The 57,671-nt window shown below is 45.9% G+C and carries 46 protein-coding genes and 1 tRNA gene (2 of these 47 cut by a window edge); 19 read left to right on the plus strand and 28 right to left on the minus strand.

Annotation, left to right across the window (positions count from 1 at the left end; all coding sequences use genetic code 11):
* Positions 1–1,260, plus strand: partial view of an ATP-binding protein gene (locus tag RIC07_RS02625; RefSeq protein ID WP_446393155.1) — the final stretch only. It extends 2,121 nt beyond the left edge of the window; the window shows 1,260 of its 3,381 coding nt (coding positions 2,122–3,381); its start codon lies off the left edge, out of view; the stop codon is at positions 1,258–1,260.
* Between the two features lie 63 nt (positions 1,261–1,323).
* Here RIC07_RS02625 and RIC07_RS02630 read toward each other — a convergent pair whose 3' ends face one another.
* The 11 genes from RIC07_RS02630 to RIC07_RS02680 all read right to left on the minus strand — a co-directional run bounded on the left by RIC07_RS02630 (position 1,324) and on the right by RIC07_RS02680 (position 14,957).
* Positions 1,324–1,473, minus strand: coding sequence for a hypothetical protein (locus RIC07_RS02630; protein WP_446393156.1), 150 nt, complete (start codon positions 1,471–1,473; stop codon positions 1,324–1,326).
* 271 nt (positions 1,474–1,744) lie between these two features.
* Positions 1,745–2,356 (minus strand): hypothetical protein, encoded by a 612-nt coding sequence (locus RIC07_RS02635; RefSeq protein WP_446393157.1) that lies wholly within the window; start codon positions 2,354–2,356, stop codon positions 1,745–1,747.
* Between the two features lie 182 nt (positions 2,357–2,538).
* Positions 2,539–3,303, minus strand: a complete 765-nt coding sequence (locus tag RIC07_RS02640) for an SDR family oxidoreductase (RefSeq protein WP_446393158.1) — start codon at positions 3,301–3,303, stop codon at positions 2,539–2,541.
* Between the two features lie 20 nt (positions 3,304–3,323).
* Positions 3,324–3,983, minus strand: a complete 660-nt coding sequence (locus RIC07_RS02645) for a DUF2301 domain-containing membrane protein (RefSeq protein ID WP_446393211.1) — start codon at positions 3,981–3,983, stop codon at positions 3,324–3,326.
* A 127-nt stretch (positions 3,984–4,110) separates the two neighbouring features.
* Entirely contained in the window at positions 4,111–4,914 is an 804-nt protein-coding gene (locus RIC07_RS02650) for an SAM hydrolase/SAM-dependent halogenase family protein (protein WP_446393159.1), read from the minus strand.
* A 156-nt stretch (positions 4,915–5,070) separates the two neighbouring features.
* Positions 5,071–7,305 carry a hypothetical protein gene (locus RIC07_RS02655; protein ID WP_446393160.1) on the minus strand — a complete coding sequence of 745 codons (2,235 nt, stop codon included), beginning with the start codon at positions 7,303–7,305 and terminating at the stop codon, positions 5,071–5,073.
* Entirely contained in the window at positions 7,298–8,971 is a 1,674-nt protein-coding gene (locus tag RIC07_RS02660) for a Swt1 family HEPN domain-containing protein (protein ID WP_446393161.1), read from the minus strand. Before RIC07_RS02660 ends, RIC07_RS02655 begins: the two co-directional genes overlap by 8 nt.
* A gap of 288 nt (positions 8,972–9,259) precedes the next feature.
* Entirely contained in the window at positions 9,260–10,993 is a 1,734-nt protein-coding gene (locus RIC07_RS02665) for a glycoside hydrolase family 9 protein (protein ID WP_446393162.1), read from the minus strand.
* A gap of 220 nt (positions 10,994–11,213) precedes the next feature.
* Positions 11,214–13,190 (minus strand): glycoside hydrolase family 9 protein, encoded by a 1,977-nt coding sequence (locus tag RIC07_RS02670; RefSeq protein ID WP_446393163.1) that lies wholly within the window; start codon positions 13,188–13,190, stop codon positions 11,214–11,216.
* 223 nt (positions 13,191–13,413) lie between these two features.
* Positions 13,414–14,421: an Acg family FMN-binding oxidoreductase gene (locus tag RIC07_RS02675; protein WP_446393164.1), complete on the minus strand. Its 1,008-nt coding sequence runs from the start codon at positions 14,419–14,421 to the stop codon at positions 13,414–13,416.
* Positions 14,422–14,690: 269 nt separating this feature from the next.
* The gene (locus tag RIC07_RS02680; protein WP_446393165.1) at positions 14,691–14,957 is read right to left on the minus strand and encodes a hypothetical protein; all 267 of its coding nucleotides are present in this window, start codon (positions 14,955–14,957) and stop codon (positions 14,691–14,693) included.
* A gap of 156 nt (positions 14,958–15,113) precedes the next feature.
* On the opposite strand from RIC07_RS02680, the gene RIC07_RS02685 reads away from it, so the two are divergent.
* Positions 15,114–17,237 (plus strand): NAD(P)/FAD-dependent oxidoreductase, encoded by a 2,124-nt coding sequence (locus tag RIC07_RS02685; RefSeq protein WP_446393166.1) that lies wholly within the window; start codon positions 15,114–15,116, stop codon positions 17,235–17,237.
* Between the two features lie 11 nt (positions 17,238–17,248).
* The gene (locus RIC07_RS02690) at positions 17,249–18,256 is read left to right on the plus strand and encodes a WD40 repeat domain-containing protein (RefSeq protein WP_446393167.1); all 1,008 of its coding nucleotides are present in this window, start codon (positions 17,249–17,251) and stop codon (positions 18,254–18,256) included.
* A 154-nt stretch (positions 18,257–18,410) separates the two neighbouring features.
* Here RIC07_RS02690 and ntcA read toward each other — a convergent pair whose 3' ends face one another.
* Entirely contained in the window at positions 18,411–19,082 is a 672-nt protein-coding gene (gene ntcA / locus RIC07_RS02695) for a global nitrogen regulator NtcA (RefSeq protein WP_044210879.1), read from the minus strand.
* Positions 19,083–19,370: 288 nt separating this feature from the next.
* On the opposite strand from ntcA, the gene fabI reads away from it, so the two are divergent.
* From fabI to RIC07_RS02710, 3 genes are all read left to right on the plus strand, one after another.
* Positions 19,371–20,147, plus strand: a complete 777-nt coding sequence (gene fabI, locus RIC07_RS02700; protein WP_446351965.1) for an enoyl-ACP reductase FabI — start codon at positions 19,371–19,373, stop codon at positions 20,145–20,147.
* A 126-nt stretch (positions 20,148–20,273) separates the two neighbouring features.
* Positions 20,274–20,753 (plus strand): type II toxin-antitoxin system antitoxin SocA domain-containing protein, encoded by a 480-nt coding sequence (locus RIC07_RS02705; RefSeq protein ID WP_446393212.1) that lies wholly within the window; start codon positions 20,274–20,276, stop codon positions 20,751–20,753.
* A gap of 1 nt (position 20,754) precedes the next feature.
* On the plus strand, positions 20,755–21,354 hold the full coding sequence (locus RIC07_RS02710; RefSeq protein WP_446393168.1) for a type II toxin-antitoxin system PemK/MazF family toxin: 600 nt from the start codon (positions 20,755–20,757) through the stop codon (positions 21,352–21,354).
* Between the two features lie 185 nt (positions 21,355–21,539).
* On the opposite strand, the gene RIC07_RS02715 is transcribed toward RIC07_RS02710, so the two are convergent.
* The 7 genes from RIC07_RS02715 to RIC07_RS02745 form a co-directional block, all read right to left on the minus strand.
* Positions 21,540–22,247: a M48 family metallopeptidase gene (locus RIC07_RS02715; protein ID WP_446393169.1), complete on the minus strand. Its 708-nt coding sequence runs from the start codon at positions 22,245–22,247 to the stop codon at positions 21,540–21,542.
* Positions 22,244–25,504: a type I restriction endonuclease subunit R gene (locus RIC07_RS02720; RefSeq protein WP_446393170.1), complete on the minus strand. Its 3,261-nt coding sequence runs from the start codon at positions 25,502–25,504 to the stop codon at positions 22,244–22,246. The genes RIC07_RS02715 and RIC07_RS02720 overlap by 4 nt, the downstream gene beginning before the upstream one ends.
* Positions 25,497–25,943: a PIN domain-containing protein gene (locus RIC07_RS02725; RefSeq protein WP_446393171.1), complete on the minus strand. Its 447-nt coding sequence runs from the start codon at positions 25,941–25,943 to the stop codon at positions 25,497–25,499. The genes RIC07_RS02720 and RIC07_RS02725 overlap by 8 nt, the downstream gene beginning before the upstream one ends.
* Complete coding sequence (locus RIC07_RS02730) at positions 25,930–26,163, minus strand: FitA-like ribbon-helix-helix domain-containing protein (protein ID WP_446393172.1); 234 nt, start codon at positions 26,161–26,163, stop codon at positions 25,930–25,932. The genes RIC07_RS02725 and RIC07_RS02730 overlap by 14 nt, the downstream gene beginning before the upstream one ends.
* Positions 26,164–26,235: 72 nt before the next feature.
* Positions 26,236–27,531, minus strand: a complete 1,296-nt coding sequence (locus RIC07_RS02735; protein ID WP_446393173.1) for a restriction endonuclease subunit S — start codon at positions 27,529–27,531, stop codon at positions 26,236–26,238.
* Positions 27,524–30,253, minus strand: a complete 2,730-nt coding sequence (locus RIC07_RS02740; protein WP_446393174.1) for an N-6 DNA methylase — start codon at positions 30,251–30,253, stop codon at positions 27,524–27,526. Before RIC07_RS02740 ends, RIC07_RS02735 begins: the two co-directional genes overlap by 8 nt.
* Before the next feature lie 447 nt (positions 30,254–30,700).
* A tRNA-Arg gene (locus tag RIC07_RS02745) sits at positions 30,701–30,773 on the minus strand.
* Between the two features lie 1,021 nt (positions 30,774–31,794).
* On the opposite strand from RIC07_RS02745, the gene RIC07_RS02750 reads away from it, so the two are divergent.
* Positions 31,795–33,306 (plus strand): hydroxysqualene dehydroxylase, encoded by a 1,512-nt coding sequence (locus RIC07_RS02750; protein WP_446393175.1) that lies wholly within the window; start codon positions 31,795–31,797, stop codon positions 33,304–33,306.
* 95 nt (positions 33,307–33,401) lie between these two features.
* Here the strand turns inward: RIC07_RS02750 and RIC07_RS02755 are convergent, their stop codons facing one another.
* Positions 33,402–34,439: an N-acetylmuramoyl-L-alanine amidase gene (locus RIC07_RS02755; RefSeq protein WP_446393176.1), complete on the minus strand. Its 1,038-nt coding sequence runs from the start codon at positions 34,437–34,439 to the stop codon at positions 33,402–33,404.
* 230 nt (positions 34,440–34,669) lie between these two features.
* Positions 34,670–34,813, minus strand: a complete 144-nt coding sequence (locus tag RIC07_RS02760; RefSeq protein WP_446347227.1) for a hypothetical protein — start codon at positions 34,811–34,813, stop codon at positions 34,670–34,672.
* A gap of 133 nt (positions 34,814–34,946) precedes the next feature.
* Here RIC07_RS02760 and RIC07_RS02765 point away from each other — a divergent pair, with 133 nt between their 5' ends.
* The 10 genes from RIC07_RS02765 (at position 34,947) to RIC07_RS02810 (ending at position 47,137) form a co-directional block, all read left to right on the plus strand.
* Entirely contained in the window at positions 34,947–36,038 is a 1,092-nt protein-coding gene (locus tag RIC07_RS02765) for an ATP-binding protein (protein ID WP_446393177.1), read from the plus strand.
* Positions 36,039–36,456: 418 nt separating this feature from the next.
* Complete coding sequence (locus RIC07_RS02770) at positions 36,457–36,675, plus strand: hypothetical protein (RefSeq protein WP_446374569.1); 219 nt, start codon at positions 36,457–36,459, stop codon at positions 36,673–36,675.
* Positions 36,672–37,061: a type II toxin-antitoxin system VapC family toxin gene (locus RIC07_RS02775; RefSeq protein ID WP_446374568.1), complete on the plus strand. Its 390-nt coding sequence runs from the start codon at positions 36,672–36,674 to the stop codon at positions 37,059–37,061. The genes RIC07_RS02770 and RIC07_RS02775 overlap by 4 nt, the downstream gene beginning before the upstream one ends.
* 156 nt (positions 37,062–37,217) lie before the next feature.
* Positions 37,218–37,835: a hypothetical protein gene (locus RIC07_RS02780; protein ID WP_446393178.1), complete on the plus strand. Its 618-nt coding sequence runs from the start codon at positions 37,218–37,220 to the stop codon at positions 37,833–37,835.
* Positions 37,836–38,075: 240 nt separating this feature from the next.
* Positions 38,076–40,427, plus strand: a complete 2,352-nt coding sequence (locus RIC07_RS02785) for an AAA family ATPase (RefSeq protein ID WP_446393179.1) — start codon at positions 38,076–38,078, stop codon at positions 40,425–40,427.
* Positions 40,428–40,980: 553 nt separating this feature from the next.
* Complete coding sequence (gene dxr, locus RIC07_RS02790) at positions 40,981–42,177, plus strand: 1-deoxy-D-xylulose-5-phosphate reductoisomerase (protein ID WP_446393180.1); 1,197 nt, start codon at positions 40,981–40,983, stop codon at positions 42,175–42,177.
* A 165-nt stretch (positions 42,178–42,342) separates the two neighbouring features.
* Positions 42,343–43,026, plus strand: coding sequence for a Crp/Fnr family transcriptional regulator (locus RIC07_RS02795; RefSeq protein WP_044210874.1), 684 nt, complete (start codon positions 42,343–42,345; stop codon positions 43,024–43,026).
* Between the two features lie 154 nt (positions 43,027–43,180).
* Positions 43,181–44,920 (plus strand): M61 family metallopeptidase, encoded by a 1,740-nt coding sequence (locus RIC07_RS02800; protein WP_446393181.1) that lies wholly within the window; start codon positions 43,181–43,183, stop codon positions 44,918–44,920.
* 263 nt (positions 44,921–45,183) lie between these two features.
* Positions 45,184–46,098, plus strand: a complete 915-nt coding sequence (locus RIC07_RS02805; protein ID WP_446393182.1) for a branched-chain amino acid transaminase — start codon at positions 45,184–45,186, stop codon at positions 46,096–46,098.
* Between the two features lie 454 nt (positions 46,099–46,552).
* A complete protein-coding gene (locus RIC07_RS02810) occupies positions 46,553–47,137 on the plus strand; it encodes a hypothetical protein (protein WP_446393183.1) in 585 nt (194 codons plus the stop codon).
* A gap of 84 nt (positions 47,138–47,221) precedes the next feature.
* On the opposite strand, the gene RIC07_RS02815 is transcribed toward RIC07_RS02810, so the two are convergent.
* The 7 genes from RIC07_RS02815 to RIC07_RS02845 all read right to left on the minus strand — a co-directional run bounded on the left by RIC07_RS02815 (position 47,222) and on the right by RIC07_RS02845 (position 55,177).
* Complete coding sequence (locus tag RIC07_RS02815; protein ID WP_446393184.1) at positions 47,222–47,908, minus strand: TIGR04283 family arsenosugar biosynthesis glycosyltransferase; 687 nt, start codon at positions 47,906–47,908, stop codon at positions 47,222–47,224.
* Between the two features lie 28 nt (positions 47,909–47,936).
* The gene (locus RIC07_RS02820; RefSeq protein WP_446393185.1) at positions 47,937–51,140 is read right to left on the minus strand and encodes a hypothetical protein; all 3,204 of its coding nucleotides are present in this window, start codon (positions 51,138–51,140) and stop codon (positions 47,937–47,939) included.
* Between the two features lie 295 nt (positions 51,141–51,435).
* Entirely contained in the window at positions 51,436–52,044 is a 609-nt protein-coding gene (locus tag RIC07_RS02825) for a TIGR04282 family arsenosugar biosynthesis glycosyltransferase (protein WP_446393186.1), read from the minus strand.
* A 9-nt stretch (positions 52,045–52,053) separates the two neighbouring features.
* Positions 52,054–52,239 carry a hypothetical protein gene (locus RIC07_RS02830; RefSeq protein ID WP_446393187.1) on the minus strand — a complete coding sequence of 62 codons (186 nt, stop codon included), beginning with the start codon at positions 52,237–52,239 and terminating at the stop codon, positions 52,054–52,056.
* Positions 52,229–52,840, minus strand: a complete 612-nt coding sequence (locus RIC07_RS02835; RefSeq protein WP_446393188.1) for a cation diffusion facilitator family transporter — start codon at positions 52,838–52,840, stop codon at positions 52,229–52,231. Before RIC07_RS02835 ends, RIC07_RS02830 begins: the two co-directional genes overlap by 11 nt.
* A gap of 399 nt (positions 52,841–53,239) precedes the next feature.
* Positions 53,240–54,223, minus strand: coding sequence for a quinolinate synthase NadA (gene nadA / locus RIC07_RS02840; protein ID WP_446387756.1), 984 nt, complete (start codon positions 54,221–54,223; stop codon positions 53,240–53,242).
* Positions 54,224–54,340: 117 nt separating this feature from the next.
* Entirely contained in the window at positions 54,341–55,177 is an 837-nt protein-coding gene (locus RIC07_RS02845; RefSeq protein WP_446393213.1) for an alpha/beta hydrolase, read from the minus strand.
* A gap of 64 nt (positions 55,178–55,241) precedes the next feature.
* On the opposite strand from RIC07_RS02845, the gene gcvH reads away from it, so the two are divergent.
* Positions 55,242–55,634 (plus strand): glycine cleavage system protein GcvH, encoded by a 393-nt coding sequence (gcvH, locus tag RIC07_RS02850; protein ID WP_446393189.1) that lies wholly within the window; start codon positions 55,242–55,244, stop codon positions 55,632–55,634.
* 284 nt (positions 55,635–55,918) lie between these two features.
* Positions 55,919–57,671, plus strand: partial view of an aminomethyl-transferring glycine dehydrogenase gene (gcvP, locus tag RIC07_RS02855; RefSeq protein ID WP_446393190.1) — the 5' portion only. It continues 1,250 nt past the right edge of the window; only the first 1,753 of its 3,003 coding nucleotides appear in the window; the start codon lies at positions 55,919–55,921; its stop codon lies off the right edge, out of view.

Raw genomic sequence — 57,671 nt, forward strand, 5'->3', positions numbered from 1 at the left:
TCATCCCCCAATCGTAACCGCTTGGTGTTAATTGTCGAAACTGTACCCCGGTATCTAGAAAGCCTGACAGTGCAGCTAAAACATTTAGGCTACTGGGTGATCAATGCTCGTTCTGGTCCAGAAGCACTCTCCAAAGCTCGTAGCTTACAACCGAGCATCATTTTACTCAATCCTCTTCTCCCACAAGTTTCGGGTTGGGATGTACTGACATTACTTAAGTCTGATCTGCAAACCCGTCACATTCCCATCTTAGTTACAGCGACTCAAGCTGAAAAAGAACAGGCTGATCAAAATAACGCCGATGGCTTCTTAAGTTTACCGGTTCAAGCGGAAGCATTAGCCAAAAGCCTGACTCGCTTGGGTAAACATCAGCCTCCCGCCAATCAGGTTCTAACGCTGCTTTATGTCAGTGCGGGGTTGGTGGAGGTTCCCCCAGAATCGTCAAGACTAATTTCTCAGTTAACTGATATACTCAGTTGCCAACATTCCGATCTAAAATACCGGGTACTGGAAGCCGATGATTTAGAACAAGCAGAATTATTGGCACGGGTTTGGAATCCAGATATTGTTTTGCTTGACGGGGCTGGGATCAACGATTCCCCAAGTTACTTTAAAACCTATTCGTTATATCCCGCATTAGCAGAGCTACCCCTAATTACCCTGGATCATCAAACCACACAAGCCGCCAATCAAGCGATCGGTCTTTCTGTCTATCCCTGTTTAGCCCCAGATAACCCCCAGAAAATTACCACACTGCTGCAAGTAATTCAAATTGCGGCTGGCGTGAGTCGCAAGTCAAGTATTCTGATCTTTGATCTGGGCGACACTCAAGGAGTTAGTCCAAAAGATCACACTTTCAATCCTAATTCCGTTACACCTTACACCCCTTGGTTACGGGCATTAATTCAATATCTACAAGCGGCTGGATTTAGAAGTCTATTCTCCCAGTGTTGGTCAGATGTCTACCATCAACTTCAAGCACAAATGGTTGATGTACTGCTGATTCGGATCAAGGATATTGAAAATAATTTGGGCGTGGTTCAAGGCTTAAAAGAGTTGAATCAGCTCCCGAATCGACCCCCGATTCTTTTGCTGGATCATCGATTGCCTGATTCCTCCCTCAATGTTGGAATCTCTGAGTCTGATAAAAGAACGACGGAATTAGAGTCGCAATTGCAAAGCGTGGCTACTAAAGTTTTGCCCGGTCGTTCCTATTCCATGAGTCAATTGTTAGAACAAATTCATCAGGTTCTCGACTAAGGTATATCTAAGCCAGATCCCCGACTTCTTGGAGAAGTCGGGGATCTCTGTTCTTACCAGTGATTAATGATCAACAATTAATTTGGTATGAATCCCTAGATGAGAGTGGCTGCCAATTCTCACCTCTAAATTTGAGGCTTTGTCGAAATAGACGATAGTCGCGGTAATCATCGCGAGTCCGAGGAGGATGACGCCAATATCATTTTTTTCCATGGTAGTATGCCCTTATTGCTGATACCTTCAACAATAGACGGTTGACTCCATGCAAAGAAAATACACAGGACAAGTTGCTGAATTGACTATGACATAGGGGTTTAACTTAACCAAGATTGGGGAACGGTTAGCTTTGGGGAGTGGACAATTTCTCAGCTAGCACGGTTAAGGGATATAGGAGATGGGGAAGATGAGGGCGGGTTTAGTTAAGTTATTGATTTATGGCAAAATGTTATCTGTGAAACCCGCCCCTACACGCCTATTCCTGGTTTCAATGTAAATCCTCCTCCCAAATCCCGATATAGATTCGTCCCTCTTGTTGGCGTTCAATCACGCCTTCGAGATAGTCTAGCTGAAAGGAAAACTGCCGAGATTGACGTTGCCACACTTGTTCTAATCCCTGTTGGATTTGCTGATTCAGCTTGCACCCTAACATTCCATTCAATGTCAACAATACTGTCTGGGAATCAACTTCAGCCGTAAAGGAGGCTTCGGTTTGTCGAATTCGTAGAGAATTTCGGTCAAACAGGAAACCTAAGCTAATCTGATCCGGTATTAATTCATAGAATACAGCACGAGTATTGGGCCAATAACCGCGTGCGGTTCCGGTGGGAGCGCCTAATAAACGCATCACATCTTCTTTGGTAATTCCTGGCTGAAAGGCGGGAATACCAACGCCTGTCGGGACTTCTCGACATCGCTTTTCAATCATGTCCCCTAGAGGAGGTGGAAAGACGTTAATGGATTCTAAGGGGAATGTAGAGGGCTTTGAGGCAAGTAGGGAACTCAGTTGTAACCGCGTCAGTGGTGAGAAAAATTGAGCGGATAGCACAACAGGGAAAACCTCGGCTATCAGGCAATTTATAATGATGACTATTACCATGATAATTTTCTTAAGATTTAGAGTGGTAAAGCACCGCCGATAATCGGGTTAACTTACCTAATAATTGGCAATTACAAACGTTATAAATAGGATTAGATTTATACTCAAATGATGGCGCATTTTTTAGGACTATCAAAACATTACGCCTTAAATAATTCGGTTAGAAAACTGTCGCTCGTTTTTTACGAGTACATCATTTTTCTGGTCATTCCGCCATCAATGACAAAATTCGCACCCGTGATAAATGTAGCTGGGGAAGAGGCTAAATAAACAGCAAAAGCAGCAATGTCTTCGGGTTTGCCCACTCTACCCGCCGGATGTTGTTGATGATCCTGGGGGGTTAATTGGAGTTGATGTCTAGTTGAGGGCTTTTGCCATTCACTAACATCTATCCATCCTGGACTAATACAATTGACTCGAATATCTGGACCGAGGCTAATGGCAAGGGCATGAGTTAAGGCGACAATTCCGCCTTTAGCCGCCGCATACGCTTCTGTATTCGGTTCAGACATAAACGCTCTAGTCGAAGCAATATTAATAATTATGCCTTGGTTTTGCCGGAGATAGGGAACAGTATATTTGGTACAAAGAAATGCCCCAGTTAGATTAGTCGTTAGCTTGTGATTCCAATCGTCTAAACTGAGTTCGGTAATTGGCGGATTTTCGGGATTGGCAATCGCCGCATTATTGACTAAAACATCGATTCTCCCCCATTGATTTTGGATGGCTTGAATCGCCTGTTTCACGGAATCTTCCTGGGAAATATCCGTTTGAATAAATTGAATGGCACCAAGGGGTTGAAACTCGGCGGCTGTAGCTGTTCCGGCTTCTGGATCAAGTTCTGCGATCGCGACATTCATTCCCTGTTCTAAGAAGGCTTTCGCGATCGCCTTACCAATCCCTTGTCCGCCTCCGGTAACAATGGCAACTTTTCCTGGCAAGCTCATCGGTTATTATACCCTAATCCTTAGGATTGAGCCGCACGTTGTTGTTTCAGATAGGCAAACACTGACTTATCGCCAATGTCAGGGGGAATCGGCTGGATTGCCTTACGCACCGCAAAGACTAAAAATAGAACTGTCCAAAGTCCTAAAAGCACCTGTTCCGCCGTGGCGGGTAACATATTAACTAAATGTCCCAGTAACAAGACGGGTACTAAGGGAGTCAGCAGTTTAGTTTCAAAGCGGTTAAAACAAAAGGCTTCTTTAAAGTAAATCCCGGTTAACGCCACAAATACAAAGCCAATCCCGAACAGGGTAACGGGTTGGTTATACACGAAAAGGGCGAGGGGTTCGCTAGTCTGGATGGCAAACCAGCCAGCCGCAATCGCGCCAATTCCCCAAAACAGTTGTAGGAGGCGGTGTAGGGGGGCTAAATAGATATGAATCGTTGCCAAACTTACGCCTAACGCTACACAGAACAAGGCATATAGGGGCGTGAGGGCGGTTAAAATAGTCGGATTATCCGGTTGCCACAAGACCAACCCACTAGCGATCGCAAAACTCAATGCCGCGATCATCAGGCTAGTTCGGTATACAATAACGCCGACGCGATCGTTGTCGGTAATCGTAAATTCGCCAAATTGACCCTGGTAAACCTCAGAGTCCCATTGTTGCTGTAGTACCATGTTTATCTCATCTTCTTTCAATATCACGAGGGGGCTGGGAAAGCGCTGACTGTAGAGACGTTGCATGCAACGTCTCTACACCACACCTCCCTTATCTCCAAGCCTGTACCCTCTGCCTCTATATAATTTAACCTTCATTTTCAGTGGTGACAGCCACGTCTACCCTATTTCCTAACTCTAACTGCAACTCAGATTGAGCGCTACCGCCATTCACAGCAATTTCGACCCAACCGTGACTCCCAATTAGGGCGATGAGTTCTCCTAAAGGGCGATCGCTATAAGTTTGACCCGTGGGGATCTGGCGCTGGTTGACGGTAACTGTCCTCATTTTTCCCCTCACGTCAGCGGCGGGAATATTGGTGATTAGGTTGCCGAAATGGTCAATATATTGGATAGAACCCGTGATCCCCGTCGCGGTTTTGGTCAGTTCCGGGATTGGCAATTGTACCAGAGTGCTAGGTTCGATCACTGATCCCAACTCGTCTAAGGGAACACCACTGGCAAGATGTGCGCCGACGGGGGCAAATATATCTCGACCATGGAATGTTTGACTAGGGGTGGGGGTGCGCCAAAATTCTGGGTTAGTGAGTTCAACAGCAAAAACAATCGTACTTTGGGTTAAAATACCGCTAAACAATCCATTATCGGGTCCGACTAGGAAACCGTCATCCGCTTGTAGCGCGATCGCACGGCGCTGACTACCTACACCGGGATCAACCACAGCGATATGGATTGTGCGATCGGGAAAATAGGGATAGGCGTTCATCAGGTTAAATCGGGCGGCGGCGATGTTTTGCCTAGGAATCTCGTGGGTGAGATCGATGATCGTCAGGGCTGGGTTAATTTGGGCGATGACGCCTTTCATAACTCCCACGTAGACATCGTTGATGCCAAAGTCGCTTAATAGGGTGATGATTGGGGTTTGGGACATAATGAATCTAAATGAATTAAGTTAACTGGGCGGTTGAAACCACAGCTACACAAACCAAACCCGCCTGCGCGGGTTTACGCACCCTAGTTTTTCTCTCTTTCCTTGTCAAGGGGACGAAAGTTTCGTTTGGTTCCGCGATTTCCTTTTCAACAGGGCTTAAGTTGACACAGATGAAGGCTTGCGCCCGCACATAAGTACCTCATCTATTATTCCTTCCAAGCGCAGGAAATGCATTCGTCCCGATGCTTCACCTGCAACAATTGTTATTCCATCGGGCGCAATAGCACAGCAGGTTAACTCACTCTCCCCAATGAAATTAGCAATTATCTCTCGACTTTCCAAATCCCAGATAGTGAGAATATGGTCAGATGAACTAGATATCACCCAGTTACCATTTTGTGCTACTGCCACAACATTGATATGATTGGTGTGAGTTATGGAAAAAAGTTCCTTTTTGGTATCCAGATCCCAGACTTTGAGAGTGTTATTATCAGATGAACTAGAAATCACCCTCTGACCATCAGGTGTAACGACCAAAGCTTTTACCACGCCGAAACGACGGTTTATTGTCTCTATTTTGTCTGTTTCAAATTCCCATAACTTGATAGTTTTACGGAAGCCGAAAATTATCTGTTTACCATCAGAATTTAAAGCTAAATTTTTGATTGCTCTGGTCTCACCTCTTTTAAAAATCTCTTTTCCTGTTTTTATATCCCAAACTCTAATAGTTTTATCTTCTGAACCGGAAATTACCTGCTTACTATCTGGTGTTACTGCCACAGATTGCACCCAATTAGTATGACCTTGTAGAGTTACAATTAGCTTTTTGGTTTCCCTATTCCATACCTTCACCATTTTATCGTTAGAACCAGAAATAATCCATTTTTCTCTAGCAGCCACAGTATTTACAGGTTCATCATGACCTGTAAGTGTGAAAAGGTGCTTTCCATTTTTCCAATTCCATATCTGGAGAGTCTTATCAACCGAAGCGGAAATGACTTGATTTTCTATCAATGCCAGAGAGGTGACCGATCTTTTATGCCCTCTAATATCTAAAATATCCTTTCCGTAGTTTATATTCCAAATCTTTATCGTATTATCTTTAGAACCGGAAATTATTTGTTCTCCATCCGGTGTAATGACTACAGATTTTACATGATTAGCATGACCTGCAAATGTTAAAAATTCTTCTCCAGATTCCAAATCCCATATCTTAATAGTCTGGTCTCTACAACCTGAAATTAGCCATTGACCATTGGCTGTCACTGCCATAGATAGTGTTACGGCTTTTGTTTCATTTGTAATCGTTTTTAGTTGTTCTCCTGTTTCTATATTCCAGACCCTGATAGTGTAGTCAGCCGAACCAGAAATAATCTGCTTACCATTTGGTGTCACAGCCAAAGCGTTTACCGAATCGGTATGTCCTTTGAGGGTGAAAAGTTCTTTTTTTGTTTCCAAACTCCAGACTTTGAGAGTTTTGTCATCACCACCAGAACCAGAAATAATCCACTTTCCATCTGGTGTTACTGCCAAAGCGTTTACCGAATCAGTATGACCTTTAAGGGTGAAAAGTTCTTTTCCTGTTTCCAGACTCCAGACTTTGAGAGTTGTGTCTTTTGAGCCAGAAATTACCAGTCTGCAATCTAATGTGGTTGTCACAGCTCTTATTTTGTCACTATGACCTTCGAGGGTAAAAACTTCTTCTCCTGTTTTCAGATTCCAGACTTTGAGAGTTTTGTCTTTTGAACCAGAAATTATTAATCTACCATCTGATGTAGCTGCTACAGATCGTATGGCAGCAGTATGACCGGTGAAACTTTTCAGCTCTTTTCCGGTTTTGAAATCCCAAATCTTTAGCGTTCTATCATCTGAACCAGAAATGAGCCAGTTAGTATCTGGTACTATCTCTAAAGCCATTACTGAGTCAGTATGACCTGTAAGAGTACGTAACAATGGTTCACCTGGCTGGGTCAAGCTAGGAGTCAATGGACGTAGCCAGGGAGAAACTTTTCTTTGCTTTGCCTGTTCTAGCAATGCCTGAATATCTGGTATGTCAAAAGACATCAAACGCCCCCATAGTTGCCCGACAAGTTGCGTTTTATCTCTATCTAAAATATGTGCCGATAATCGAAGCGCACCTTGAATTAACCTGAATACCTTGCCTTTTTCGTCAGAAATTATTATATCAGAATTGAAACATAAATCATAATCTTTAACAAGTGATTGTGTTCCAAAACCAGAAATCTTAGCCTCAATGAAATCAAAATTCGTCAAGCAGCGATACAATTCCCCTGCCTTTCCAGCTTTTGCCAGATGACGTGGCGCATGCTTCAAAGTATAGTCTCTCTTTTCAGGCGACAGACTAGCTAACCGATCACGAATATCACTCATCCCCAAACATCCCTTGCATCAAGTTATCTGCAATCTGTGCATTAATATCTTGAAGTGTCACCCCAGCCGCTTGAACAATATCTTTGCGAGATAAAAAATCACAGAAACTTGCATGATAAATGCTGTAGCGAGTTTCGCCATTAAATTTATCCCGGTGTAAAAATTGCTGCCACTCGTCAAGTACCTCCTGCACCGTGAAAGCATCTTCACCAGCAAACTCAGCAATTAATTCACGAGATACGGGTTCCCGAAGTTCCGCTAACACGTACACAATCTTAATTTTGGTACGTTTACTTTCCTTGTCAAACATCCCCATTCGCCGCCAGTGGTCTTCGTAGTAATCCTGCAAACCTTGGGGCAGACTCTCGATACTCAAATCTCTGTACTTACCATCGGCTATATCTGGCAAAACATAGCGCAGATACATGAAGTTACTCTCGCTTTTATTCGCTAACTGAGTAACAAATTCCTCAACCGTCAATCCCCTTTCATCAATCCACGCCTGTAGCGGCGATGATTTATTTATTTCACTCCGAATATATTTGTGAATATCGTCTAAACTTTGCGCTTGGTACTGCATCAAATTGAAGCGATGCGGCGGCGTATTAACGGTTAAGGGTAGCGTGACGGGTCGCTGCGTCATTACAAAGTAGACACCCTTGTCCAGTGATATGGGTAAATAGAGAAGATTCGCGCCACTGTGATCAGTTTTATCCACCTCATCCAGTGCATCAACAGCGATAACCAGCCGTTTCCCTTTTTTGGGCGCAACGCCTTGCGCCTTGACAATTCCTGCTAATAACTGGCTGAAAAATTTGCCGTCTCGCTTGGCGTCGGGTGGTAAGGAAGAATAAGCCAAATTATAACGGGCAATCAGTTGGGTACAGACATTCTCCAGAAATTGGTCAGCCCGGTTGATACCTTGAGAACGTATATTAAAATGAGCCACACATCCCGTTTGCTGCACGTATTTAGCCAGAATCGCACTTTTACCGATACCGGGTTCGCCTTCAATAATAAAATAACCGTTAGGCTGACTTGTCAGAAATTCCTCTATCGCTTGAAACACAAATTCACGCCCGATAAACCCGGCTGTCTTCTCCTCAATTAGTGATTGAAAGGAGTGACGCACTTCTGGTTTCTGGGTGACAGGTGTAGATTGATTCGTGACTCCTGATTCTGGCTTATCTTCAACCTCAACAGTCACTTCTCCTTGCCGCACTTTTGCCTTCTGCTGTTCGATTGTCTGTGCTGCTTTCTTGGCGCTTTTATCATCAGTAGCAACCAGTAGCCGCGCCATACTGTCTAAGGCGCGAAATGCATAGTCATCATCAAACTTTTCTATCTGGTTATGCTTGACTTCATTGCGGACTTGTAGTAATTCACTAACTAAGCTGCGCTCAAAATGACCGAATTTTGCCGCATCGCGGAATGCATTATTCCAATGATCAATAATAAGTTTCAATACAACTTGAGGATCTCTCCATTTGAGATCATCGCCCTCAAGATGATAATCCTGTAAACCAAGACGCGCATCCTGCAACCAGTTTTTGCCATAAGCCTGCTTCATCTGGCGTTGGATGAAAAACTTGAGTCCCGGCACTAAATCCTCTTCCAGTGCCTGATCCACCCATTCCTTATTGCGCTTGCGATCGCCTTGAGTCATGATATTTCTATTTGCTGCTTGGGAAGAGGGTGTTGGGTTTCGCTTTCACTCAACCCCACCTATCAATCTTTCTGATTCAATGATAGGGATAAAACTCCTATCTTGCAGCACTGGTAATAAATCCTCACTTACCTTGAGGTGGGCAAGAGCAACAAAGGATAATATTAGGGTATCAAGGTTTATAACTCTTGCCCACCCTACATAAAATCAACTGAATCGAAGAACCCGCGCAGGCGGGTTTTGTTTGTGTAGCTGCGGTTTCTAACCGCCAAGCTTTTCTCGTACAAGTTAACCTTCCGCCATCACCATCCCTATCAGTGCGATCGCAGGGGCATTATAATCAATAGCATATTCGTTCGTGGCATAAGATTGCTCATCATCCACATAACTTAGCGGACCCAATCCTTTCGGGGCAATTCCATCCTGGGCTTCTGTATTCGCCCCCCCTACCATTAATCCGGGAATTACCGTTTTTTTCGCGACAGCAACTCGGTGATGCACATTGCGGACTGAATTTGATCCCACAGCCGTAACAAAGGATAGATTAAAATGATTGCGTCCTAACAAATAATCTAACTGATCCACCGCCGCCTGAAAATAGGCTTGATTTCCGGTTAGTTTATAGGCATAAAATAGGGTAATTCCTTCCTCCGCTACCATCTTATTCGACGCCCAAATAAACTTATCAATTGCCAAGCGATAGCCACTGCGATTCACCGTATCCAGTAAACGATCTGCCCGTTCTAATAACTTCTGCTTCATTTGCGCCTTCAGATTTTCTGAACCTTGCTGACGCGGTTGCAACAGATAATCTGCCATTCCTAATGCTGAGGGATCTTTCCATTCAAATAGAGTATAAGACAAATCAGGAAGCTCTTGGTCTAAATACTCCGCAAAACTTGTCTCCCCTGTCGTAATCAACAACTCCGCCGCCGCCCAAAAACGGTCATCCTTATCTGTCTTTAACGACGCTTCCGTATCCCACTCCCCAGCTAGATATTTCCCCGAACCACTATCGTCCCCCTCAACCCAATCCACACGCATTGAGGGTTCATTTTGCAAGAATTCCCAAGCTTTTTGCGCCGCTTTTAAATAATTCTTCGCCAATAATACATCATAGGCTGAATACACTCGCGCTGCCATTGCCAATGCTGCGGCAAATTTCGCTGTTTCTGGTGTGGAAATTCCATAAATATAACGAGGTTGGATATCCTCATTTGGTAGAATCATGGGGGGCCATTCTTTCCCGGAAAGCTTGCGATAAACGGCACCATCGCGCCGTTGCATGGTCAGCATCCAATCCAATCCTACTTTCATTTCATCCAGCAAATCGGGTCTGCCATTACCACTTTCAGGAATCATTAATTGGCGGTCAGAAAATAATGATGGATATTGCTCATATAAACTTAATAAACGACCCACAGTTACCGCCGTTGGTCCCACATATTTACCAAAATCGCCCGCATCATGCCAACCCCCTTGGGCGCGTTTCATTTCACCCGCCCGATGCATGTCATCGGTATGGGCAAAGGTACCATCATTTAAATGGCAAGGAGAATGACCAATTCCATTAATAGAATCTCGTATGGCTACCCCGCAGCGTTGTAAATAGTAGGAACGCAGCATTTTGTTGAAAGCATCTTGATAAATAGCTTGACCAATCTCAAAGGGATAAGACTGAATCTCTCCAATTTTAAGATAATAGCGCCCGGGGCGGTTAAATGGGGTAAAATCAATCCGTTGGATACTATCTTTACTGGCTGCATCTTGCATCGGTGCTGACAACTCAGTCTCGAATACGGGGCGGTTATTTCGGACGTTAATTAATTGGACGGGATTGGTGGTAGAAGAATTGTAATTGAGTAAAAAGGCTAACTTAGGATGGGTTGGTGAATATCCGACTTGATTAATCAAAACTTTACTTGGGTTATCTGGGTTTATTGTTTGCGCTTGTCCTTTAGCCCAGAATCCATACACCATCGATATTGCCCAACCGAGGAAGAAACGTCTATCGATTTTCATGAGATTATTCCATCCTATTCATTTACAGATTTTAATCTGTAGACGCACCTTTAATTCCTGAAAAATTAATCACCTAAAGGTTTGAGGAGAGGGCGAACCAAGTCAAGTCAGGGCGGATTTTGTACAAATATTATTATCAATAGCTGCACGAAAGTCCCTAAACCCGTCCCTACATACTCACGCACTATATCCTCGAAAGTCGTGAAGCATCAAAACTATTTCACCCCTCTTGTGGCGGTTCAACTCCCCAAATTAATTGTCCACTATTATAAACCGGAATATGAGTGCGCTTACCCTTCCCGGCTTGTTCTAGCATCTCTTGGTACGACCAATCATTATTCATAGTCCAGATACCTGTCGGCGTATTCACCTGAAATTGGACATCTTTTTTATAATAAGCTTCTCCTCCAGGATAGAGTTGTGTTCCATCTACATCCACCTGAATATAATAAATCGTTGGCGAATTTTGCCAAGGATTGAGTCCAGATACCGTTATTCCTGATTCAGGACTGGCATTGACTGTAATATCACTTGGGTTTCCTCCAGCTTCAATCACCTCACTACTATCAATAAAATAACGAAAGGATAAATTCGGAATAATTCGAGCGGGCCACGCGGATTGGTTATAAATGGTGGCTTGAACCTCGATCAAATTATCACTCAGTTGAGTCCCTTGCGCCTCGACAAAAAATTCATCACTTCGTTGTTCTGGTTCCGGAAAATTGGCTAAGGAATTACCCCCATATTTCTGATATAGTTTCGCCACAGCACCCGTAAATCCGGCATTATAATCAGTAGCCACTTCAGTCATTTGAAAATTAGACCGTTCATCGATATAATTATCCTGCTGATCCGGTCCCCCCACTAAAGCGCCATACAAAATATGTCGCGTTTCTGCCGGAATTTCTTTACTATTTGCCCAAGAACCATGGGCTGTTCGATGATGGGGTTGTCTGGGTGGGTTCTTGCCAAATCCGACCACATAACTCCGCTGATCTGGATTCGATCCTAACATATAATTAATCTGCCGTTCGGCAAAGGCATGATATTTTCGCCGTTTCCAAATCGAGTCTACGGAGTCCCCATAAATAAAGGCTAAAAATGCCGTTTTTGCCGCATATCTTAACGAACCCCATTCATCCAGCCAAGCCAGTCCACCTGGGGTATAGGAGACATGTTGCCACTGACAGCGATCGCACCAATAGTCTAACCAGCGTTCGGCGTCTTCTTGATACTTATTTTTCCCGGTTAATTCGGCTAATAAGACATAACTGCCATAAGATTTATCATCCCAGGTATGCGTCCAATTATAAGCGAGAGTCGCATTCGGTTGATCCCTTAACTGCTCATAATAGGCTTCAGCTTTTTGTAAATACTCTGGTGCTTGGGTTGCTCGATAAAGCCATGCTGCACTCCAAACCAATTCATCAGTATAACCACTGGATTTATAATACTCTGCCGCCTCAGTAATACAATCCGAATAGTTGCCCGGATAGTCCTCAGCAAAGTCATAGAGTTCTTGGGCATGTTTGAGCAAAGTTTGGGCATAATTCACATCGGTTTCTTGAAAAACCATAGCTGAAGCTGCCATTGCCGCAGCCGTTTCTCCAGCTAAATCTGAACCCGGACAAGTGGCATCAATTTTATAGGAAGGACGCTCCATGGGCATCACCTCCGCCGCCCCCCACCACCCATGATCTAAACTTCCTTTACCCACCTGACCCCACAACACTGTTGGCGCAGGATGGGCTTTAATAAAATAGTCATTAACCCAGCGCAAATTATCCAGCATGGCGTTATATTGACCACTTTGTTTGTAAGCGTCTTCGTATTCAATGACACCCCAAGCCAAAAGCGTAGTTGAAGCTGCCATGGGAAAGCCAAATTTTAGATGATCCCCGGCATCATACCAGCCTCCGGTTAAGTCAATCCCATTATCTGCACCATCAGTTAATGCGGAATCCCCCCGCCATTCCACCCGATTATTGGCAGGCAGTTTTCCAGATCGCTGCACATCATAAAAATAGACCGCTTTTTGTAAGACTTCTCCGTAATTGTACTGATTTCCTGCTAGAGAGTCTCGACCAAAAATATTGAAGACACCGAACATCCAATAGTGAAGGCAGTTAAAGGTTAAAATAAAGACCGTCAGTAAAAAAATGATCAGGAATTTAATCAGAGTACGGGCTTTAAACATAACGTTGGGGTTATCCAGATTAATCTCATCCTAGCTTACTCAGTTCCTGAAGCCATCCGAGAATTCACTCAATTGCTAATTTTTTATGAAATCTTTAATTAAGATATATTTTATTTGACAAAGAAAAATCTCTTTAGGCAATGGGCAATAGGCAATGGGCAATAGTGAAGAAAAACACTGACTAATCAAGGGATTGAGCGATTTAAATTTTTCTTCTTTTATCCTAACGTGTGTGCGTAGTGCTATAACTCTCATCTATCAGCACCTCCTCCAGGGGGCGGCGCGGTGAAGTGGGCATGGCTTGAGCATAACCAATCCGTAGCAGTAACAGGGGTTGTGCTGCCTCTAATCCCAGATAGTTCTGGAATTGCCGTCGCACCTCTAACACTTCGCAGGGCATATTAATATGCGCGTGTTTAATAGTTAACGAACTTGCGGTGAGAGCCACTCGTTGAAAACTGCGTCCCAGGTTAACCCAATGCTTTTTATCATGCTTCTGGGCAATAAATAACATCAGTGCTGAGGAACTCTGAATCAATTTCTCGCACCGCTTCGCTTCACCTTCTGGAGTGGCTAATACTTTCATCAAGGTTTGACCCAACCAGCGAGGTATCGATACAGACGGAAAACCTAAAGCCGCTGCGATTAAGCCATCCTGATGTGAGGTTATTTCACGCTGATTGAAGCGAATCCAGGAAAGGAGTTCATTAACAAACGCCGGATTATTAAACTGGTGGCGATTCCCTTGTTTAACAAAGTCAGTAATCTGTTCAATATCGTCAGCTTCCGTAAATAGCCTCAACTGAATCCCGTCTTGAGTATTTGCCTTTTCCAATTCTTGTAAATCTGTCACTGGGATTGCTCGACTATCATAAGCGCAACGAGTGGATTGACGTTTAGGAATAGCGTGGAACAGGGCTGTATCCGCCGGATGGGAATTCGGGTGTAAATGAACCAGCAAACAATCTTGGGCTTCTCCATCAGGAAAGTACTCAACCTCGCCGTTGAAACCGCTATGCTGTGCTGCAATTAACAGATTTTCTAAGGCACAACCTAGACTGATAAACAGTGCATGGTTATCGGGATCTACTATGGGTAAACGACGAGAATAGTCCGGGTAGATACGGATAATAGTGGCATCAAGAGAAAATTTCCAGGGTTGAGTATTATGTCCCGATGGTGCTAAGGTGGCGAGGCGAATCAGTTCTCTGGCTTGTGGCTGAGAAATCATGGTCAAAGTAGTCGGTACAATGAACGTAAAGTGGTGAGTGTCGTTATTGTAGTATTGTCATGTTGTCGGTTGGGTTGACGTAGGAAACCCAACAAACTCTAGGCTCGCATCCCTGACTACGAACCTTGACAAAATTGGTGGCAAATACCCACTAACCAACTGTCAACAGCCACCAGTCATCAGCCACCAGCCAGCCGTCAACACTAGAATTACAATAATGACGCGATCGCAACCTGGGGTCAAGCGATGATTAACACCGCTTGATATCCTCAAGAAACCGGGATACTCCCCACCGCCTCTATGGATGGCAGAATGTTCCAGGCTTGGGCGACAATATCACTAAGCCAGCGTCGTTGTGCCTGATCTAAGACACTATCTTCCGCTAGCACTTCGGCGGTAAGCTCGTCTAAGGACTGTCCTTGAGAACGGGCAATCTGAATGACACCGGCAATTGCCGCAGCCACTAATTCTTCGTTCACTGGTTTTTGACGGAGAGCCGCCATTTCTTGGGGACTAACTGGGATGGGATAATTCATGGCGAGTTAACAAAAGCACCCTAATTTACCGAAAATGAGAAGAGTGTAAACTTTTTTTACTAATATTAAACCAATCAGTATCCGGAAGTGTAGCGTATTTTGCTTCAACTCACCTCCGTTATCTTGCCTAATTCCTCAGCGAATCAGATCACTCCAATGAAAGAACTTCTCTACGTAGAAATACCGAACCCCGATACCGACGCTGTTCGCACCTGGTTGCAGCAGGACTGGCACTTTGAGCTGGGGAAGAAAACTCTAACCCTGGATGGTATCCTAGTACAAATTGAACATGCGCCTTCAGCCAATTCATCTACACCGATTTGCGTCCCGATTCCGGAAATCTCCATTTTTGTTTGGTCGGTGCAGCGAACCACCTACTTGAAAGCCTTTCGCTGGTGCGATCGCGCGATCGCGGGAGAACGGCAATTACTCCAGAAGCTGACAGGGGACTTACGCCGTCAGTTTCCCTATCGCTATCCTGAACCCCCAGAGGTCGATTTATCGCAACAGTCGATCTTTGAGGCGCTAGCGCCCTATTATCCCCAAACGGTTCATTTCTTCCAAAAAATGCCCAAAGGGGAATATGATCTCAACCGCGTCTATTGGTGGGAAAAACGATGGCGCGAAGGGGTGCGGAATCCACAGCAGCCTAAACAGGTTGTATTTAAGACAACTGAGGAACCAACACAGCTTCGAGGACACAGCTACTCCAATTCCACCTATGACCTGATTTACATCGGTGGTGCCCTAGGAGTCATTCATGCCGCTGTGATGGCACAACGGGGGTATCGAGTTCTACTGGTAGAACGATTACCCTTTGGGCGCATGAACCGAGAATGGAATATTTCCCGGGCTGAGTTTCAGAGTCTCATCGATTTGGGGTTATTTACGCCCGATGAGTTTGAAGCCATGATCGCCAGAGAGTATATTGATGGCTTCAACAAATTCTTTGATGGCAACAATCCTCCTCATCTAAAAGCACCTGTATTACATACACCAACTGTACTGAATGTGGCAATTGATTCAGAGAAATTGTTACATTTATGTGGAGAAAAGTTACAAAAAGCCGGCGGCGACATCTGGGATGAGACGGAGTTTATCCGGGCAGAGATCACGCCAGAGGAAGTTGTCGTCAGTCTACAGCATTTGCCCAGCCAAACCCCCCGACAAACCAGAGGACGACTTTTAGTCGATGCCATGGGCACCGCTTCCCCCATCGCTTGGCAACTGAATGGGGGCAGGGCGTTTGATAGCGTTTGCCCCACCGTCGGTGCGGTGATTGCCAGTGGGTTTGAGGCAGGGGTGTGGGATTCTAACTATGGAGACGTTCTCAATAGCCACGGCGACATTTCCCGGGGACGGCAGTTGATTTGGGAACTGTTTCCGGGGGCGGGGGAGGAACTGACGATCTATCTGTTCCATTACCATCAGGTGCATCCTGAGAACCCTGGCTCTTTATTAGAAATGTATGAAGACTTTTTTACAATTCTGCCGGAGTACCGCCGCTGCGACGTGGAAAAATTGGTGTGGAAGAAACCCACATTTGGCTATATTCCTGGACACTTTAGCATAAGCAGTCGCGATCGCACGGTGGCGTTTGATCGGCTGGTTGCCATTGGGGATGCAGCTTCCCTACAATCGCCTCTGGTGTTTACGGGATTTGGTTCCCTTGTGCGTAACCTGTATCGGTTAACCGACTTACTCGATACCGCCCTACGCCATAATCTCCTAACTGCCAAAGATTTAAACCAAATTCGCGCTCACCAAAGCAATATTTCTGTCACCTGGCTCTTTTCCAAAGGCATGATGGTACCCACCGGGCGTCATTTGCCTCCCCAACGAGTGAATGCCATGCTCAATACCTTCTTTGGGCTTTTAGCTGATGAACCGCCAGAGGTTGCTGATACCTTTATTAAAGACCGTTTTGATTGGTTAACCTTCAACCGACTGGCATTAAAAGCAGCTAGACGTAATCCTGCCCTGATTTTTTGGATTTGGGACATGGCAGGGACAAAGGATTTCTTGCGTTGGCTGGGGAGCTACTTCACGTTTACTGGAAATGCTATAGTGAGTGGATTCCTTAAAGGGTGGTTCCCGAATCTGATTCGCCGCTTACAACCCTGGATTGAAAAGCATTATCCCGCCCTATGGTTGCGACTGCTAGCCCAACGTTATGCCATGACAACGGGTATGGGATGTCCGGAGCGGGTACAGCGTGAAGCATCAAATCAGGATGAATTAGTGACCCATGGGGGTCAAAATAAAGCCTTTGATTCTTGAGGGTTTAACCCATGCAACTCTTGCCCTACAGTAGCTTGACCCTAAAAAGCAACGAGCCATTGCCGGATGTTATTAATAAGCTCAATGCTCACATTGAAGCGCCCAAAACATTTCGCTGGACTTTTTCTCGTAACCATGCACCTTATGCCGGAAGAATTTCCAGTGATGGGTTTGAGGTGCGGCGAATTATTCATCACCGCAACTCGTTTTTACCCACAATCCGAGGGCGATTTGAATCGGGATCTCAGGGAACGGTGATTCGCATCACGATGAGGTTACATCCCTTGGTCATTGGGTTCTTAGTGTTTTGGTACTTAACCTGGTACAGCGCCACTATCCCACTATTTCTGTGGAGCATTTTTTCGGGAGATGTGGTTATAGTGCAAGGCTTGCTGTTTTTAGGACTACCAATTGTTGTATTATTTACCTTCTGGTGCTCGTTTTGGTATGAGGCAAATCGCAGTCACCGCGAGTTAACCCAGATCATTCAGGGAGAACCCCTTGAGCCGCCAAACTCTAGTCGTAAAATCCGTCGCTCTTTGTTATTGAGAGGCGTCTTGTTTGTGGTAGTTATTGGCAATATTATCTGGCATCTGGATGAGTTTTTTCCATACCTGAAACGTGACACACAACCTGTAGTGCTAAAGTCTTGTTCTGACAATTCAACGGAGTCTTCCTACTGCAATTTCTCTGTCTTTCGTACCTTTACGGGACATCCAACTGCTTTGGCTATTGTCATCAGTGCTGACGGTAAAACCTTAATCAGTGGTGGGAAGGATAAGGCGATTAAAGTGTGGGACTTGCAAACTGAAACGTTTGTTCTCAGTCGCGATCGCATTATTGGCAGTACCGATGAAGGGATTAAGGTGTGGAATCTAGAAACAGCAGAGCGAGAAGCTACATTAGAGCATGAAAAAATGAGTGATTTGGTGGTTAGTTCAGATGGCAAACTCTTAGCTGGAATAACCGAGAGTTCAGAGAATCAAGAGTCCAAAATTAAAGTCTGGCGGCGTCCCTAAACCGGACATTTCCATCTAAGAATAAGCGAAGAGAACATGGAATCCTCCTCTATTATCAACGCAATGCAGCTTAAAGTTCATCAAATGAATCAAGGTGAAGCCTCTCGCATTCAAAATTGATGAACCTGAACAATACGTAAATTGTCTACAACGCCTACGTGAACTGCTGACTCAGCACTACAGGGTTGTGAACCGTGATTTTTTTCTTTTGAATAGAAATCATTTGATCGGTTCGCAGATCCCCCAGTAGACGAGTGACGGTTACTCGTGTGGAGCCAATCGCTTCCGCGATCGCTTGATGGGACAGCTTCAAGTCAATGGTAATCCCATCCTTGCCAGGGACACCGAAGTCACGGCAGAGAATCAATAAAAAACTGACCAAGCGAGATCCCATATCCCGGTGAGCTAATGTCTCGATCATCATTTCCGTCTGTAAAATCCGCGAGGACAGTCCCTGGAGCATCAACATGGATAGCTCTGGGTTGTCCTTGAGCGCTTGCTCTACCTGGTCAATCGGAGCTGAAAGCAGTTCAACCGGGGTAAATGCTACCGCATGGTAAAACCGATCAGAGCGGTGACCGGTAATCAATGACAATACCCCAAAGACACTATTTTCCCGCAACAAAGCAACTGTAATTTCTTCCCCCGCCTCATATACCCGGGAAAGCTTCACAGCGCCTTTCATTAGAAAGTAGACCCGTTCGGCGGGATCTCCTGGGAAAAAAATAGTTTTGCCCCGCTCAAATGTTTCAACAACGGGAGGAAATGAGCTTCCGCCGATTTGACGGAACACAGCTGCTAACGGTCTATCTTGCATTACGACCATACCTATTACCCTTGCGCCAAAGCCTTACTGACTTCTAAGTGATCGCCGATGAAGCTTGAGACTCCAAAATCGGCTCAATGAACGATCTCTATATTGTATTCAAGAATACTTAATCTGAGTCCCAATAGGTTTTTTGTACCAATTGTTACATAATGAGGTGAGATGTCAACGGACACCTGACGAATTGAGTTGACAGCTAACGGTTTGGCGTTATCATACAACGAACATCGCCCAAACACGGTTATTCTTTAACGAATTGTTTTATTGTCTTGAAGAATTAAGATACCTATGCTGAATTTGACTGGAAAGAATGCCCTAGTGACTGGGATTGCCAACAATCGATCAATCGCCTGGGGCATTGCCCAACAGTTGCACCAAGCGGGTGCTGAGTTGGGAGTCACCTATTTGCCCGATGAGAAGGGACGCTTCGAGAAGAAAGTCAGAGACTTGGTAGAACCCCTACAACCCAGTGTCTTCTTACCCTGTAACGTCCAGGATGATGCTCAAATCGACGCCACCTTTGAGGCGATTGAGAAGCAGTGGGGCAAACTGGACATCCTCATCCATTGCCTTGCCTTTGCCAACAAAGAGGACTTATCGGGAGAATTTAGCCAAACCTCGCGACAAGGGTTTACCACAGCCTTAGAAATTAGTACCTATTCTCTCACGCGATTAGCCGCCGCTGCTAAACCCTTAATGAAGGAGGGAGGAAGTATTGTCACCATGACCTATCTTGGCGGCGTGAAGGTGATCCCCAATTATAATGTCATGGGGATTGCCAAGTCAGGATTGGAGATGAGCGTCCGTTACCTCGCCGCCGAATTGGGACCGAGTAATATTCGGGTCAATGCGATTTCCGCAGGTCCAATCCGCACCCTAGCGTCTTCAGCGGTGGGCGGCATCTTGGATATGATTCATCATGTGGAACAGGTAGCACCCCTACGGCGAACCGTTACCCAGCTAGAAGTTGGCAATACCGCCACCTTCTTATCGAGTGATCTCGCCAGTGGGATCACGGGTCAGGTTTTATATGTCGATGCTGGATATGAAATCATGGGGATGTAATTGGATGCCTCGGTCAAGAAACTGGGTTTCTTTGGGTGAAAGCTTGATATTTCTGTCATCTTCACGAGAAACCCGGTTTCTCATAATACTTGACCGACGATCTAGCCATCAGCATTAAAAGGAATGATGTTGGAGCAACTCATTAAATATTTTGTCTATAAGACAAAAGGGCATATCACGAAAACACAGCTTATTAATTTTTTATATTTGGCTGATCTTTATACGGTTAAATGGACAGGAAAGCAGCTTACTGAATTAAACTGGTGTTACTACCACCATAGTCCCTGGCATGAAGATATAGACGCCGCTCTCAGTCAAATGGACGGCAAAGAGATTGCCCAGGAAGCTGAAGGCAGGATCACTTTTATTAGACCAGGTATAGAAGCAGATATCATAACTGATATGAATTTACCTTTGGGTCTAAAACTAATGCTTGATAACATTAGAAGAGAGTGGGCTGATGCCGCAAAATTTGAACAGTTATTAGATTATGTACAGAATACGGCTCCAATGCTGGAAATGAGGCAAATTCATCAAGCGGAAGAAACAGTTAAGCTCAATTTAAACGCCGAACGAGAAAAATTGGTGAGTGAGTTAGGTTTGTAAAATGGCTGGACAAAAACCTCGGCAAGGATGGATCTATCTGATTAATCCTTCTCGTGTTTCTTTGCGCTGTAAGCAGGGTCATGTTCATATTTATGATTTAAAAGAACCCAGTCAGATCGAGTGTAATCATGAATATTGTACAGAAAAGCTTAATGCTAGTCGAATTTTGAGAGGCAGTCATCCTCACCTTGTTTGGACAAGTGAGCAATTTAGAAATAACTCGGATGACATGCAGACATTTGCAATTATCCCATTGAGTTCACGAGAGATATACAAGGGTTTACCAACGGTTTACCCGATTAATCCAACTCAAAGGAATGAGCTTGATACTGAATATTATGCTTTAATACATCAAATATACACTGTTGATGGTAACTGTTTTAAAGATTCTAACCATCATTGGTTGAAGCGCATAGGACAGTTAGATAAATCAGACAAAGAGGCGATAGAGAAACGATTACAATATTTTTTGGTAATACAAGATAATCCTGATGGGGACTGGTTTTCCAAAAATGCCTCTCCAGAGTTGACTAAAAAGGTATTTTATCAGTTATCTGAAGATGAGCGAAACAATCTCATCGATGAATTTCTAGGTTTTTGATAAAACAACAGTATTCTTAAATTGTCGATTGACACATTCTATGACATCTTGACAAATTAAATGGCATCGCCAAATAGAAGCCTGTAATCACCACTATACATTGGATTGCAGGCTTTTTGCATTAGAAATTTACTCAAAAGCAAGAAACCGCTCTAACGACTAGGGTTAGCGATGGTCTAAGTTGCCTATACGGTCAAACTGGCACCATTTTTTCTAAGCCACTCTTTTCTCTCCCGGTAGTCGGGCATGACCTTATCTACTTCGTTCCAGAAGAGATCGCTATGATTACGGTGGTGGAAATGGCATAGCTCATGAACCACAATGTAATCAATAATTCTGGGTGATGCCATCATACATTTCCAATGAAAATTAAGCCAGCCACTTGTGCCACAACTAGCCCAGCGGTAGCCCATGTCTTTGACTTTGACTCCCCCAGGCTGAACGCCGACTTTAGGAGCAAAATATTTGACCCGATCGCGAAAACGTTGCTGACCCTTCTCGATGAAATACGATATAAATGCTTGTTTTGCTGCTGCATTACCGCCTTGCTCAACGACTCGACGATCTAAGCGAAAGTAGCCTTCTTTGAGCTTGAGGGCACGGTCTTGATTTGATACGAGTGCCAAACGATAGGTACGACCCAGGTACAGAAAGGTTTCACCGTTGACCCACTCGCGCACTACGGCACTGGCATTGAGGTCTTTCCATTCAGCCAAGTTGCGGTAGATCCATAGACGCTTGCTTTCTACTACTGCATCGGCTTGTTCTGGGGTGTAATCAATCGGTGGGCGCAAGGTTACTCTGCCATCACGCTCAATCACAATATCGGTGGTTTTACGCGGGCTACCAGGTAGTAACTGGTATTCTATATCTCTGACACAGCGGATATTCATGGGTTGTCAGTTGTACCTTTCAATAGTTCGTTGTGTCGGTTTTTGGCGAGTTTCATGATTTCAACGGCGATCCGTTCGCGATTTACTTTCAACTCGACAATGCCAGTAAGGGTAAGTGCAGTCTTGATTTCACTGCGGGTTCGCTTTTGCTTATCGCTATTATTCCAGAAATCGATGCTGCCAATACTATCTTGTAAGGTTTCGACAACTGCTTCCATCAGCACCTTGATCTTGGGTTTGGCATCTGGGGGTATCTCTCCATTTTCAAAGACCTGGTTGGCGATGTGTTCGTAGAAGGTCGTCGCTTCTTTGCTCATGCCCTCTTCACCCTGCTGACGACCCGCGATCGCCTCTTCGCGGATTTTCTCTAACTCTTTGGCGAGCTTGTCCCAGCGGTCGTGATATTCTTCGATCAGGTACTCGACTTTCTCCGATAGGCTTTGATAAAAGGCTGGGTCTTCATCGTGGTGGACAGTGCAATGCTTGCGGATGGCATGCTCCATTTCACTAGCCTTGGCTTCGTCGTTGTTGCCTGCGTGCTGGTTAAGTTGCGCCATAAAGTCTGGCGATAGCAGCTCTACGGGAGGCACTTTGGGGTTGATACCTAGACTAATCAAATGCTCGTTGATTAGATCCCGGACTTTTTTGCCAGCGTCGCCCAGGTTGAGGCTAGTGTCCTTGTAACGCTCTTTGGTGACCTGGAGGATATAGCCCAACCGTTTGGCAGGCACTCGGTATTTTTGAGCAATGGGGTTGGGCAGGATAATATCCAGACTCGCCAGGAATTTTTTTAGATAGACCTCAAAGTCAGCCCGGATTTTCTCGTTTTTGAGTAGCTTAACCGCCTCATGAACCACAGCAGCATCTGCTTCGATGGTCTCTAGGTTCCCTTCGGCATATTCCCGTACTTTGGCGACCTTATGCTCTGCAAATAGCTGTAGCAGGCGTTGATATCGCTCCTCTAACACGGGCATCTCAGAGGCAATGCTTTTTAAGCCCTGAGCCAATTCCTGTTGTTCATTAGTGGCTGCATACAGAGTCAGAGCCTCCGTCAGATTTTCGGTGAGACCGATGTAATCGACGATGTAGCCCCGCTGTTTGCCTTTCTTGACTCGGTTGGTGCGGGCGATCGCTTGTAGCAATGTGTGCTCTTTCATTTTTTTATCGAGATACATCACCTGCTCAATGGGGGCATCAAAGCCCGTGAGTAGCATGTCACACACAACCAAAAAGGCAATGCCAGTATGAGGCTTATCGGGATCGTCAAAGTCGAAGGGACGGCAAAAGTTATCGACGGCATTCCAAGCTCGGACTTGCTGGCGGGCTTCGGTGACGTAGGTAGGCTCATTAGTGCCACTGCCGGAGATTACCACTGCTGCCTTGAGGAAGCGTACTTTGCGGATCAGTTCGAGGTCGGGGTTCGGTTGCGCCTTTAAGCGGGCTACGGTGTCGTCTAAGGCTTGATGGATTGCTTTTTGATAACGCACAGCAGCGAGTTTAGAATGGCACACCACTTGGGCTTTAAAGCCGTTAGGGAAAATATTTTCTAGGTAGTGTTTCACCAGGTCTTGGGCGATCGCGCCAATCCGTTGCTTGGCTTCTAACAAGTCGCCAGTCGCCCCGTATTTCTTCTTGATTGTTAGTAACTCTTCGTCACTGCGATCGCGAAAGAGATTTTCAAAGCGGGTTTCAAAGCCTTGTTTATCATTGAGGGCATCGTCGGAGGTACGACCTTCGTACAAAATTTGTAGCGTGGTGCCGTCGGGTACGGCATCCATGAGCCGATAGGTGTCGATGTAGCTGCCAAAGCGTTTATGGGTTTTCTTTTCACCGTGTCGCTCTGTAATCAGTGGGGTGCCAGTGAAGGCAAGACGGGCAGCGTTGGGAAAGGCTTCAAAGACGTTATCGCCCAGGTCGGAGCTTTGGGTGCGGTGAGCCTCGTCAATCATCAGCACGATGCGGGAGGAGTGATTGACTACGCCAAAGGTCTGGTTGCTAGGAATAGGGCGATAAGTCCCCAGGGCTTCGGCAACTTTCAGGGGCATGACCCGATCGCGCTGCTGAAACTTATGCACCATCACCATATTGATATCGGAGGCATCCGTTGATAGGTGGTCTCGGAGGGCTTGGGTGCTTTCAATCGGATAAACTCGCCCGCCAATCAGGGTGGCGGTTTTAGACAACTGCTTTTCGAGATCGACGCGATCGTTAATCAGCACAATTTTGTAGTCGCTCAGGTCTGACGATGCCCGCAGCATCCGCGCCACAAATACCATAGTTAGGCTTTTGCCCGATCCTTGGGTGTGCCAAACAACACCACTTTTTTCGGCTGCGGTTTGACCTTGGCGTAAACGCTCAATAATTTTGTTGGCTGCTCGAAACTGTTGGTAACGGCACACCACTTTAATGCGGGGACCGCTATCGCTGTCCATAAAGACGCTAGAAGTCCGCAAGATGCTCAGTAGGTTGGTCTTATTGAGCATACCGTTGATGAGTTGCTGTTGTTGGTTCAGCCCTGCGGCGGTACTCTCCGGTTGAGGATACTGGGTTTTCCAGGGATAGAAATGCTCTGCTTCGGAGGTGATCGTACCATAGTCAGCTTCAACGCCTGTGCTGCGAACAATGAACAGATTGGGATGAAACAGGCGCGGTTCTCCTTCCCGTAAACCATGCCGGGTGGTCTCTTCTCGCTGGTTCATGTAACGCTGGAGCTGCTCAAAGGCTGCGGACATGGGATTGGCGCAGGTAGCACTGCCTTTTTTACACTCGACCACCACCAAGGGGATGCCGTTCACAAATAATACAATGTCGGGAATGATGTATTGCTTAACGCAGCCCGGTGTATCGATGCGGAACTGGTTGATGGCGTGAAACTGGTTGTTTTGGGGATTTGCAAAGTCGATCAGTTTTACTACAGGGTCTTCTTCCCCGGTTTGCTCGTTGACATCGACTTGGGCTTTAAACAGCAGTTTTTGAATGGCTTCGTTGGCTTCGAGGAGGGTGCGGTTGGGCTGACGCAGGATCTCGTCTTGCAGGTCTTGGAGTTGTTTGGGAGTGAGCCAGGAAGTGCCGTCGGCGTTAGTGTTGAGGGCTGCGACGGCTTGGTTAAAGACCTGGGGCAGTAGCCACTGGCGAAAGTTAGCCCGTAGGCTTTTGGTGGGGTCACTGGGGATTTGTGCGCCCTGGTCGATAATTTGCCAACTGAGGGTTTGTAACTGCTGTAGAAATGGCTGTTCAACTTCGGTATATTCAGACATTGGTGGAAATCTCAGCGTCAGGGTTCTGAAATGGATTAAGAAGATCTACGCCCGTACCGATAAAATCCTGAACGTTGCGGGTAACTAAGGTTAAATTGTGGGTGAGGGCAGTGGCAGCAATTTGTTTATCAATAGCGTTTTGCGGATGGGGGACTCGTAGATATCCCCAAACTTGGGCATCGGTAATGGTAAAGTCAAGAATGCAGTCGGCATAGTCTGTCAGGATGCGCTGTAACCATGCCTCTAACAAGTCTGCCTGGGGATGGTCACGCCGATGGCGGATTAGTTCAACCCCGCGTCGGAGTTCACCAATGGTAATGACGCTGAGGAAAAGTTTAGCCTCTTGTGCAATGGCATCATCGAAAAACTGCTGCACGCCGGGGTTGGCTTTGTCTTGTTTCCGCAGTTCGCTGATGATGTTGGTGTCAAGTAAATACATCGGGGGCGGTGTCATCTTGGCTGCGTTCAAAGTCGGTATCTTTGCCAACATTGGGAATGAGGCGAAGCACTTCAGCAAAGGATTTTTGGGGCGGATGCAATAGGACTTGCTCTAGGATTTTGCGATGCTCGGCTTCGGCACTGATGCCGTGGCGACTAGCCCGTTGTTTCAGTGCTTTGACAATGGCATCGTCGATGTTACGAACAATTAGATTAGCCATAGCGATGGGGTTTTGAAGGGATTGCTTATGCTGATGATAGCATTGCTATCAGGACAGGCGATAGGGCTAGTTTTAGATATGATCCACCTTATCAGAATGGACTTTGACGGGGACTTTGCCAGTGAGGAGATCATGCATCAGACCGTTTTTCTTCTGCTGTAGCTTCGCTCTGAATTTTTTTTCTCGGTTTAAAACACCTTGAACTGCGTTTATTTTCTCTCCAATGAGAACCTGCTCTCTATATGTTGGCACTGATATTGGTATTGCTTTAATGTCTCCAACATTCACATGAGGTGAAGTCGTTGCACCTAAACCTCTAACGACTCTTCTGTAAAAATCAATATGATTCATACTCCAAAGTAAAAAGCTTGGATCTGTATTTGAATCTGGGCGTAATAACATAACCCTTTGTCCAAGGCAGACCTTTTTAATGCCTACAGGTGATGCAATGCCAAGTCGTTCACCTTCTCGGGAGTATATAATATCTCCTTCTTTTGGAACTAGCCTTTGAGTTCGGATCTTATAGTCCTTTTCATCCACGCAATATGCTTGCTCTAGAATCAATTCTCCCGGTTCCATGTCAGCAGTTCTAATGCATGGAATCCCTGAGTCACGATATATAGGTGTTGAGTGAGGACAGTCAACTACTTGGGAACATAAATCAGCAACGATTTCCCAATTCCAATCCTTAGGAATCCAACCGATCGCACTCTCTTGATATAGCTCAGGAGCCTCGTCACGGGGAGGGCGCAGCTTGCCATCCGCACCAATGCCACGGGTAAACAAGTCGTGCATCAGCCCTGCCTTAATCTGCTGGTATTTCTCGATCAGGGCTTCTGTATGTGCGATCGCGCGATCAACAGTCTGAAGTATTTTCGCAATCTTGTCTTGCTTCACTAAAGGCGGAAGCGAAACCTTTGTCCTTGCTATAGCTCCATTAGATAAACCATAACGAGTTGAACCAGCAGCCACTCTCGAAAAATACGATGCAACACTACTAGCTGATAACTGCTTGGATAGAAAAACAGAATTCACTATCTTCGGGTTGGGCTTTATTAAAGCCAAATGATAGCCACAGACTAAATTCTCTATTTCGTCAACTACAACCGACGGAATCCCAATGTCGTATGGTGTTTCTGAATCTTTGGTGATTACAACATCACCCTTATCAACTTTGAATCTTTCATATTCTGGAGGGCTGGCAGTTGACTCCATAAAATCTAAGTCAGCCGTAATGTAATCGTTGACATAGACATCCATGTAGTTGCACAGCCGGATTTGCTCCTCGTTGGGCTTAGTCTTTTTATCGACATTACTAACTCGAATATCAGTAAACTCAGCCAGTGAATAGTCTTGCCAATCACTCATATCCCAACTCCACCAAAAACCCCTGCAACTCCTGCGCTGCTGCATCCCTTGCTGCTTCAATCTCCTTCGCCGTCACCGCATACTTCTCCCACAAATTCTCAATCGCCCGCACACAAGCCCGCTGATCCGCCCGTAAATAAGTTTCATAAATCTCCATCAGCGTCTTCCGCAGACGCTCAATAATCACCGTGCGAGCTTCATCCGTAGAAATCTTTTCACGGGCACTTTGCACCAGTTCATCGCGATTATTCTCGATACTCCTGATATTAGCCCTGAGTATTTTCACTTCATCTTCTAGAGCCTTATGACGCTCCAAGCTGGCGATAATCCTCGCTGCCTGATTATAGGCGTGTTGTCCCCGTTCCATTGCTTCTTTTAAAGGAATAGCATACTCACTGATATGACCCACATCAGCAGCAAGCTCCAGAATACGATTACCGTTAGTAAACAGCACCTCTTTTTGGGTAAATCCTTCAGTGCAATAAAAGCCTTTCTTAGCACCTGGGGGTAACAAATTCGCCCCCTTAATTTCAGTGAAGATATTGCCAGCCAAAGCTTTAACCTGTTTGATCTGCGCCTTCCACTCCGTCGTCCAAGTCTTCAACTCCTCTTTTTGACTTTTCACCTCCTCACTAGGCAATACCCCCGTGTCGTCGGTATCCTCAAAATCTTCCGCATCGGCAGCAGCAAATAGTGCCTGTAACTCCGCCAGACGAGTCTGCGCTTGCTCCAATTCCTCCAAAACTTCCGGGAACTGGCTCTGCAAAATATCCTCATCGGGAATCAGTTCTGCCCCCCAACCACTGGCTGCAATGGACTTAAAATCTGCCTTCAATGTATCCACATAGTTGGCAAATGCCCCCCGCACCTGAAAAGAGGTGAGTAACTGCTGGTTGGCTAATTTCTCTTCAATGCTCCTGAGCAAACGACTCCGCATAATATAGACATTCCGGGGGCGAGCTTCCTGATTCGCTGCATCGGGGGCTAGAGCCTCCACAACGGGTAGATTTTCCTCCCACCACTCCTCTAGCGTTCCCATAAACTGTTCATGCCGCGTCGTCACGCTCTGGTGAGTCGCCACAAAGTCGGCAATATCGCGCTTACTCGTCAGCACCGGAGCAAAGTCAAGATAAGTCTGATCACGGGGTACAAAAGCATCCTCTCGCAACTGCCCATAGTTCTGCCAAAAGTGCTTGAGGCTATCGACTTCCACCTTGGGCACACCCCCATGCAGATGGGCACGCACATCATGGGGTTCGGGCGGTGGGGCATTGTCCACATAACGCCGGATATTGCAGTTGTAGTCCTCCTCGGCAATCTCCGCCCTGGGTACTAACCGCGCATAGGCGGGAATGTTTTCCTTAGTGCGATAGGCATAGACAATTTTATCAACATCTTCGGGGCGCAGGAAGTTCTGCGCTTTGCCCTCACGGTATTCGCGATCGGCATTGATAAACAGGACGCGATCGCGAGTCGTCGCCCCCATCTTATTCAGCACGAGAATGCACGCCGGAATCCCAGTGCCATAAAACAGGTTACTAGGTAGACCGATAATCGCCTCTAGATAACCGTGATTGATAAAGTATTTGCGGGCTTCATGCTCCTCTCCCCCTCGAAATAGCACACCATGGGGCATTACTGTTGCCGAGCGACCATCGTGCTTCAACACCGCCAGCATGTGCTGCACAAACATCAGGTCAGCCTTTTTGCCCTTTTCCGGCATCATCACCGGAAACCGTCCGGTGAATACCAGATCTTTTTTAATATAGTTCTGGCTAAAGGGGGGATTGGCTAAAACGCGATCAAAGCGTTTGAGTTCGTTATTTTCGTCTAAGTGCTGGGGTTCGCGGATGGTATCCGCTTGACGAATATCCGCATGGGAGATGCCATGCAGCAGCATATTCATCTTGCAGATAGACCAGGTTGTCCCCATTTTCTCCTGTCCAAACAGAGCCAGTTCCTCAGCATTTCTCCCCTTTTCCCGCAGATAGTCCCGCATTTGAATCAGCATCCCGCCTGAGCCGACAGTAGGGTCATATACCCGCATCCCCTCCTCTGGGTCACAAATTTCGACGCAAACCCGCACCACCTCCGCCGGGGTATAAAATTCTCCCGCCTTTTTCCCCGCCGAGTCAGCAAAATATTTGATTAGCCACTCGTAAGCTGCCCCTAACAGATCGGGAAACTCAAAATCGCTGTCTCTTAGAGGAATCTTCTCGAAGTTCTGCAAAAAATCAGACAATGTATCGTCGTCCAGCGTTCGCTGCCCGATTTTGCGGTTGAAGTTAATGCCCTTGAGTACATCTTCTAGTACATCCGGGTTAGCATCTTCAATTGCCTCTAGAGCTTTATTAAGAGTCGTACCGACATTATTTTTAACATGCTTGAGAGCCGAATGCTTGACGATTTGACGCTGACCATTATCATCAATCACTTCTTCTTGCCAGCCCTCATTCCAGCGGGCGCGAGGTGGCACATAGAAGTATTTGCTAGAGTAATTATCGGGGTCTTCTAACTCTACCTCGATGTCTTCTTCAGCCATGCCTCTAGCTGCTAACTCTGCTTGTAACTCAGCACGGCGTTGGTCAAAGAGATCGCTTGCCCGCTTCAAGAACAACATGCCAAAGACATACTCTTTGTACTCACTAGCATCCATACTACCGCGCAGATCATCGCAAGCAGTAAGCAACAGATTGTACAAGCGAGAAAGCGTTAGTTTCATCGATAACCTGAGCAAAATCTATTGGATTCTAAGGCAAGAGTTCTTACAATCTGCCTCCGAAACTATACATTATAGAAGATTACCAGATTGACCTGAATCGAGAGACGCGATGCCTACGGCGGGCTGTGCCTACACGAAACTCAACATCGCCTTATTATCGGATGGGATGCCAAAAGTCAGCACCAGGATTGTGACATGACTTATTCGGGATCAAGGAAACTGAATAATATCGCAGCATGAGGAAGTTCGTGCCGAAAAAGCAGCAGACATCGCCAAAACTTTAACTAAGATGAACGAAAAAGGCGACCTCAATAACCAACAACAAGCCTTCATCAAACGGAAAACTACTACCCTCGACCGTATCAATAACCCCTACCCTCGTCCTACTGGAGAGCCGATGACACTAATCTGACAACGATGACAAATGATGTATCAATCAACAACAAACGAGCACGGAGGGATTTGAACCCCCGACACCCAGAACCGGAATCTGGTGCTCTATCCACTGAGCTACGCGCCCTTGTGTGCAGCGCCGTTTCAAAGGAAACACACTGGCACAAATCAGATTATAACGTTGATTTGGAAAAAACGGCAATCTGTGCCAAATAAAAAATTCCCCTGCCTATGGCTCAGACTAAATCCGGGTTAACTACCCCCGATGTTGATCTTACTTTTCACCGCATCTGGAAAACCTCTCTCCAAACCTCTCTCCTACAAGGAGAGAGGCTTTGAATTCTCCCCCTTCTGTGACGCATTCTCTGGTCTCCCCCATGGAACAAAAAGCGAAGCATCCTCTGGCTTCCCCCTTTTTAAGGGGGACGGGAGGGGGATATAGGTAGCGAATGTTACCTAAAGCAGCTTTCCTTTTTGACTTTCCTGAAGACTCTTCCTTTAGATAGAGGCACATTCCACTCTTCTTTGGGAAAAAGAACTGGTGTGTATGCTTAATCATGTAATTACTAGGGCAATCTAATGCAGGTTCAGTAAGCTGTCATGCCTTTAAATGGGGAATAGGTAGCGAGCAAGATGCTCGCACTACAATGATTTCGCCATTATTGACATTAAGGTTTCAATGCCGAACAGCTTACTAACTTGCCTGTTATCAGGACTCGTTTGGTAAACTGCTGGAGTCAAAAAACTAATTTGTTCCATCATCACTTGGAATAGATACAGTCAACCTCTCTACTAAATAGGATTATGATACTAGGACTTCTTACAGTTTACTTGTTAATCGCTGGATTATTTTGCATAAACTGGTTAAATGCATTCCAGAAAGAGACGAATTTATCGTCGGAGCAAAAATTCCGGTGTCGGATAGTCTTTATCATTGCCACCGTTTTTTGGCCCCTCACCTTCCCAATTTCATACCTGGAACACTGTTCGAGAGTTTAGGGAGTGGGAAGTGAGAAAGCTTCAACCAGCTTTTTCCAACCTCAATAAGAGTGGGCATCTTGCCTGCTTCATTGTTTGGGTAGAGTTTGGCTGACGCAAGCCCCACTAATCATGGCATCCTAAATAAAGAGAGAGTTATGAGATCAAGGATGTCAGAAGCGTCAGCACAAAAGCGGATAGTCGTCGTTGGTGCAGGATGGGCAGGTTTAGGTGCGACTCATCATCTTGCTCAACAAGGCTACGATGTTACTCTTCTAGAAGCCGCCCCCTATCCTGGTGGATTGGTGGCTGGATGGAAAACCTCTGGCGGACGTTCAGTCGAGGGGGGTATTCATGGGTTCTGGTATCCCTATCGCAATATCTTTCGCCTGGTTAACGAATTGGGACTCCAACCCTTCACACCTTTTACCCATTCCTCCCAATATTCTCCTGCTGGGTTAGAAGTCGAATCGCCTCTGTTTCAGAATGAGTTCCCGCTGCCTACCCCATTGGGAACGTTTCTCTATCCCAACTTTAGACGCTTACCTCTAATTGACAGGCTTTCGGCTTTACCTCTGTTGTATGCTCTGATTGATTTTGATAATTCTGATCAAGCATGGCGACGTTATGATCAGGTAACTGCCCGCGAACTCTTTAAACAGTTTGGTGTCTCTGCCCGATTATATCGGGATTCCTTTGAACCGATGCTGTTGGTGGGGTTATTTGCCCCCGGTGAGCAATGTTCAGCCGCCGCCGCCCTGGGAATGCTGTATTACTTCATTTTGGCTCACCAACCTAATTTTGATGTTGTCTGGTGTCGGGGAACGGTGGCAGAGATGATTTTTAAACCCTGGGTGGAACGGATTGAGAAATCCGGGGGACGAGTGCTGACGAATAAGCGGGTGAATGATATTCTCTTGGACGATAGGGGAAAGGCGAAAGCGGTTGTCTGCGGTGAGGATGTCTTTGAAGCCGATGCGGTTATTTTTGCCGTTAGTGTCAATGGCATGAAAAAAATTGTCAGTGCGAGTAGTAGCTTGCAACCCTATTCGGAATTCCGGAATTTGAGAAACTTAGGCGCAATTGATGTTCTGGCAACCCGGTTATGGTTTGACCGAAAGGTTATTCTGCGGAATCCGTCTAATGCTTGTTTTGGCTTTGATCCGACGACGGGGTGGACATTTTTTGATTTGAATGCGTTGCATGATGAATATGCGTATGAACCGGGAAGTGTCATTGAAGCGGATTTTTATCATGCGAATCAGTTATTGCCAATGAGTGATGAGCAAATTGTGGCAAAGGTTCATCGAGATTTAGCCACTTGTGTGCCAGAGTTTGGGGATGCCAAGGTTATTGATAGCAGTGTGATTCGTGTACCGCAAGGAGTAACGCATTTTGCACCGGGAAGTTATCAGTATTTGCTGCCAGCGACCACTCCGATTGATAATGTGTTTATGAGTGGGGATTGGATTGTTACGAATCACGGTTCTTGGTCACAGGAGAAGGCATACATAACGGGTTTAGAGGCGGCAAATTTAGTAATTGACCGTTTTGGGTACGGAAATAAGGCAACGATTATTCCGGTTGAACCTGATGAACCTCATATTCAACTGGGGCGGATGATTAATAAAACGGTACGGGATTGGGGGAAGACAGTATTACCTGATTTTTGGTTGCCTTAGAAGAAAGGCAAAAGGCAGATGGCACTAGGTTAGGGAGGGCGGGTTTTGTTGAAAGGTTATCGGTCAATAGCACAATTAAGCGGCTAAACCCGCCCCTACAATTTATTCGTTGGATTCTGCCGAATATATTGTAAGATACCTTGTGCGATCGCGCCTGCCATTTGGCTCTGGTATTCGGGTGTTGCTAGGCGTGGGTTATCCTCTTGTCCGGTAACAAATCCAACTTCCACGAGAACGGCGGGTATGGGGTTATTACGCAGAACGTAAAATCGGGCTTGTTTCACGCCGCGATCGCGAATTGGAATTGCCTGTAAAATACTGTTATGTATGGTTTGAGCCAGACCCTGACCATTCGAGTAATAATAGGTTTCTAATCCATTCACATCAGGACGACGACCAACAGCATTCGCATGGATACTCACAAATAAATCGGCTTGGGCTTGTTTTGCCATCTCCACGCGGGGTGCTAAGTCTACAAAATAATCACTGGTTCGAGTGAGAATTACTTGAATTCCTTGTTGCTGTAAAATGGTGGCAACTTGTTGAGAAATGGGCAAAATTACATCCTTTTCCCGCAATCCATTTAACCCAACCGCACCGGGATCTTTTCCCCCATGTCCGGGATCAACCATAACCACAATACGGCGGTTGGGAACTTGGGAATTATAAAAGGGAGGATTGTTGGTGATAGGCGGTATAACAGAATTTTGCGACGGTAGGGGGGTTGGTGTGGTTAATTGGACAACTTGTTGCGGTGGCGGTAACTGCACTGTCCACATCCGAGGGGAGAATCCCTTCAATAGAACTTGTTGGGGATTAATCGTATAACCCGGATTAAACTCAATCACCAAGCGCGTGGTTTGGGGGTTCAATTGACTGACACGCACCACCCGCACTGCACCACCAACTAATTGTTCTAATTTGGCATTCTCCAGGGGGATACCGGGTAAATCAATCACCAGGCGGTTGGGATTGGTAAGAAATTGCCCTCTGGGTTGTACGCCTTCATCAGTGGTAAAGACGAGTTGATTTTGATTCACATCAAAGCGCCAGGAGAGTAATCTCGCCGCTTGCGCTGGAAAGGAGAGCAAAAAAAAGCCGAGAAAACTGGGAAGTAGCCAGTGCAGTTTCACCGTTAAAGTTCCCTTACATAAATGAATGACGAATGACACTATCCACCGTTAACTTTAATTGTGTCCACCCACTTATTGTTTTCAATAAGAGTAAAAGTGGCTTTCTCGATTTTAAAAGGAGGATTTGAGATTGTCTCGCACCTGATGGAGTTAAATGTTAATTATTTACAATTGAGAGACTTCCCAATCAGGATAATTCCCCTTATGTCAAACCAACGGCTATAGAAATTCTACCCTTCAATATCCTTATCGTTGATTAGCACATACATCCAGACAACGACAACCGCCGTCACTAGCAGCAGGGGGTATTCAGCCAGCGCCGCTAAGATTACAATAATCTCAAGGATGGTTTTAAGGTCTTCAAATCGTTTCATTGAATCAGATTGAACTCTTAATCCCATTCAAGGAGAAGGCTAGGTGAGTACCGGGTTGAGAAATTTGGCTGAGGTAGCTGACTTATGGCTAACTTTGAGTTGACCTGAATTGACTTGTCGCTGATTATGAATAATGGCGCGATCGCTTAAAGTTGCCCCAGACTACAGAAACCACGTCAAATCAGCACTTCGGCGCAATGGCTACCCCAGCCAAAAGAAGTTTGCTGAACACGTTACCCCATCGTTATCCACGGTGAAAAAATTCCTCAATGGCGAACCCGTTGATTTTGAGTATTTTGTCGAACTGTGCGAAGCGTTGGGGTTAGAGTGGCGAGATATTTATTTAGATGAGTCAGACAATCCACCCTCTCCCAAGGACTCAAACCCAACCCTGGAGGAGTCTTCACCCTTCATCACCGGGACACCCATCACCCATCCCCGCTATTTTTTTGGGCGCAAACGAGAACTTAAACGCCTGTTCAATTTACTCAAACGCCATCCCCTGCAAAATGCAGCGATTATCGGGAAGCGGCGCATTGGCAAAACCTCTCTGTTGCACTACTTGAAAACCATTACCACGACGCCACCGGAGGAATTACGTCCCGGTCAAAAATCGGACTGGTTACCCCATCCAGAATCCTACTGCTGGATATTTGTGGATTTTCAGGATACACGGATGGCAAGCCAAGAGAAATTGCTGGGTTATATTCTAGAAGGCATGAGTATGAAAGTGCCGAAGCCTTGTCACCTAGATTATTTTATGGATGTGGTGAGTAGTCATTTGCATTCACCCACCGTTATTTTATTGGATGAAATTGGCGTGGGATTGCAGCGTTGTCCAGAGTTAGATGATGGGTTTTGGGAAAGTTTACGGTCTTTAGCCACAAATCAGACGGGGGGAAATCTGGCTTTTGTCTTAGCCACACCGGAATCTCCCCTGGATTTGGCGTCTCATACCGGACATAGTTCTCCCTTTTTCAATATCTTTGGCTATACCGCCTATCTGGGCGCATTGACAGAGGTGGAGGCGCGGGAATTGATTGACAGTTCACCGATTCCGTTTCCGGTTGAGGATGTAACCTGGATTTTGGAGAAAAGTCAATGTTTTCCCCTGCTGCTGCAAATTCTGTGTCGCGAACGTTTGTTTAGTTTGGAAGAGGGGGAAACGGGGGATGATTGGCGGGAGGAGGGATTAAGACAGATAGCACCCTTTACGAATTCTTAGAGAACCCAGATTTTATGTAGTGGCGTGACCCAGCTAAAATGGTGAAATAGATTTGGTTCGTAGTGAGGGCTTTAGCCCTCTCCAGCTAGGCGTTAAAGCACTAAAGTGCTTACTACAAACAAAGTCTTATTTTAACCCGGTCACGCCAGTAGGGTGCGTTAGCGTAGCGTAACGCACCTTAACCTGTTGCCGCAGAGGGCGCAAGGATGGTGCCCCTACAGTCGGGTTTACCCCATCTATTTGGGAACTACGATATCAAGGCTGGTTCTAAACAGCAAGATTTTTCTACCAGTGAGCCAGATACTTACACAACTATTAAAATAGGTTGGGAAAACGTTAGTAAACCCAACGACTCTAGCGAATAAGCTACGTTTTCCACAAATCAAGATAAGCAACATTCAGGAAGAGACAAACAAACATGAAAGCACATCGGATAGAAGCCAAATTAACTAAAACTGGAACATTGACGCTCAATAATTTACCCTTTCAAGCCGGAGACGCCGTTGAAATCATTATTCTAGAACGTCATCTTACATCTCTAAATTCAAATCCTGCTTCTCTACGCGGTAAAGTTATTCGCTATGATGATCCATTTGATTCAGCTATATCTGTTGAAGATTGGGAAGTTCTGCAATGATAATACTGGATACCCATATCTGGATTTGGTGGGTTGACGACAATCAGCGATTAACTCAGCAACATCGAAAGTGGATAAAAAACTACCAGGAACAAGGCTTAGGAATTAGCATAATTTCTTGTTGGGAAGTTGCTAAATTGGTTGAGGTTGGCAAACTTACTCTGTCAATTTCAGTTGAGGAGTGGTTAGCAGGCGCTTTAACTTATCCAGGAGTGCAACTACTCAATCTGACAATTCCCATAGTAGTTGAGTCAACTAAACTGATAGGATTTCATCGCGATCCATCTGACCAGATAATTGTTGCTACAGCAAGAATCTATGGATGCCCGTTACTAACGGCTGACACCAAAATTCTGAATTATCCTGATGTACAAACTCTCAACTAAACAAATTCTCAGGAGTAGGTTAGGAAAATCCAAGGAAACCCAACGCGATCGGATAAATGGTTGGGTAGAGCGAGCGCTTTACCCAACCTAGAACTACAAGAACATTGTAGGGGCGCAAGGCTTGCGCCCACTCACGACACGATAAAGAGGTCAACCATGTCATTTAGCAGTTATAAAAGTATTGGCGTAGTCGCTAAAGCGTTTCAAATCAAATATATTCGAGACAATTTCATTACCGAGATTGAATTTGACGTGAGTGACAGTTTTCGGAATGAATTAGAGTTAATTTTAAATGAGGGAGTGTTTGACAATTCAGACATGGCGATTTGTGAGACGATTATTTATCCCATATTAAAAGAAGTTTGGAAAGCTTATCGCCGCAATTTCCTGCTCTGGAGTCACCAAGCCTTGACCTACGATGAAAATTTATCGGGAACTCCTGATTATATCGTGGCGAAGCGCTCTCCCTTGGGGACAGTGGTGTTTGATAAGCCCTATTTTGTAGTCGTTGATGCAAAGAAAGAGAGTGATTTTACTGAAGGATGGGGGCAATGTTTGGCAGAAATGGTGGCGGTGCAGAAAATTAACAATGATCCAGGACAAAGGATATTTGGTGTTGTTTCCAATGGGGCTATATGGCAGTTTGGTCAACTGATATCCGATAACTTTACCCAAAATAAGCGGTTTTATACAATTCAGGACTTGGAGCGGTTATTTGCTGCCGTGAATTATGTGTTTCAACAATGTGAGTTACAGTTGGATCAGCAATTGTAAATCGTTATATCTCAAACTTGCATCTTTGTCAGTAAGCCCCGACATCCGCCCGGAGTTCAAACTCCGGGCTAAGAGCTACTGTCCACTAAAGTGGACTAAAACTCTTATTCAGTCGTCTTTAGACAACTTTCGCTTTTGGTTCCTTGGGTTTCAACCTTAGGCGGTTGGTAAGACTGGTGCCATAAGTGAGTTATACCGAATTTCCCTATTCACAGAGTCACGTTTTAAGCTTAAACGGAGATGTCTTCACCCTCAATTCCACGCAATGCCTATACCGATTCACCTGAGCAGCACCCGAACTTGATTCTGGGAAGTTTGCAACTATTATTTTGGATGGTCTTTCATCCCTCAGCGTTTCGGAATCATCTAAAACGCATTGATCCTGCTTTAGACTTCCACAATAACCGAAGAAATCCGTTACTGTGGCAAAATCCAAAATTCTGGAAGCTTTTGTTTCAGGGATACATCATTCTACCGATACTTGCCAATTTAATTCTGGCTTTAGTGCTGTTAGTGCCTCGGGAGTCATTGAATGAGATTATCCTTGGCGTGGCGCTAGACGTGACGGCAAGCGTGGTGTTTTGCGTGGTGTTTAGCTTGGCGTTTAGCTTGGCATTTGGCGTGGTGTTTGGCGTGGCAGCAGGCGTGGCATTTGGCGTAGCGCTAAACGTGATGGTAAACGTGGCGGTAAGCGTGGAAAGCGTGGCGGGAAGCTTGGAAGGCGTGACATTTGGTGTGGCATTTGGCGTGGTGTTTGGCGTGGCGGCAGGCGTAGTGGAAAACGTGGCGGCAGACGTGGCGGTAAAGGTGGTCACCGTGGTGTTTGGCGTGGCGGTAAGCGTGGCGGCAGGCGTGGCGTTAGGCATGGGCGTCAGTATAAACTTGTGGCTACCTATCGTAACTTATCCCTTTGTCATCCTATGGAATGAGCTACTTTACCGTCTTGACCAACAACGCCCAGATACAAAATCTTGCGTTCTGCGATATCATTCAGCCTTTTGGGACGAGTGGCAGCGCTTACCTCTATCGGGGTTAGACAAACACCTTGTCCTAGTCATGGAAAACAACCCAGCAGAAGGACAAGCTGCCCTTAACTACCTCAATACTAGCCGCCACCGTTGGGCTGCTCAAGCGGCACAAATTGAATTAGATGCCCGGAAATTAGAACGCCGTACTAATTTAGGGGCTATCCGTAAAGCTTACTACTCATTCGCTTCAGGAAACTTGGAAGGTTCCGCTAACGCAATTTTAGATAAGTTTCATTCTATCAGCGCCGATGTAGATGCCGCTCTCAACCAGAATAGTGTATATAACCAACGTATCGCTCTGGAAAATGTCACCAAAGCTCTAGACCTTCTTGTCCAAGAGTTAACTAAAAGTAGTAATCAATACGCTCCTCGCTTTCGCCCCATTGCCATTCGTTGGCAGCAAATAGTTGTTGAGTACGTACAAATATTAATTGCAGCCACTGAACTACACCAAGAAATTGACGATCCTTACATCTTTGGTGTACCGCTGAATGAACAGGTTCAACTCTTCATGGGACGCACCAGCATTGGGCTTCGCATCGAGAAATTAATCTTAGACCGTCGCCGCCCTCCCTTACTCCTCTATGGTCAGCGACGTATGGGCAAAACCTCTCTGTTAAATAACCTGGGACGCCTCCTCCCCAATTCCATCATCCCTATGTTTGTGGATTTACAAGGCGCACCCACATCAGCGAGTGACCATGCTGGTTTTCTCTATAATCTTACCAAAGGGATGACCAATTCAGCTAAACGGCAAGCTGGTTTAACTTTACCTCCCCTCACCCGTGAAGCCTTAACAGATGACCCCTTTACCACCTTTGACGAATGGCTGGATGATGTTGAACAAACCTTAGACAACAACACCGCACTCCTCGCATTAGACGAATTCGAGGTACTGGATAAAGCCTTAACCGACGGACGTTTCAGCGAAACCGATGTCCTGGGGATGCTACGCCATCTCATCCAGCACCGCCCCCGCTTCAAAGTCTTACTCGCTGGCTCTCATACGATTGAAGAATTTCAGCGCTGGGCGAGTTACCTGATTAACGTTCAGGTTGTGCCTATCAGTTACCTGAATGAACCCGAAGCCCGCCAACTGATTGAACGCCCCATCCCAGATTTCACCCTACGCTATGAACCCGATGCGGTTGAGCGAGTCCTATCCCTAACCCGATGTCATCCCTGCTTGGTACAATTACTCTGCTCTGAGATTGTCGCTCTGAAAAATGAGCAAGAGGTATCGATTCGCCGACTGGCAACTGTAGTTGATGTGGAAGCCGCTATACCCGAAGCCTTAAGCAGTGGTAGTTTCTTCTTTGCGGACATCGAACGCAATCAAGTGGATGAGTTGGGATTGGCGATACTGCGCTTTTTGGCAGCACAAGGGGAAGGGGTGAGTATTGGTAAGGCGGCTTTATCCCGCAAGTTTCCCGATCGCTTGAATCCTACCCTTACTTTACTCCTGCAACGGGAGTTAATTGAAGACAGTGGTGGCGGCTACTGCTTCCAAGTGGAACTAATCCGGCGCTGGTTTGCCAGAGATACAGGGGGAGTAATATCTTGAGTTTGTCGTTGCGCTGTCTTCGCCATACGCGATCGCACTACTAAAAACCGTAACCAGCCAATCAATAATGGTGTTGGGTTTCCTAGCGTCAACCCAATCTACTGGACTGACCTAAAATTGTGGAATAGATTTTACCATTGAATCGGGCGCACGCCATGCGCCCCTACGGTTTCCGGGCTGCCATTCTAATTCATCAAATAAGCTGTGTCACGCCACTACTGGACTGACCTAAAATGATGGAATAGATTTTACCATTGAATCGGGCGCACGCCATGCGCCCCTACAGTTTCTGGGCATCAGCTTAATCTATCAAATAAGCTGTGTCACGCCACCATCCTAGGTTAAACAGCAGCCTAACCCACCAAAACCTTGAGCCATGGTGCGTTACGCTTCGCGCTGTTCACCCTACAACACAATTTGGCTGACTGGGTAAACTTGCGAACCCGTTTTAACGGGTTTAAGCTTTGAGCCGGAACTTTAGTTCCAGGCTGATGAACGATGTGCAAAATAATCCTATAGTAATTAAAGAGCGGCGAATTCTTAAGAAACTGTTGTGAAATCAATTACTCTCCTCGGCTCCACTGGATCGATTGGCACTCAAACCCTAGAGATTTTAACTCACCATCCAGACCAATTCCGGTTGGTGGGATTGGCAGCACGCAGCAATGTGGAACTGTTAGCTGCCCAAATTCGACAGTTTCGACCGGAAATCGTAGCCTTATGTGATGCGGAAAAATTACCTGACCTAAAAGCCGCGATCGCAAACCTCGATCCCCAACCGATTCTTGTCGCGGGAGAAGCGGGTGTGGTGGAAGTTGCCCGTTATGGTGATGCTGAAGCGGTAGTCACTGGAATTGTCGGTTGTGCGGGATTGTTACCCACCATTGCCGCAATTGAAGCCGGAAAAGATATTGCCTTAGCCAACAAGGAAACCCTAATTGCCGGGGGACCTGTTGTCAATCCCCTGATTGCCAAACACGGCGTTAAACTGCTTCCGGCTGACTCGGAACATTCTGCCATCTTCCAATGCCTTCAGGGAGTCCCAGAGGGCGGATTACGGCGGATTATCCTCACCGCATCTGGGGGCGCGTTCCGGGATTGGTCAGTCGATAAGTTAGGGGAGGTAACGGTTGCGGATGCGATTAAACATCCTAACTGGTCGATGGGGCGCAAAATTACCGTCGATTCCGCTACCTTGATGAATAAGGGGCTAGAGGTAATTGAAGCGCACTTCCTCTTCGGCATGGATTACGACGATATCGATATTGTCATCCATCCCCAGAGCATTATTCACTCCTTAATCGAACTACAAGATACCTCCGTCTTAGCCCAGTTAGGCTGGCCCGATATGCGCTTACCCCTACTCTATGCCTTATCCTGGCCCCATCGGATCTATACGGACTGGGAACCCTTGGATTTAGTCAAAGCGGGGACGCTGACATTTAAAGAACCTGACCATGATAAATATCCCTGTATGCAATTAGCCTACGCCGCAGGGCGGGCTGGGGGTTCAATGCCAGCGGTATTAAACGCCGCCAATGAGCAAGCCGTAGCACTATTTTTAGACGAGAAAATCCAATATTTAGACATTGCCCGGTGTATTGAGCAAACCTGCGATCGCCACAGCCGTGATAACTGCCCTGATCCTGGACTAGAAGATATTCTAGCTGCTGATCGCTGGGCAAGAGAGGAAGTGCTGCGGATTTATCCAACCTTAGAAAAGAGCGATCGCGTGGTTTCTCTGCGATAATAAAAACACTGTTGGTCAATTCACTAACGATTAACCCCTCCTACACACCTACCCCTCTGCACTCCTGCACCCCTGCTCACAGACCACTAACTTAAGGAAGTTGGGGACTGTTGTTCTGGTGTGGTGTAATGGAATCTTAGATGATCCAACGTTAATAAACCTTTCATGCACACCAAAGCTTTTAGTGAGCTTTTCCCTCTATTTAATACGGCGAACCCCGAGACACTAGAATGGCTATTGTCAGTTGGAGTCGAACATGAGTATCCCACAGGGCGAGCCGTTTTAATGGAAGATGCCTGGGGCAACGCCGTTTACTTTATCATGTCCGGTTGGGTCAAAGTTCGACGCCTGTATGGGGACAAAGCCGTGACGTTGGCAATTTTGGGTCGGGGAGATTTTTTTGGCGAGATGGCAATCTTGGATGAATCTCCCCGCTCTACAGATGTTGTCGCCCTTTCATCGGTCAAATTGCTCAGCGTTTCTGCCCAGCGCTTCATTCAAACCCTGTTCAAAGATCCCCAGTTACACCACCGGATGCTACAACTGATGGTCAGACGGCTGCGCCAGACCAATGTTCGCTTTCAACGACGCCATCAACCTGCGGCGATTAAGTTAGCCAATACCTTAGTCAACTTAGCAGAGAATTATGGTCAAGTGGGGGAAAAGGGAACCGAAATTTATAACATTCCCTATAAAGACTTAGCTGAGGTTACGGATATCAGTGTGGAAGATACAGCCAAAATCATGAAAAAGCTGGAAAGTAAGGGTTGGACTGATGTTGACCCCCAAGACCAAAAACTTTGTTTGATTAATCTCAAACAACTAACCCATCTAGCTGGACGGCTCTAGGATAGAAGGGAAGCTGGGGACGCTGGGGGAGATGGGGGAGATGGGGGAGATGGGGGAGGGGATTACCAATGAACCATGAACCATCTAACCATCAACCATGAACTATCAACCATCAATCATCAACAAAGGACGAATGACAAATGACAAAGGACAAATGACTAAACCCACCTTCCATTATCACGTCGCTATGCCTCAACCTCAATCTCATCTGTTTGAGGTGACGCTACAGGTGAATGGTTGGTCGGAATCGCTGCTAGATTTAAAAATGCCCGTCTGGACTCCGGGTTCTTATCTAGTGCGGGAGTATGCCAAACACCTACAGGATTTCCGAGTTGAGACTGGAAACCAGCCCTTACCTTGGAATAAACAGAGTAAAAATCACTGGCAGGTTCAAACTGGAGACGCCTCAACCATCGTTGTCCGCTACCGCGTCTTTGCCAATGAATTATCAGTACGCACCAATCACCTAGATGCCACTCACGGCTATTTTAATGGGGCGGCATTATTCCTGTTTGTTCCGGGTTTTGAGCAACAGCCGATTCAGGTGACGATTGTACCCCCTAAATCCGATTGGCAGACAACCACACCCTTACCCCCTGTTGATGGTGCTGAGAATACCTTTGAGGCAAGTGATTTTGACACCTTAGTCGATAGTCCCTTTGAAATTGGCACACAACAGGTTTACGACTTTGAAGTTCTGGGTAAACCGCATCAACTGGCAATTTGGGGACAGGGAAATGCTGATCCGCAACGGATTATTGCCGATACGACGAAAATTATCGAGACAGAAGCCGAGTTATATGGGGGATTACCCTACGAACGGTATTTGTTTTTACTGCATTTATCGTCCACAGGCTTTGGCGGTTTAGAACATAAAACCTCTTGTTCCTTAAATTATCCCCGTTTCGGGTTCCGGGCGAAAGATAAATACAATCGTTTCATGCAATTAGTCGCCCATGAGTTCTTTCACCTGTGGAATGTTAAGCGGATTCGCCCCAAAGTCTTAGAACGGTTTAACTATGAACAAGAAAGCTTTACCACATCCCTGTGGTTTTGTGAAGGGACAACCAGTTACTATGATTTAGTCCTCCCCTTACGGGCAAAGATTTACGACAGTAAAACCTTTTTAGAGGGATTAGGTAAAGAAATTACCCGGATGCAACTGATCCCAGGGCGTTTGGTGCAACCCCTGAGTGAGTCCAGTTTTGATGCTTGGATTAAGTTATATCGCCGGGATGCCAATAGTGATAATAGTCAGATCTCCTATTATCTCAAAGGAGAAATGGTATCCTTATTACTGGATTTGCTGGTGCGATCGCGTCATGGCAATCAGCGTTCCCTTGATGATGTGATGCAGCGGATGTGGCAAGAGTTTGGTGCCAAGGAGGTTGGCTTTACGCCTCAACAACTGCAAGAGGTGTTGGAGTCTGTCGCTGATACTGATTTAAGTGATTTCTTCCGTCGCTACATTGAGGGGACAGAAGAATTGCCCTTCGATGAGTATCTCGAACCCTTTGGCTTAAAACTCAAGACGGTGGAAGACGAGGAGTCTAAACCCTATTTAGGGGTAATTGTCAAGACCGAGAATGGGCAAGAGGTCGTTAAATTTGTCAACGCCACCTCTCCGGCGGGAATAGCTGGGGTAGATGCTGGAGATCAATTACTGGCAATAGACGGTTGGCGAGTCAGTGCTGATCAATTATGCGATCGCCTTAAAGATTACCATCCCGGTGACACGATTCAGGTAACCGTGTTCCATCAAGACGAACTTTGTACCTTACCCGTTACCCTAGGCGAATCCCAACCCACCCGCTACCAGGTTGTGCAGCTTGAGAATCCCTCAGAGACTCAAAAACAGAATTTAGCCGGGTGGTTGAACACCAAGGAGGATTAAGCGCATACCCAGCAACTGTATGGGCGCAAAGACTTGCGCCCAAACGTCAAATCTATTCCACAATTTTAGCTGTGTCAGTCCGCCATCGTGCGTTAGCGTAGCGTAACGCACCATTGCCACCATATATGATGTACCTGCGTAAGTCCTGAATAGTGAAACCCGCCCCTACGCCTAAATCGATGTGCTAGTCCCTGGCAAAATCACTTAGCTGTAGTACAATCGATAACCATACCTTCCACCAGCCTTGACTGTCTAGTTTAAAAATGCATAAATTTCTGCCAATCGCTTACTTTCAAAACCAATTTCTTCCCTTCGATGATGCCAAAATTTCCATTGCTACCCATGCGCTGCATTATGGGACAGGCGCTTTTGGCGGATTGCGGGGGATTCCTGACCCCCAAAACCCCGAACAAATTCTCCTGTTTCGTTTAGACCGTCATTGTAAACGATTAAGTGACAGTGCCAAATATTTACATTACGACTTACCCGCAGATAAAATCAAAACTATAATTGTAGATTTCGTCAAAAAGAATCAAGTTAAAACCTCCTTTTATATCCGACCCTTTATTTATACGTCCGATTTGGGAATTGCCCCCAGACTTCATAAGATTGAAAAAGACTTTTTCGTCTATGGATTAGAACTGGGTGATTATTTATCCCCAGAAGGGGTAAGCTGTCGAATTAGTTCCTGGTATCGTCAAGCCGATCACAGTTTGCCCCTAAGAGGTAAAATTAGTGGCGCCTATATCACATCATCTCTAGCAAAGACAGAAGCGGTAGAATCTGGATTTGATGAAGCTTTACTGATGAATGCTCAGGGAAAAATCTGTGAAGCCTCCGGGATGAATATCTTTATGGTGCGGAATGGGCAACTGATTACGCCGGGATATGACCAAGATATTTTAGAAGGAATCACCAGAGATAGTATCCTGATGCTGGCAAAGGATTTAGGTATCCCCACAATCGAACGCCCTGTAGATAAATCGGAGTTATTTATTGCCGATGAAGCATTTTTAAGTGGAACGGCGGCTAAAATTACTCCAATTAAACGGATTGAGAATTATGAATTATCGAAAACGCGACCCATCACAGAGAAACTGAGAGATAAAATTACGGCAATTACGGAAAATCGCAATCTGCTATATCAAGATTGGGTGTATGTTGTTCCTCTAGGATAGAGTAAACATTAAAGTAGGTTGGGTAGAGCGTAAGCGAAACCCAACCGACTAAGCCCCTGGCGTTGGATGATGGAAAAATAAGGGGTCTTCCGTAGTTAGTGTGCTAAATTGTTAGTTTGATTTGCCAGAATATTGGACAGCAATAGCTTTAGCCATTTTTACCCGAATTTCAATTTGTCTTAAGGCAGTTAAAAGCTACAGTCCTTGTGTGGCAAACAAGACAAAATCGCTTTAGTTTATAGGAGATCATGATACCGTCTCTAAATGTAAGATGATAGGTGATCGAACTTGACTGAATGTAAACATTATTGGATTAAAAATTTAAGTTTAATTAAAATTAATTTAGAATCAATACAATTAACTGAAAAAACCAAAAAATGATTTTAAGGTTAAGCAAACGGACGAATTAAGTTAACTTGCTTGATTCGTCTCAACGTTTTTTAGGAGAAAGCCGATGATAAATTTTAAATCATTATTAACGAAGTTGATGGGCGGGAAGAGTCTCCCCAGAGGATTAGACAACACCGCCTCAGAATCAACCTTTATTGAAGATGATGATGCAGGACAACTAATTTCATCCGCTCAAGGTCCAATCGCAGTGCCAATGATTGACACAATTGAGGGTAGTTTGTTTAGTCCGGCAGATATCGATCTCTACCAACTTGAATCTGAACGTCAAGCATTTTTTAGGTTTAGTGTTGCTCAAAATCCCTTATTATCGGTATCATCTTTATCATCTTTGTCCTTATTTTTATTTGACGAAATGGGCAAAGGGCTAGCAGCAGGAATTGGAGAAGTTGGATTCAATTTCTCTGAAAACGAAACGTTCTATTTAGGTATAAGTGATGGTCTTAATCCACTGAATGATGCCGGAGAGGTGCTGTTATCACCAGAAGGAGAGGTAAATACAGGAACTTTGACAGGTTGGCAAGATCCGGGAATTGTAATTCCTATATTTACTCATTATAAAATAGCAATAGAAATCGAAACACAGGCGGTTTCTGAACCTTTGACAATTGAAGGTCAGGGTGTAGCTTAGGCAACAGTAAACATTTGACGCTTGTTATTATTTCTGAGTACAGCGGACAGAAATTATGTCCAGGTACTGATTGGCACGAAGACATTACTCTTTTCCCCGATACCATCGCGCCAGTTTTTCAGGAGAAACTCTCCAAAAATACCCCAAAATAATAAGCTGGTTAATTAGAGTGGTTTTGATGATACCTAACCGTTCCCATCGTCGTCCTGATGTCAGAACCGATTCTGAAACAATCGTAATCCGTCCCTGTGGTTGCAAGCGACGAATGAATTCAAAATCTTCCATAATTGGCAAATTGGGAAAACCACCTATATCATGGAAAACAGTCGCTTTTAAAAATATAGCTTGGTCGCCATAAGGCATCGAAAAAAAACGCGATCGCCAATTTACCAGTCGTTCAATGAGGCGCAAGCCAAACTGTTGAGAATCAATGCGTAATTCAAACGCCCCTGCAATGATTTGGGGTTCTTGCAGCGCTTGGCGGATTAAACGATCAAAATTGCCAGGTAAACGAGTATCGGCGTGGAGAAATAGGAGAATATCACCCGTCGCCCTCGCTGCACCCGCATTCATTTGACAGGCGCGACCGGGTGGGGTAGAAATAACCTGGACATTTCGCGATCGCGCCACACTGACGGTTTCATCTTGACTCCCCCCATCTACTACAATAACCTCCACATTGTCAGTATTAACCAGTCTATCTAAGACCGAACCAATTGTATTTGCTTCATTTAAAACGGGAATAATAACTGAAATTGTTTCGGTGTGCATTTCATAGATTAGAATTCATTCCTAATTTTCAATCAATTTCCACCCGAAAGCGAATCAATCCCACATTATTGGGAGCGGTGCTAGAAATATCGCCTAACTCGACAACCACAGCGCCATTGGGATTGTTGGTTTCATCACAAGGCGTTGAGACAGGATTGAGCGGCGGAAAAAATGTCCCCGAATCTTGATCCGATGCATTACTTTGGGGTGTCGGTGTCCCATCTTGATTTAACACAATTCCGCTCCCTTGTCTAAAACTATCTGAGATAAACGTTGTCCCTTGAGGAATCAGATCACAAACATCGACACCATTAACCACTGTGCCACCATTTGACAGGAAATAGATCGTATATTCCACAGTATCGCCACTTTCTAAACGTCTATCAGGACTAATCATCGGAACCCCTAAAAGCCCTCCCCCCGGTAGCTGAGACCAGCCAATCGCGTTATCATCCGGATCAGTGGGATCGTCTACAACCGTATCAAAGTTAATGCCTTCGATCACTTGTCCATCTCTCCTCACCTCAGTAATCCGTTTCACTAGAAGCAAGTGTGGTTCTCCAGCCAAAAATACCTCAGCACTGGCTTGATCATTACCAGGATTCGGATCATCTTGATCTAAAGCACTAATCACCGCCGTGTTGGTAACGGAACCGGGAATATCCCCAGTGGTATTAATCTGTAACATAGCCTCATTACCATTGGCTAGATTCCCCACTGACCAAATTCCGGTGCTGCGATTGTATGAACCTTGAGACGTTTCTGCCGATCTAAAGGTTATCTCAGGGGGTAAGGGTTCCGTCACCGCCACATCAGTCGCGTCATTCGTATCATTATTGGTCAGAGTAATGGTATACGTTATTTCGTCTCCCACATTGGTTTGGTTTGGGCGTGCGGTTTTGCTCAAGCCGAGGTCAACGAATTGCAAGGGAATCGTCACACTATCTTGGTCATCCTCGCCAGCAATGCTGTTTCCTGGGGTAGAATCTGGGTCAGGTCGATCTGAGGCTATAACTTGCGATCGATTTACGACGGTTTCAGTCGTGGTTAAGGTTGCCTGAATTTGCAACATGGCGCTACTTTCGTTATCCAGAGTGCCCACAGTCCAGACGCCCGTTTGGTTATCATAGCTTCCCTGGCTGGGTGTTGCTGAAACAAAGCTCAATCCGGCTGGTAAGGAGTCCCTAACTTGCACATCAGTTGTGGCGAGAGGTCCATCATTGGTTACGGTGATGGAGATGGTTACATTGTCCCCCGGTTCGGGATTATCAGGGGTTGTTGTTTTAGTTAGGCTCAAGTCGGCGGTTCGTTCGATGGGGGTTTGAACCGTATCGGTATTGTTATCCGGATTGGGATCAGTTACGTCATCTCCTATGGAGTTATTGGGTCCGAGGGGAACTGTGGCGGTATTGGTTAAGGTTCCGGAAGCCGTTCTCGAGAGAGTGCCGATTACCCTATAAGTAGCGGTAGCCTCCGGGTCGAGCGTGACGGTTGTATCAATCGCATTACCTGTACCATTTGCCGCACCGCAACTCCCTGTACCGTCAGTAATTGCACAAGTCCACCTGACATCAGTAATCGTGTCGGGAATATCATCCCTTACCGTTGCCCCCATGACATCATTGGGACCATTATTGGTTACAGTGATCTCGAAGTCAATCGTACCATTGGCAACCACTCGGTCTGAACGAATCCGTTTTTCAATTGCCAAGTCTGCTTCTGCAATGACAATAGCATCCGTAAAGGTAAAATCCCGAGACGGTAAAAATGCCCAAGTATCGATACCCCTAACATCGCCAAAACAAGTTTCTTCACTACTAGCATCAGAACAACCATAGCGATGAGCGCCATTACTGCTGTTGATTCCTTCTAGACCAACTCCATTGATTGAGGCATCTAGGGGATCAGGAGGAATGCCAGGTCCACTAAAACGGCTATCGTCATAGTAAACGGTAAAATCTGGACTGTTTTGACCATTCAGCCGTTCCAGGATAATCCCATTGGGACTCGCTTCCACATCTAAAAACGGAAAATGGACTTGAGCCGCAAACAGATTGATGCGAACCCGGAATCCCTGAGAACCGCCGGGTATGGGGTTATCATTCCCATCTAAACCATCCCAAACCACTTGATTTTCCCCTTCGGTCACTCGACCCGTGATGATTCTATCTCGGATTGAGCCGTCATCGTTTCCGAATATGCCATCGCCATTTAAGTCAATGACAACTCTGTAACTACCCGCCTGTGTCGCTGTGAACCGAAAGATACCACCACCCGGCGAGGCGGCTTGACCTCGCGTCCCCTCATCACCGATAAACCTAAAATTGCTCACTTCCCCAGGAGCCATCGGTTCTAGGGGGGTGTCTAGAATTCCGGGTTCAGGTCGATTAAAGAAAATTCTGTGGGTTCGGTCATCACCAGTATCGGGATTGCGTAATGGATTTTGGAAGTCAGGGGGTGGATCTAGGGGAACAGAAGAGAAGAATGGGTTGCCATTGGGTTGTCTAAATCCTTTATTGTTTGAGAAGAAGATAAATCCAAAGGGTTCTGTACCATTCAAGTCAATGCGGTAAACATAACCTGCTTCGGTCAAGATGTAGGCTTCGGAACTCAGGGGTACGTCTAAATCCCCCATATTCAGTGCCAGAAAATTGGCAAAGGCGCGACCTTTAATGGGTCTATCCTCGTCGGCTACGGTGACATCCCAAGCGATTACGAAGTTATCATTATCATCTTGTGGAGACCAATCCTCGTCGGCAGCAATAGGCTCTGGGTTGACTGTACTCGAAGGATCAGGACTAACAAAGTCAATTTGCCAAACCCCAGTTTGATCGACGTCCTCGATACAAGGGGTGTAACCCCCAGAAAAAAGAGTATTCGGTCCTATTTCTTCTTCTGCACGATTTTCAATCTTACCCGTGTCGTCGCAACTACCAGATGCACCACTGGGTTTTGTGTAATCAATCCTACCCCGACCGACGCCCACAGCACTGGAACCCAAGTAGAGTGTCTCACCTGCCTTAGCATAAACCAGAATCGTCGTTTGGCGCTGTATTGGTCCTGTATCCAGAGAGTCATTGCGATAGTCCAAAAACGGACGAAAGCCACCACTTGAGGTTAATTCGCGGCTTCCTTCAGCCTGAACTGGAGGAGTGCAAAGACTACAGATGCACCAGGAAAGGGCAAGGCTACTGATTACCCTACTAAAGAATTGAGTTTTCAGGTTATTCACAATCTACCATTTAAGTTTCAACAGTCATAAGAGGTGGCGCAGACAACGCCGACTAGGAACGGTAAATCTACCCCTAGCGTCGATTTGCAGGGGTAGAGAAAAGTTAACCGAACAGGGCAGACTTACACCGGGCAAAAGCCCGATAAATTCCTCGTATTCCTATGATTTCGCTCAATTCGCGCTAAAGCGCTAAAAATAACGCGATAGGGGCTAATCTAATCACACTTTGAGGGTAAAAAAATCAGTCTCTCGATAGATACAAAATATTCTCTTTCGGCAAAATAATAGGGTGTTCTCACCTGCCCAAATCCTCGGGACGGTCAATATCATGGAGTATGGGCAGAGATGCGATCGCTAATCCTAAGCGCTCGGCAATCTCTACGGTTTGTTGTCTGACTTGCGAGGTTCCCCAATGAATTCCCACGAAGAGTTCAGGAATTAACCGCCGCAAACCAATCAGATAATATCCCCCATCTTGGGCAGGTCCTAATACTAAATCCTGCGTTTCCAGCCATTTAAATGCCTCAGCCATTATTTGAGGGTTTAAATCGGGGCAATCTGTACCAATAATCACCACACCTGTCATTCCCGCCGCAAACGATTTCTCAAATGCCGATACCATGCGCTCGCCTAAATCTCCCTCACTTTGTTGAGAGTAAATCACATCAGCACCTAACCAAGCTTGCATTAGTTGTTGATTCCCCCCAGCAAAATGAATTTCTACAGATACAGGATGAAATGCTTGCAGTTTTTTGGCTTTAGCCAGGGTATTTTCTGTCATCTGGCGTTGCAGTTTCGCCGCACCTTCCTCCCCCAGAGCGGGAATCATACGTGTTTTGGTTTTTCCTGGTTCGGGATAGCGGGTGAAAATAATTAGAGATTCTTTTACAGTAGCTGGAGTCATTCGATTAATCTAAATAGGGTCTGCTGAATAAGTTTTATGGTGAGGGGAGGGAACAGGGAACAGGGAACAGGGAACAGGAAAATCCTTATCCAGCAAGCCTTTGACCAAATTCAATAACTTTTCCTGATCACCATAACTCCTGGAGAGCCAGAGTTTATTGAATTTAGAGACATGGTATAGTGATTCAGTCAACATCAGATTCGTGAGCTTCTTCCCAAATCTCCCAGCCTTCTTTAATCAAATAAAACACGATAATAAATCCAGCAAACGGATCAGCTTGCCAAAAGCCAAACCAGTAATTTCCTGCTAACCCTAAAAATAATGCCACTGAAAGAAAGGAACAGACTAAGGTTTCTTTGGCATCGGCAATCAATGCCCGACTATTGAGTTGTTTGCCAACTTTGTTTTTTTGCCATGCCAACAGAGGCATAATAATCAACGAAAGGATAGCGAGAATAATCCCCAGCAATGATGGCTCTGGGGCGTCTTGGTTAATTAACTTTCTCAGCGACTCAAATCCAATATATCCAGCCATCAAGAAAAATGTAATTGCCACAAACTGGGTAGCTTGTCGTTCAATTTTGGCTTCAGCTTCCGGTGTTAGCTTTTGATGCTGGCTGAGACGCCAAATTAAAATACATCCTGATAAGGATTCAACAATACTATCGAGTCCAAATCCAATTAATGCAATACTATTATTAATCGCGCCTAAAACAATAGAAAAAATGGCTTCAAGAATGTTATAGCCAACGGTAAAATATTCTAAATAAAGTCCTTTTTTATAAAGCTTACTCATTAAGAAATACCTCAGCAGGATTGGTGGGGTTAGTTGATAGGTTCGATACAAGATATGATTAATAACATTTTTCCCTGTATGCCAGGTTGGGATTAGGGCGGGTTTCGTTGTGCAGTTTGAGGTTGGTTAACTCATTTTAACCCTAAACCCGATCCTACATCTTTGGCGTGCGATCGCGCCGGAAAATCCGGTTGGTTTTGTTGTCCGGTTTTCGGTTAATCTATCAATCTGGTATTGTGGCATAAAATCCCCTGTAGGGGCGGGTTTAGGACTAAAATTAACCGAGAAACCAATAATGTTTCTACAAAACCCGCCCTTCCCCACCTTCATGAAGAGTCCCCTACAGGTAGCAACTGTGCCTGAAAGAAAGCGTAAATTCTGCCCTAATTTTTGCCGAACTTAAACCTTAACCTTGGCACTCATGTCTAACATGCGCTGAATCGGTTGTAACGCCGCAATCCGAATGTGTTCGGGTAACGTAATTTCCGGCTGGCGCTGCTTCATCGCTAGATAAAGTTTTTCCAGCGTATTTAACCGCATGTAGGGACATTCATTGCAGTTACAATTATTCGTGGCAGGCGCTGGAATAAAGCGCTTATCGGGCATTTGCTTTTGCATTTGGTGAATAATTCCCGGTTCTGTCGCCACAATAAACTTGGAACGGGGACTGGTTTGCGAATACTTTAATAGCGCAGTGGTTGAGCCAATATAGCTGGCGTGACGTAATACTGGAGGTTCGCATTCGGGATGAGCAATTACCTCGGCATCAGGATGTTCAATCTGGAGTTGAACAATTCTTTTTTCTGAGAAGGTTTCGTGAACAATACAGCTTCCTTGCCACAGGAGTAAATCCCGACCCGTCTGCTGCATTACATAGCGTCCTAAATTCCGATCTGGGGCAAAAATAATCGGTTGATCTGGGGGAATTTGCTGGACAATATCGACGGCGTTGGAACTGGTGCAAATAATGTCGCTCATCGCCTTAATTTCGGCGGAGCAGTTGATATAAGAGATGACCAAATGGTCAGGGTGTTCTGCCTTAAACTGGGCAAATGCATCCGGGGGACAACTATCAGCCAGAGAGCAACCTGCCTCTAAATCGGGTAGAAGAACAAGTTTGTCAGGATTGAGAATTTTGGCAGTTTCTGCCATGAAATGAACACCCGCGAAGACAATAACATCTGCATCTGTATCAGCAGCTTGGCGGGAAAGTCCTAAAGAATCGCCAATATAATCGGCAATATCCTGAATATCTGGGTCTTGGTAGTAGTGGGCAAGGATAACGGCGTTGAGTTCCCGCTTGAGGGTGTCAATGGCGTCAAATAGGTCATCAGGGATTGACCCAAAGGGTTGTTTCGTTTGAGGCAGTACGGTTGTAAACAATGTTGTAAATTACCCGGAATATATACCTTCCAAATTAATTATAGTGAATTTTACCAAAAATAGCAGGGGTGATGTCATTCTTTCTTGACTAATTGGTCATTTGTCCTTTGTCCTTTGTCATTCGTCGGGGGATTGCGCTGTGGCGACTAATTGGGCAAACTCCTGTAATGCCTCCCCATATTGCTCTCCAGCCACCCAGAACAAGTCATTATGACCTGCACCCTCTACCCAGAAGGAGCGTTTCGGTTCAGGGGCGGCGGCAAAGAGGTGTTTTCCGTGGGAGAGGGAAATCGTTTCATCGGCGGTTCCATGGATGACTAAGACGGGACAGTTTACCTGGCTAATCTTGTCCAGGTTGGGAAATTTATCAAACGGTAAAATCGGGATGGGTAGCACGACGCGAAAGGCTGAGGTGAACGAACTTTCGAGGATTAAACCTGCCAACGGGTGACGGGCGGCTAAATCTACGGCTGAACCGCCGCCAACAGAACGCCCATAGGCGATAATCTGTTCGGGTGGTACTCCCAGTTGCTCTTTTAAATAGGTAAAGGCGGTGTCACTATCGCGATAGGCATTACGTTCAGAGGGACTTCCCTGACTCGTGCCATAGCCGCGATAATCATAGGCAAAGACGCTAAATCCGAGACTGTGCAAATGGTGCAGCAGGGGCTGAATCTCGCCTATGTCTTCGGCATTCCCGTGAATGTAGAGGATAGTATAGGTAGCTGTCGGATTGGGCAAGTAAACGGCGGAAATCTGGAGATCATCAGCCGTCGTCAACTTGAGAATGTCAGGGGTGTCTGGGTAGCTGGAGGGGCGAGGTAGGAATATCATCCGATCTGCCATAAAGAAGACGTATACGGCAAAGAAGACGTAGATAAAAATTAGCGATCGCACCAGTCGTTTCCAGCTAAACTCACCTAAGAGCCGTCGTTTGAGAGTTTCTTGATCCATAGCGTTGATTAGGGCGCGATCAGAAGTTGTACACTTAGCTTTGCTGCTTTCTTGAGGACATGACATGGCTTTAGAGTATCCAGAAGACTTAAAGTATCTAGACAGCCACGAGTATGTACGACTCGATGGGGAAATTGCCACCATTGGGATTAGTGCCTTTGCCATCGATCAGTTAGGTGATATTGTGTTCATCGAACTGCCTGATGTAAATAGTGCTTTAGAAAAAGGGGAAACCTTTGGCACGATTGAATCGGTGAAAGCCGTTGAGGATATGTATGCCCCGGTTACGGGAACGGTGATTGAACGCAACGATGCGATCGTGGAATCGCCCGAACAGATTGCTGAAGATCCTTACGGTGAAGGGTGGTTTCTGAAAGTGCGAGTCAATGATGCCGATGAATTGGAAGACACGTTGTCGGCGGCTGAATATCAGGCTCAGGTTGAGGGAGAGGAGTAAGCAGGGGGAGCAATGTAGAGACGTAGCATGCTACGTCTGGGAGCAGAGGGAGCAGGGGGAGCTGGGGGAGCTGGGGGAGCAGAGGGAGCAATGTAGAGACGTAGCATGCTACGTCTGGAAGCAGGGGAAGCTGGGGAAGAGAATTAACAAATGACGAATGACGAATGACAAATAACAAATGACCAATAACAGCACAATTGTGAATGGTTTGTTAAAAAATAATAAGGAGTCGCGCTGACTCTAGCGGCTTGATGCACCAAAATCCTTGAATCAATCGGTTTGATATGGCTAACTCAAATGTCTCAGTTAATCCAGACACAACCCTCAATGGCTTCTCCAGTGATTCTCAGCCCACTCTTTCTGCGGCGGCGGATCATCTCATCTCAACCGATTCTTTTACTAAACGGCATATTGGTGTCAATGCTGAAGATGTAGCGCAAATGCTGGATGTTTTGGGTTACTCCAGCCTGGATGAATTGATTGATGTCGCGGTTCCCTCCACCATTCGGTTAAATCATCCCCTAAACTTACCCCCCGCCCAAAGTGAAAAAGCTGCCCTTGCCCACCTTCGGGACATTGCCTCAAAAAATCAGGTGTTTCGCTCGTTCATTGGTATGGGGTATCACGACTGTATCACCCCACCTGTGATCCAGCGGAATATTCTGGAAAATCCGGGTTGGTATACCGCCTACACCCCCTATCAAGCCGAAATTGCTCAAGGGCGACTGGAGGCGTTGCTGAACTTTCAAACCCTAATTATTGATTTAACGGGTTTAGATATCGCCAATTCGTCGTTATTGGATGAGGGAACAGCAGCGGCGGAAGCGATGAGTATGAGTTATGGCTTGTGCAAAACCAAAGCCAATGCCTTCTTTGTATCCCAGGATTGCCATCCGCAAACGATTCAGGTGGTGCAAACCCGGGCGCAACCCTTGGGAATTGAGATTATTGTTGGGAATCATCAGACGTTTGACTTTGAGTCGCCAATTTTTGGCGCATTACTGCAATATCCGGCTACCGATGGCACGATTTACGATTATCGGGAGTTTGTTAACCAGGTACATGAAGTGGGGGGTTTAGTTACCGTCGCGGCTGATCCGTTAAGTCTCACCCTGCTTACACCCCCAGGTGAATTCGGTGCAGATATTGCTGTAGGAACGACGCAACGGTTTGGTGTACCCCTGGGATACGGTGGACCCCATGCGGCATATTTTGCCACCCGTGAGGCGTATAAACGTCAGGTTCCGGGGCGAATTGTGGGGGTGTCTAAGGATGCCCAAGGCAAACCCGCTTTGCGCCTTGCCCTGCAAACTCGGGAACAGCATATCCGGCGGGATAAAGCCACGAGTAATATTTGTACCGCCCAAGTCTTGCTGGCGGTGATTGCTAGTATGTATGCGGTTTATCATGGATCGGAGGGACTTAAGCAAATTGCCCAGCGTGTCCATCGGTTAACGGTGATCTTGGCAGCCGGGTTAGAACGCTTGGGTTATAACATTAGTTCACAACCGTTCTTTGATACGGTGCGGGTGGAGTTCGATAGCCAGGAAATCGGCGATATTCTCAAAGCGGCGCAAGCCAAGGGGATGAATCTACGGGTGTTGGATGAGAGTGCGATCGCGATTACCTTGGATGAAGTGACAACGTTCCAAGATGTGGTGACTCTCCTGGATATTTTTGGATCAGTTGGCGTTGAGGGGATTGATTCCCTACCGTTTCCCGTAGACTCCCTGCTAAAACGAGAGATTAAGGGGTTTGAACCGCCTTTTGCCCGCACCAGTGCTTATCTGACTGACCCCGTTTTTCACCGTTATCATTCAGAAACTGAGTTATTGCGCTATCTTCATCGTCTCCAAGCCAAGGATTTATCCCTGACAACTTCGATGATTCCCTTGGGTTCCTGTACGATGAAACTCAATGGCACTGCTGAGATGATGCCGATTACTTGGGCGGAATTTAGCCAGATTCATCCCTTCGCCCCCTTGTCTCAAACTCAGGGCTATCAGCTTTTATTCCAGCAGCTTGAGGCGTGGTTGG

This window comes from Coleofasciculus sp. E1-EBD-02, assembly GCF_040218245.1.
Lineage (GTDB): Bacteria > Cyanobacteriota > Cyanobacteriia > Cyanobacteriales > Coleofasciculaceae > Coleofasciculus.

Coding starts and splice junctions, on each gene's coding strand:
- RIC07_RS02630 (WP_446393156.1), bottom strand. CDS start 1,473: ATGGAAAAAAATGATATTGGCGTCATCCTCCTCGGACTCGCGATGATT.
- RIC07_RS02635 (WP_446393157.1), bottom strand. CDS start 2,356: ATGGTAATAGTCATCATTATAAATTGCCTGATAGCCGAGGTTTTCCCT.
- RIC07_RS02640 (WP_446393158.1), bottom strand. CDS start 3,303: ATGAGCTTGCCAGGAAAAGTTGCCATTGTTACCGGAGGCGGACAAGGG.
- RIC07_RS02645 (WP_446393211.1), bottom strand. CDS start 3,983: ATGGTACTACAGCAACAATGGGACTCTGAGGTTTACCAGGGTCAATTT.
- RIC07_RS02650 (WP_446393159.1), bottom strand. CDS start 4,914: ATGTCCCAAACCCCAATCATCACCCTATTAAGCGACTTTGGCATCAAC.
- RIC07_RS02655 (WP_446393160.1), bottom strand. CDS start 7,305: ATGAGTGATATTCGTGATCGGTTAGCTAGTCTGTCGCCTGAAAAGAGA.
- RIC07_RS02660 (WP_446393161.1), bottom strand. CDS start 8,971: ATGACTCAAGGCGATCGCAAGCGCAATAAGGAATGGGTGGATCAGGCA.
- RIC07_RS02665 (WP_446393162.1), bottom strand. CDS start 10,993: ATGAAAATCGATAGACGTTTCTTCCTCGGTTGGGCAATATCGATGGTG.
- RIC07_RS02670 (WP_446393163.1), bottom strand. CDS start 13,190: ATGTTTAAAGCCCGTACTCTGATTAAATTCCTGATCATTTTTTTACTG.
- RIC07_RS02675 (WP_446393164.1), bottom strand. CDS start 14,421: ATGATTTCTCAGCCACAAGCCAGAGAACTGATTCGCCTCGCCACCTTA.
- RIC07_RS02680 (WP_446393165.1), bottom strand. CDS start 14,957: ATGAATTATCCCATCCCAGTTAGTCCCCAAGAAATGGCGGCTCTCCGT.
- RIC07_RS02685 (WP_446393166.1), top strand. CDS start 15,114: ATGAAAGAACTTCTCTACGTAGAAATACCGAACCCCGATACCGACGCT.
- RIC07_RS02690 (WP_446393167.1), top strand. CDS start 17,249: ATGCAACTCTTGCCCTACAGTAGCTTGACCCTAAAAAGCAACGAGCCA.
- ntcA (WP_044210879.1), bottom strand. CDS start 19,082: ATGGTCGTAATGCAAGATAGACCGTTAGCAGCTGTGTTCCGTCAAATC.
- fabI (WP_446351965.1), top strand. CDS start 19,371: ATGCTGAATTTGACTGGAAAGAATGCCCTAGTGACTGGGATTGCCAAC.
- RIC07_RS02705 (WP_446393212.1), top strand. CDS start 20,274: ATGTTGGAGCAACTCATTAAATATTTTGTCTATAAGACAAAAGGGCAT.
- RIC07_RS02710 (WP_446393168.1), top strand. CDS start 20,755: ATGGCTGGACAAAAACCTCGGCAAGGATGGATCTATCTGATTAATCCT.
- RIC07_RS02715 (WP_446393169.1), bottom strand. CDS start 22,247: ATGAATATCCGCTGTGTCAGAGATATAGAATACCAGTTACTACCTGGT.
- RIC07_RS02720 (WP_446393170.1), bottom strand. CDS start 25,504: ATGTCTGAATATACCGAAGTTGAACAGCCATTTCTACAGCAGTTACAA.
- RIC07_RS02725 (WP_446393171.1), bottom strand. CDS start 25,943: ATGTATTTACTTGACACCAACATCATCAGCGAACTGCGGAAACAAGAC.
- RIC07_RS02730 (WP_446393172.1), bottom strand. CDS start 26,163: ATGGCTAATCTAATTGTTCGTAACATCGACGATGCCATTGTCAAAGCA.
- RIC07_RS02735 (WP_446393173.1), bottom strand. CDS start 27,531: ATGAGTGATTGGCAAGACTATTCACTGGCTGAGTTTACTGATATTCGA.
- RIC07_RS02740 (WP_446393174.1), bottom strand. CDS start 30,253: ATGAAACTAACGCTTTCTCGCTTGTACAATCTGTTGCTTACTGCTTGC.
- RIC07_RS02750 (WP_446393175.1), top strand. CDS start 31,795: ATGTCAGAAGCGTCAGCACAAAAGCGGATAGTCGTCGTTGGTGCAGGA.
- RIC07_RS02760 (WP_446347227.1), bottom strand. CDS start 34,813: ATGAAACGATTTGAAGACCTTAAAACCATCCTTGAGATTATTGTAATC.
- RIC07_RS02765 (WP_446393177.1), top strand. CDS start 34,947: ATGGCGCGATCGCTTAAAGTTGCCCCAGACTACAGAAACCACGTCAAA.
- RIC07_RS02770 (WP_446374569.1), top strand. CDS start 36,457: ATGAAAGCACATCGGATAGAAGCCAAATTAACTAAAACTGGAACATTG.
- RIC07_RS02775 (WP_446374568.1), top strand. CDS start 36,672: ATGATAATACTGGATACCCATATCTGGATTTGGTGGGTTGACGACAAT.
- RIC07_RS02780 (WP_446393178.1), top strand. CDS start 37,218: ATGTCATTTAGCAGTTATAAAAGTATTGGCGTAGTCGCTAAAGCGTTT.
- RIC07_RS02785 (WP_446393179.1), top strand. CDS start 38,076: ATGTCTTCACCCTCAATTCCACGCAATGCCTATACCGATTCACCTGAG.
- RIC07_RS02795 (WP_044210874.1), top strand. CDS start 42,343: ATGCACACCAAAGCTTTTAGTGAGCTTTTCCCTCTATTTAATACGGCG.
- RIC07_RS02800 (WP_446393181.1), top strand. CDS start 43,181: ATGACTAAACCCACCTTCCATTATCACGTCGCTATGCCTCAACCTCAA.
- RIC07_RS02805 (WP_446393182.1), top strand. CDS start 45,184: ATGCATAAATTTCTGCCAATCGCTTACTTTCAAAACCAATTTCTTCCC.
- RIC07_RS02810 (WP_446393183.1), top strand. CDS start 46,553: ATGATAAATTTTAAATCATTATTAACGAAGTTGATGGGCGGGAAGAGT.
- RIC07_RS02815 (WP_446393184.1), bottom strand. CDS start 47,908: ATGCACACCGAAACAATTTCAGTTATTATTCCCGTTTTAAATGAAGCA.
- RIC07_RS02825 (WP_446393186.1), bottom strand. CDS start 52,044: ATGACTCCAGCTACTGTAAAAGAATCTCTAATTATTTTCACCCGCTAT.
- RIC07_RS02830 (WP_446393187.1), bottom strand. CDS start 52,239: ATGTTGACTGAATCACTATACCATGTCTCTAAATTCAATAAACTCTGG.
- RIC07_RS02835 (WP_446393188.1), bottom strand. CDS start 52,840: ATGAGTAAGCTTTATAAAAAAGGACTTTATTTAGAATATTTTACCGTT.
- RIC07_RS02845 (WP_446393213.1), bottom strand. CDS start 55,177: ATGGATCAAGAAACTCTCAAACGACGGCTCTTAGGTGAGTTTAGCTGG.
- gcvH (WP_446393189.1), top strand. CDS start 55,242: ATGGCTTTAGAGTATCCAGAAGACTTAAAGTATCTAGACAGCCACGAG.